We start from the raw sequence: 41,712 nt of genomic DNA, 5'->3' as shown, positions 1-41,712 counted from the left end.
TTCAAAAAATTTTCCGTTCGCTCACATTTCATTCATAGTGCGGTTTAAACCGGCGCTTTGCTGTTTAACTGAGCGATTTTCCGTGCAAATGCGGATACCTGCTGCCAGTCGGTATAGACCACTTCTTTACGGGTATCGGTTTCCCCACCGGTCATCTTCATGATTAAACGAATCATAAAGCGATCGTACCAGCGGTAACGCGGGTAGCGCAGCGCACCGGCAAAGACAGCGCACTCATCTGGCTGCCATGGCGAGCGCAGTAAAAACTTTCGCGTGTAGTTGTTGGTTTGCGGCGAACGCTTCTCCGGCTTCCGCGCCACCAGGTTAACCGAGAAGAACGCGCCCGGTAGCGCGTTCAGGTGTTGCTGATGTTGCTTAACAAAATTATCCAGCGCCGGGTTGAAATGGCCATAGCGAATCGATGCGCCAATGACCACCCGCTCATAAGCAGGCCAGTCTATCTTCTCCGCGCGATTGAGGTTCACCACGTCGGTGCTGACGCCCAACTCGCCCAGTTCCGAAGCCAGAAAGGAGGCAATCTCACGCGTTTGCCCGTCGCGGGTAGAAAAAAGTATCAGAGTTTTCACGCGTTGTTCCTTTAGTCACGCCAGAAGGTGGGGGTGAAGAGCACCAGTAATGTAAACACTTCAAGGCGACCAAAAAGCATATTGACGATTAAGATCCATTTTGCGACCGGGTTCATGCTGGCGAAGTTATCCGCCACGACGCCAAGCCCGGGACCAAGGTTATTTAACGTGGCGACCACAGAAGCAAATGCAGAGAAATCGTCGACGCCAGTGGCGATGATCGCCAGCATGCTGAGGATAAAGACCAGCGCATAGGCGGAGAAAAAGCCCCACACCGCTTCCAGAATTCGTTCCGGCAGCGCACGGTTGCCAAGCTTGATGCTATAGACCGCGTTCGGGTGCACCAGCCTTTTAAGCTCACGGTTACCCTGTTTGAAGAGTAAAAGAATACGGATTACTTTCAATCCGCCACCCGTTGAGCCTGCGCAGCCGCCAATAAAGGCCGAGAAGAGCAGCAGCACAGGCAGGAATAATGGCCAGCGGGCAATACTGTCGGTGGTAAAGCCTGCGGTGGTCGCCATCGACACCACCTGGAAGAACGCCTGATTCAGCGTGGTCATCGCCGAGGCATAAACGTTGTGGAACCACAGCACTACCGTGCAGATCACCACCAGCGTCAGCTGCACGCCAATAAACATGCGAAACTCAGGGTCGCGCCAGTACACTTTGAGGTTACGCCCGCTCAATAAAGAAAAGTGCAGGCCATAGTTACAGCCGGAGATCAGCAAGAAGATAGCGATGATGGTGTTAATGGTAGGGCTATCGAAATAGCCTACGCTGGCGTCATGAGTGGAAAACCCGCCGATAGCAATAGTAGAGAAGCTATGCCCGATAGCGTCAAAAGCGGGCATGCCGGCGAACCACAGCGCCAGCGCGCAGGCGACAGTAAGCAATACATAAATAAGCCACAGCGTCTTCGCCGTTTCGGCAATACGGGGCCGCATTTTATTGTCTTTCAGCGGCCCTGGCATCTCCGCGCGGTAAAGCTGCATGCCACCAACGCCGAGGATTGGGAGAATCGCTACGGCCAGCACAATGATCCCCATCCCACCAAACCATTGCAGCATCTGGCGATAGAAGAGAATCGCGTGCGGTAATGAGTCCAGCCCTACCAGCGTGGTCGCCCCGGTGGTGGTTAAGCCGGAAAACGATTCGAAGAAGGCGTCGGTGACGGTCAGGTTGGGCTGTTCAGAAAAGATAAACGGCAGCGCACCCACGCTCCCCAGCACGGTCCAAAACAGGACCACAATCAGAAACCCTTCGCGCGATTTAAGTTCGCCTTTCTGCCGGCGGTTTGGCCACCACAATATTGAGCCAATCGCCAGCGCGACAAAAAAGGTTTGGGTAAACGCCCGGCCTGCGCCATCGCGATAGAGCAGAGCAACCAGCCCTGGCAGAATCATCGTTCCGGAAAAGAGAATGACCAGAAGTCCAACAATTCGGGTAATGGCGCGAAAATGCATCTCTGCCGCTTCCTTTGATAAGCATAAAAAGAGGTGGGGATTATTCTTCAATCTTGCGTAATTGCAACGTACCGCGGCTGAAATCAGCAAGCTTCGCTGAAAATGCCGCCACTCCGGCTGCAGGAAGCGCCACGCGAAGCCCGACGGAGGCCTGATATTCGCTGGCGACAATCCTGCCGGAAAACTGTGCAATTAGCGTTTCGATTCCCGCCAGTTGCCCGTACTCGCACTGCAAAGTATATTCGGTTAACGGCGTCTTGCGCAGGGTCGTCAATTGGGCAAGCGCCTGACTGACCCCGCCGCCATAGGCTTTAACCAGCCCGCCGGTGCCCAACAGCACGCCGCCGTAATAGCGCACCACCACCGCCGTTATCTCCCCAACGCCGCTGCCCATTAGCTGGGCGAGCATCGGTTTGCCCGCGGTGCCCGCAGGCTCGCCATCGTCAGAAAAACCAAGCTGTTGCGAATCGTCCGGCGGCCCGGCAACCCAGGCCACGCAATGATGACGCGCATCAGGATGCTCCGCGCGCACGGACTCGACAAACATTTTCGCCGCCTCCACCCCGTCGGTATGCGCCAACAGGGTAATAAAGCGGCTTTTCTTGATCTCTTCGATAACCGTTACCGGCGCTGCGGGAATCGGCCAGCTTTCCATTACGCCAGCTTCAGGTCGCGCGTCATGTTCTCAGTGCCGTTCTCATGAATCACCACGTTATCTTCGATACGGATACCGCCGAACGGCTTAAGCGCCTCGATTTTTTGCCAGTTGAAGTGCTTACTGAACGGGCCTTCACGCCACGGCGCCAACAGAGACTCAATAAAGTAGATCCCCGGCTCAATGGTTAACACCATGCGCGGCTGCAGCACGCGGGTGCAGCGCAGGTAAGGATATTTTGACGGCGCCGCAAGATGGGTGCCACGGTCGTCCTGCATAAAGCCTGCAACATCATGCACCTGCAACCCCAGCGGATGACCAATACCGTGCGGCATAAATGGCCCGGTGAGATCGTTTTCCACCATCGCCTCTTCGCTCATATCGGTAAGGATTTGATGCTTACGCAGCAGCTTCGCGATGCGCTGATGGAACTGGAGGTGATACTCAATATAGTTAACGCCGGCTTTCATCGTGCCGATCAGCGCCAGCTGCTCTTCATTGACGTCTTTAATCAGCTGGGCGTAGTCGTTATCGCTATTAGCAGCCCAGGTACGGGTGAGATCCGCCGCATAGCCGTTATACTCCGCCCCGGCATCCAGCAGGAAGCTCCGCAGCTCCGCGGGCGCCCGATGGTCGAGCTTCGTGTAATGCAGCACGGCGGCGTGTTCATTAAGCGCCACGATATTGCCGTAGGGTACGTCGGTGTCACGATGGCCGGTCGCGGTCAGGTAGGCAAGGTTGATGTCAAACTCGCTCATGCCGGAGCGAAACGCCTCTTCTGCGGCACGATGGCCCATCACTGCCGTTTTTTGCGCCTCGCGCATACACGCCAGTTCATAATCCGTTTTATAAGCGCGGTAGTAGTGCAGGAAGTCAATGACCCCTTTCGGGTTGATATTTTCCGCTGCGATATCCAGGCTCCTGGCGCGCTCGGGCACCGGGCCGATATAAGCGACATTCCCGCGCGCCGCCGGTAACTGGCTGGCAATCTCTTCTGCTTTCGGCAGCGCAATGACATCAACCTCTTCGGTCCAGAAGGAAGTCGGCAGCGGCTCAACGTTGTGCCAGTAATCGACCGGCAGATAAAACCACAGCTTTGGTTTATTCACGCCATCCACCAGCAACCAGCAATTCGGCACCTGCGTTACGGGAACCCAGGCTTTGAACTGCGGGTTAACTTTGAAGGGATAGGGGTGATCGTCGAGAAAGACGTTGAACAGTTCGCCGGAGTGAATCAACAGCGCATCAAGTTTAAAGCGGGCCAGTACGTCGCGGGTCCGTTCTTGCAACGTAACAATATGATTTTTATATAACGCAGCCAGTGAGTCCATTTTTGTTCCTTCTGATTTTTTGCGCTCAAGTTGTCGCATCTTAGCACACCTGATTCCGGGTGGGCGATTTCGACCGAGCGTGATCAAACCAGCAATTCCTTAAAGAAAAATTTGCAATTTATTAACATAAAAACCACACTCCGCTTCATCTGGTATGACCAGATCACCTTGCTGGATTCAGGAGACTGACATGCTCTACAAAGGCGACACCCTTTATCTCAACTGGCTGGAAGATGGCATTGCCGAACTGGTGTTCGATGCGCCCGGCTCAGTAAACAAGCTTGATACCGCGACGGTTGCCAGCCTTGGCAACGCGCTGGATGTGCTGGAAAAGCAATCCGATCTCAAAGGCCTGCTGCTGCGTTCTGAAAAAGCAGCGTTTATTGTCGGTGCGGATATCACCGAGTTTCTTTCCCTGTTCCTGGTTCCGGCAGAGCAACTGAGCACCTGGCTGCATTTCGCCAACAGTGTCTTTAACCGCCTCGAAGATCTGCCGGTGCCGACCCTCTCCGCCGTCAACGGCTATGCGCTGGGCGGCGGCTGCGAATGCGTCCTGGCAACCGACTACCGTCTGGCGACGCCGGACCTGCGCATCGGCCTGCCGGAAACGAAGCTGGGCATCATGCCGGGCTTTGGCGGCTCCGTGCGTATGCCCCGCATGCTGGGCGCGGACAGCGCGCTGGAAATTATTGCCGCCGGTAAAGATGTCGGCGCTGAGCAGGCGCTGAAAATCGGCCTGGTGGACGGCATTGTGAAGCCCGAAAAATTAAAAGAGGGCGCGCTGGCGATTCTGCGTCAGGCAATTAACGGCGATCTGGACTGGAAAGCCAAACGCCAGCCGAAGCTGGAGCCGCTCAAGCTCAGCAAGATCGAAGCGACCATGAGCTTCACCATCGCCAAAGGCATGGTGGCGCAGACGGCAGGCAAGCATTACCCGGCGCCGATGACCGCCGTGAAGACCATTGAAGCCGCCGCGCGCTTTGGCCGTGACGAGGCGCTGAAATTAGAAAACCAGAGTTTTGTCCCGCTGGCGCACAGCAACGAAGCCCGCGCGCTGGTTGGTATCTTCCTGAACGATCAGTTCGTAAAAGGCAAAGCGAAGAAGCTGACCAAAGAGGTGGAAACGCCGAAGCAGGCCGCAGTGCTGGGCGCCGGTATTATGGGCGGCGGCATCGCTTACCAGTCGGCGTGGAAAGGCGTACCGGTGATCATGAAGGATATCAACGACAAGTCGCTGACGCTGGGGATGACCGAAGCCGCCAAACTGCTGAATAAGCAGCTTGAGCGCGGCAAAATTGACGGTCTGAAAATGGCAGGCGTGATTTCGACGATTCACCCGACCCTCGACTACGCTGGCTTTGACCGCGTGGACGTGGTGGTAGAAGCAGTGGTTGAAAACCCGAAGGTGAAAAAAGCCGTGCTGGCGGAAACCGAAGACAAAGTCCGCCCGGATACCGTGCTGGCGTCAAACACCTCCACCATTCCTATCAGCGAACTGGCAAGCGTCCTCAAGCGCCCGGAAAACTTCTGCGGGATGCACTTCTTTAATCCGGTACACCGGATGCCGCTGGTGGAAATCATTCGCGGCGAGAAAAGCTCGGATGAAACCATCGCCAAAGTGGTCGCCTGGGCGAGCAAAATGGGCAAAACGCCGATTGTGGTTAACGACTGCCCCGGCTTCTTCGTCAACCGCGTGCTGTTCCCCTACTTTGCCGGATTCAGCCAGCTACTGCGCGACGGCGCGGACTTCCGCAAAATCGACAAAGTGATGGAAAAGCAATTCGGCTGGCCGATGGGCCCGGCGTACCTGCTGGACGTGGTGGGCATTGATACCGCGCATCATGCGCAGGCGGTGATGGCCGCAGGCTTCCCGCAGCGGATGCAGAAAGATTACCGCGACGCCATTGACGCCCTGTTTGACGCCGGTCGTTTTGGTCAGAAGAACGGTATGGGCTTCTGGCGCTACAAAGAAGACAGCAAAGGCAAGCCGAAGAAAGAAGAGGACGCCACCGTGGACGGCCTGCTCGCCGGGGTGAGCGAGGCGAAGCGCGATTTCAGCGACGAAGAAATCATCGCCCGCATGATGATTCCGATGGTCAACGAAGTGGTGCGCTGCCTGGAAGAAGGCATTATCGCCAGCCCGGCGGAAGCCGATATGGCGCTGGTCTATGGCCTCGGCTTCCCGCCGTTCCACGGCGGCGCGTTCCGCTGGCTGGACACGCTCGGCAGCGCGAAATATCTCGATATGGCGCAGCAGTACCAGCACCTCGGCCCGCTGTACACGGTGCCGGAAGGGCTGCATGACAAAGCGCGCCATAACGAACCGTACTATCCCCAGGTTGAGCCTGCCCGTCCGGCTGGCGCACTGAAAACGGCTTAAGGAGTCACAATGGAACAGGTTGTCATTGTCGATGCGATTCGTACCCCGATGGGCCGTTCGAAGGGCGGCGCGTTTCGCAACGTGCGCGCGGAAGATCTCTCCGCACATTTAATGCGTAGCCTGCTGGCGCGCAACCCGGCGCTGGATGCCACGGCGCTGGACGACATCTACTGGGGCTGCGTGCAGCAAACCCTGGAGCAGGGCTTTAACATCGCCCGTAACGCCGCGCTGCTGGCGGAAATCCCGCACTCGGTCCCGGCGGTTACCGTCAACCGTCTGTGCGGCTCGTCAATGCAGGCGCTGCATGATGCCGCGCGGATGATCATGACCGGCGATGCGCAGGCCTGCCTGGTGGGCGGCGTGGAGCATATGGGCCATGTGCCGATGAGCCACGGCGTGGATTTCCATCCCGGCCTGAGCCGCAACGTCGCCAAAGCGGCGGGCATGATGGGGCTGACGGCGGAGATGCTCTCGCGTATGCACGGCATCAGTCGTGAAATGCAGGACGCCTTTGCCGCGCGTTCGCATGCCCGTGCCTGGGCCGCCACCCAGTCCGGCGCGTTTAAAAACGAGCTTATCCCCACCGGCGGCCATGACGCAGACGGCGTGCTGAAACAGTTTAACTACGACGAAGTGATCCGCCCGGAAACCACCGTCGAGGCGCTCTCCACCCTGCGCCCGGCGTTCGATCCGGTGAGCGGAACGGTAACGGCAGGCACCTCGTCCGCCCTTTCCGACGGCGCCGCCGCGATGCTGGTGATGAGCGAAAGCCGCGCCCGCGAACTGGGGCTGAAACCGCGCGCCCGCGTGCGCTCGATGGCGGTAGTGGGCTGCGACCCGTCGATTATGGGCTACGGCCCGGTTCCGGCATCGAAGCTGGCGCTGAAAAAAGCGGGTCTCACCACCAGCGATATCGGCCTGTTTGAGATGAACGAAGCGTTCGCCGCACAGATCCTGCCGTGCATTAAAGATCTGGGGTTAATGGAGCAGATTGACGAGAAGATCAACCTCAACGGCGGCGCGATCGCGCTGGGTCATCCGCTGGGCTGCTCCGGCGCGCGTATCAGCACCACGCTGCTGAACCTGATGGAACGCAAAGACGTTCAGTTCGGGCTGGCGACCATGTGCATCGGCCTGGGTCAGGGCATCGCGACGGTGTTTGAGAGAGTGTAATCGAAGAATATTCCCCTAAATCATTCGCATTGCATCGCGGCGGCAACTGCGCGAATCCCCGGTCACATAGTTAACTATGTGACCGGGATGAGCAAAGGCAGCCAACAAAGAGGCAGCGTGAATGATGACGGGAAAAGGTTTAGTTGCCGTTCTTCCCGCCTGTCAGGGGCGGGTTTTTTATTTAAATAAACGCAAACGCGTCGCCAAACAGGCGGTCTTCACGCGCGCCGCGCTCATTGCAGAACAGATCGCGGGCGATTTTCGCCATCTCGAAACGGCCGGCAATGTAGATATCGTGCCCGGAGAGGGTGCCATAATCCTGCAACACGGCGGTAAGTACCGTCCCGGTACGGCCACGCCAGTTCTCTTCCGGCTGCTCAACGACCGGCACCACGCGCAGGCCAGGGTGGTTAACAGAGAGCGCTTCCAGCTCGGCCAGATCGTAAAGGTGCTTCTCTTCACGCCCGCCCCAGTAGATGGCAATTTCACGGTCCGGCTGCTGCGCCAGCGCGGTCAGCAGAATTGAGCGCGCATAGGAGAAACCGGTACCGCCAGCAATCAGCACCAGCGGGCGCTGCTCATCTTCGCGCAGCCAGGCATCGCCGTGGGGAATGTCCACCACGATCTGCCGGTCTTTCAGGATACGATCCATTACGGCCATGGCGTAAAGATTCAGTTCGGACGCGCCAATATGCAGTTCAATAAACTCATGCTCATCCGGTGTAGAAGCCATTGAGAAGGGGCGTTTATCTCGCTCATCCATCACCACCATCAAGTACTGGCCGGCGCGAAAAGAGAACGCCGCTTCGGGTACTAAACGGACGCGATATACGGTATCGGTGATGGCGTCTACCGAGGTCACTTTACAGCTTAAGGTTGTCATGCGCTCCCTCTGTCGGGTTCATAATTGTTGTCGTCATGTCTGGCGAAACGGCGGCGCGTCAGGCGCTTTTGCCGTCAGTAAAAATGGCCAGTTCATCCCAGATAGCGTCAATACGCGCTGTTACCTCAGGGTCCTTTCTGATGGGGCGGCCCCACTCGCGTTGGGTTTCGCCAGGCCATTTATTGGTGGCGTCCAGGCCCATTTTTGAACCAAGGCCGGAAACCGGCGAGGCAAAATCCAGATAATCGATTGGCGTGTTCTCCACCAGTACGGTATCCCGTGCCGGGTCCATACGGGTGGTGATCGCCCAAATCACATCGTTCCAGTCGCGGGCGTTAACATCATCGTCGCACACGATAACGAACTTGGTGTACATAAACTGGCGTAAGAATGACCAGACGCCCATCATGACCCGTTTCGCGTGCCCCGCGTACTGCTTCTTCATCGTGACAACGGCCAGGCGATAGGAACAGCCTTCCGGCGGCAGATAAAAATCAACGATTTCCGGGAACTGCTTCTGCAGAATCGGTACAAACACTTCGTTCAACGCGACGCCGAGCACCGCAGGCTCATCGGGCGGGCGGCCGGTATAAGTAGAGTGATAAATCGCATCTTCACGCCGGGTAATGTGTGTCACCGTAAACACCGGGAAGTTATCAATTTCATTGTAGTAGCCCGTATGGTCGCCATAGGGCCCTTCCGGCGCCATTTCCCCCGCCTCGATATAGCCCTCCAGCACCATCTCGGCGCTGGCCGGGACTTCCAGGTCGCTTGAAACGCACTTCACTACTTCTGTTTTCGTGCCGCGCAGCAGGCCGGCGAACGCATATTCCGACAGCGTATCCGGCACGGGGGTCACCGCGCCGAGAATGGTCGCCGGGTCGGCGCCCAGCGCCACAGCGACCGGGAATCGCTCTCCGGGATGCGCCGCGCACCACTCCTGAAAATCCAGCGCGCCGCCACGGTGTGAAAGCCAGCGCATAATGAGCTTATTTTTGCCAATAAGCTGCTGGCGATAGATCCCTAAATTCTGGCGCTCTTTATGCGGCCCGCGGGTGACGGTCAGCCCCCAGGTAATCAACGGCGCCGCGTCATCCGGCCAGCACTTCATAATAGGGATTTTAGTCAGGTCGACCTCATCGCCTTGCAGCACCTTTTGCTGGCAGGGCGCGCCGCGTAACCGCTTCGTGGGCATATTCAGCACCTGCTTAAACTGCGGCAGCTTATCGAACAGGTCACGAAAGCCTTTCGGCGGCTCCGGCTCCTTAAGGAAGGCCAGCAGTTTGCCCACTTCGCGCAGCGCGCTTACCTCTTCCTGCCCCATGCCCAACGCGACGCGACGGGGCGTGCCGAAAAGATTGCACAGCACCGGCATGTCGTAGCCTTTCGGGTTTTCGAAAAGCAGCGCCGGGCCGCCCGCGCGCAGAGTGCGATCGGCGATTTCCGTCATCTCAAGGTGAGGATCGATCGGCAGCGTAATGCGTTTTAGTTCGCCCTGCTGTTCCAGCAGCGTCAGAAAATCACGAAGGTCATGGTATTTCATGGGGTTTTAATGGCCTCTTGCTAAGCGCTTTATTATACGGTGTTCATCTGCACGTTGCTGTAACTTTGTTAAATCAAGGTGAAATACAACGGTAAATATTGACGCCATTTATAATCACCTTAGCCATCGCCGCGCACTTTTGTTATGCTTGCGCACCGAGCTTCCGGGAAAGAATCATTATGCAATCGTGGTATTTACTGTACTGCAAACGAGGCCAGCTTCAGCGCGCTCAGGAACATCTTCAACGCCAGGCGGTAAGCTGCCTGACGCCTATGATCTCGCTGGAAAAAATCGTTCGTGGCAAACGCACTACGGTGAGCGAACCGCTCTTTCCAAACTATCTGTTTGTGGAGTTCGACCCGGAGGTAATTCACACCACCACGATTAACGCCACCCGCGGCGTCAGCCATTTTGTTCGCTTCGGCGCGCATCCGGCGCAGGTGCCCTCAACGGTTATCCACCAGCTTTCCCTCTATAAGCCCGAAGGCGTAACCGATCCAGGTACACCCTACCCCGGCGACAGCGTGGTGATCACCGAAGGGGCGCTGGAAGGGCTGGAAGCGATTTTCAAAGAGCCGGACGGCGAGGCCCGTTCCATGCTGCTGCTCAACTTGCTGAATAAGCAGGTGTTGCAGAGCATCAGAAATACCGATTTCCGCAAAGTCTGACCTGCCGCTACAGGCGGATGCCGAACAACGTCTGTACATTGCTATCCGTTTTCTCGCTAAGCCATGCGGCCTCTTCGCCGCGCAGCTGCGCTACGCTTGCAAGAATATGCCCCAGATGCGCCGGTTCATTGCGCCGCGACGCGGGCTTCGGCGACAGATCGCGCGGCAGCAGATAAGGCGCATCCGTTTCAATCAGCAGGCGGTCAGCGGGAATATGCGGCACTACCTCGCGCAGCGCCTGTCCGCGCCGCTCATCGCAGACCCACCCGGTAATGCCCAGCCACATTCCGCGCGCCAGGCACTCCCGCGCCTCCTCAAGGGTGCCGGTAAAACAGTGCACTACCGCGCCGGGCAGTTTATCAAGCCACGGCTCCAGCAGGGTCAGAAAACGCGAGTGGGCATCGCGGCAGTGTAAAAATACCGGCAGGGCGAGATCCGCCGCCAGCGCCAGCTGCGCGGTGAAGGCGCGCTCCTGCTCCTGCGGCGTGGAAAAGTTGCGGTTGAAATCGAGCCCGCACTCCCCTATCGCCACCACTTCCGGCTGCGCGGCGAGTCGCCGAAGCGCCGCCCCTGTCTCTTCCGTCCAGCTACTGCTGTCATGGGGATGCACGCCCGCCGTAGACCAGCAGCCGGGATAGCGCTTCGCCAGCTGTAGCGCCTCTTCGCTTTCGTGCAGGTTCGTGCCGGTCAACAGCATTCCGCGCACGCCCGCAGCCCGTGCCCGCTCAACCACCGCATCGCGGTCTTTGGCAAACTGGCTGCTGGTGAGGTTTACGCCAATATCAAACATATGCCGCTCCATACAACAACCGCCCTGACGGGCGGCTGGTTACTCTTCGGTTTCTTCTTCGTCAGGAAGGCGACGCTTGCCGGTGTAGAAACGCGCGCAGAAAACGCCCACTTCAAACAGGCAGTACATGGGGATAGCCAGCAGCGTCTGGGAGAAGACGTCCGGCGGCGTCAGCAGCATGCCCAGCACAAACGCGCCGACTAACACATACGGGCGTTTATAGCGCAGGGACTCTGGGGTAGTGACGCCCATCCAGCACAGCAGCACGATGGCGACCGGCACTTCAAACGAGACGCCAAACGCCATAAACAGCGCCATCACGAAGTTCAGATAGCTGGCAATGTCGGTGGAAACCTGCACCCCTTCCGGCGCGGTGTGCGTCAGAAAGCCAAACGCCAGCGGGAAGACCACAAAATAGGCGAACGCCATGCCGATATAAAACAGCAGCGAGCTGGAAATCAGCAGCGGCACTACCAGTCGCCGTTCGTGCTTATAGAGCGCAGGGGCCACAAACGCCCACACCTGGTAGAGCACCACCGGCGCGGACAAAATCAGCGACACCATAAAGGTCAGCTTTATCGGCGTAAAAAACGGCGAGGCGACATCGGTGGCGATCATCGTCGCCCCCAGCGGCATCTGCTTGATAAGCGGCGCCGCGACCAGATGATAGATATCGTTAGCGAAGTAGATTAGCGCCAGAAAGATAACCGCGACCGCAATAATGCAGTTCAGCAGGCGCTTACGCAGCTCAATCAAATGAGAGATGAGCGGTTGGGTATCGTCTACAGCCATGTTCAGGATTTATCACTTGAAGAAGGGCCGCCATCAGAAAGCGGTTTCGCTTCCGCGGCCTGGGTTACAGGTTTTTTCGCATCGGGCATTTCGGGTGCCTGCTCCGGCGCGCTGGCCTGATTTTCAGCCGCTGCCGGGGTCGCGCCCTCGTGCTGCGCTTCGTTATCTTTGACCAGCGGGTTGTGGATAGTGTGCGCTTCGTCGCTGCTCTTTTCCGGGTCGTTGGCGCTATAAGAGCGCTTCATCGACTCTGCCGCCTGCCGAAGTTCATCCATCGACGCTTTCAATTCTGGCGACAGGTTGTCCAGACTCGCCTTTTCCACTTTTTTCAGGCTGTCCTGAAATTCCTGCAGCTTGAGCTCTTGCGTCAGCTCATTTTGCACCGTGGTGGCGAGGGAGCGCAGCGCTCTTACCCACCCCATTACCGTGCGTACCGCAACTGGCAGGCGCTGTGGCCCGAGCACCACCAGCCCGATGATAAACACGAGTAACAGTTCGCTAAAACCAATATCGAACACGAATTACACCTGCTCTTTGTCGTGACGCTTTTCGTCTTTCTTCACATCATCTGGTTTATCAGCAAGAGATTTCGCGGTGAAATCCGCATCCTCAGCGGTTTTGTCTTTCTCTTGCTTATCGTCATCGCCCATCGCTTTCTTAAAGCCCTTGATGGACGCGCCAAGATCGGAGCCAATCGACCCGAGTTTTTTGGTGCCGAACAGCAGCACAACGATGACTGCGATAATTAACAACTGCCAAATACTGATACCGCCCATACACGCTCCTCTATAAGCGATGAGAAAGAAAAGAGGCCACAGTATACGTTACCCGGCCTCCCTGGAGCGACGTTAAAATCAGCGCGTTTTGCGCCAGCCTATGATCCAGGCGAGGACGCCGCCTGCCATCAACCAGCCTGGTGAGTAACCCCACTCCGGGCGATTAATCAGCAGCAGTGTCCCGCTCAACAGTAGCGTCGCGCCAATACCGAACAGGTAGCGGGACTGCCCCTGGCGGACATGGTTTGTTTCCAGCTCACGGGCGATCTTATCAACGCTGTGCTGTAATTGCTTGCCCTGGCGCAAACTGTTGTAGATCAGTTCAGGCAACTCCGGCATTTTCTCAATCCAGAAAGGCGCTTTTTCTTTCACTGACCTGACCAGCGCGGGCAGACCCACCTGATCTTTGATCCACGTTTCGAGAAAAGGTTTCGCCGTTTTCCATAAATCGAGCTGCGGATAGAGCTGACGCCCCACCCCCTCAATATAGAGCAACGTTTTTTGCAGCAGCACCAGCTGCGGCTGCACTTCCATATTGAAGCGACGCGCGGTATTGAACAGGTTCAACAGCACATGGCCGAAGGAGATCTCCGCCAGCGGTTTTTCAAAGATCGGTTCGCAGACGGTGCGAATAGCAAACTCGAACTCTTCGACGTTGGTATCCGGCGGCACCCAGCCGGAGTCAACGTGCAGCTCCGCCACTTTGCGGTAATCACGGTTAAAAAAGGCGATAAAGTTTTCCGCCAGATAGCGCTTATCTTCTTTGTTCAGCGAGCCGACAATGCCACAGTCGATGCCGATGTACTGCGGGTCGTGGGGATGATCGTAGCTAACGAAAATATTGCCGGGATGCATGTCGCCGTGGAAGAAGCTGTCGCGGAACACCTGGGTGAAGAACACCTGCACGCCGCGCTCGGCCAGCAGCTTCAGATCGGTGCCGTTTTTCTCCAGCGCCGCCACATCCGATACCGGAATACCGTAAATACGCTCCATGACCAGCATGGTCTGGCTGCAATAGTCGGAATAGACTTCGGGCACGTAGAGCATCGGGCTGCCTTCGAAATTCCGCCGCAGCTGAATGGCGTTTGCGGCTTCCCGCAGCAGATCCAGTTCGTCGATCAGCGTCTTTTCATATTCGCGCACTACCTCTCGCGGGCGCAAACGGCGGCCATCGGGCAGCAGGCGCGGCAGCCAGCCCGCCAGGCGATGAATCAGTTTCAGGTCCGCTTTGATGATGGGCAAAATGTCCGGGCGAATAACCTTAATCACCACCTCTTTGCCGTTCTCTTTCAAGCGCGCGGTATGCACCTGAGCAATAGAGGCAGAGGCCAGCGGTTCGATAGAAAAATCGTCAAACCACTCCTCTACCGGCCTGTCGCCCATCGCTTTCTCGATCTGCCGTTTGGCGAGCACGCCATCAAACGGCGCGACGCGGTCCTGCAGCAGCGCGAGCTGGTCAGCAATATCCGGTGGGAAAAGATCGCGGCGGGTAGAGAGCATCTGGCCAAATTTGATCCACACTGGCCCCAGCTCCTGCAGCGCAAGACGCAGACGCTCTCCAAGCACCCGATCCTTATGACGATTGGGCATCCAGAATAACGTCCGCCGCCAGAGGCGCAACGGCAGAGTAACACGCATGCGGGGGATAAGTTCATCCAGGCCATAGCTTAAGAAGGTCTGGATGATGAAATAGAGGCGCCGAATCTCTCCTGGCGTCATTTGCCCTCCAGTTTATCGAGGCGTTGAGTTAACGCATCCGCTGCGCGTTCTACGGCGGCGGCTTCCTCCGCAAACCAGGCCACTTCCAGCGCCCCAGGCGCGACGCGCCACTCTTCGGTCAGCGCTTCTGCCACGTAGCGCGTCTGGCGGGTGACGTTTCGACGCAGCAGCGATGCGCCGCCGCGAAATGCTTTCCCTAGCCCTTCTGCCGCCACATCGCCGGTCCAGGGGGCCAGCAGTTCAGCAATATCGAACTCCGCTAAATCCATCAGCGCGGCGAAATTCTGCACAACCTGAATATCGCCCTGCACTTCCAGTTCGCCGGTACGAATCAGCGCGGTGAGCTGCTGGCGGTCACGCAGCTTAGGCAGCACGCGCAGTTGGGTGATGACCGTACAGTCGGCCTCGCCTTCCCACTCGCCCAGCACATCCGCCTGCCGCTCGCTAAACGCGATCGCCAGCGGGGAAGAGAACTCTTTGAGCGTAATGCGCAACACTTTTCCCTGCAAACGCTGCCGGGCCGGTTTCAGCGCCCGCTCGCGGTAGAAAAAGGTGTTCAGTACCCGCTCGATACCTGCGGTCACCAGTGGCTTTAAGGGCATATAAACTCCTGTCAGAACTTATAGCCGCGATGCAGAGCGACAATGCCTGCGGTCATATTGTAGTAGTCGACGTTTTCGAACCCGGCGTCCTGCATCATCGCTTTCAGCGTCTCCTGATCGGGATGCATACGGATTGATTCAGCCAGATAGCGATAGCTTTCCGCATCGCTGGCGACCAGCTGGCCGATACGCGGCAGCACGTGGAAGGAGTAAGCGTCGTAGACCTTGCTCAGCGGTTCGATAACCGGTTTGGAAAATTCCAGCACCAGCAGGCGACCACCCGGTTTCAGCACCCGGAACATGGAACGCAGGGCGCGCTCTTTTTCCGTCACGTTACGCAGGCCAAACGAAATGGTGATGCAGTCGAAGGTATTGTCGGGGAAAGGCAGCGCTTCTGCGTTCGCCTGGACATACTCAACGTTGCCGACAATGCCGATATTACGCAGCTTCTCACGCCCCATTTTCAGCATCGAGTCGTTGATATCCGCCAGTACCACCTGACCGGTTTCGCCAACCAGACGGGAGAACTTCGCCGTCAAATCACCTGTGCCGCCCGCCAGATCGAGAACTTTCTGCCCACGACGCACGCCGCTACAGTCGATGGTAAAGCGCTTCCATAAGCGGTGAATGCCCATCGACATCAAATCATTCATGACATCGTATTTTGCGGCCACCGAATGGAAAACGTCTGCCACCATATCGGCTTTTTTATCTTTGGCGACGGTCTGAAAACCAAAGTGCGTTGTTTCGTTTGAATCTTCCGCCATCTTAGTGCCTGCTATTGAAGAAATTGTTCGTGAAGTGTAACAGATTGGGCGCGATTGCCCTATGTTTCGACATCCGGTCTTCCAGAGTCCCCCTCTATTTTAGCCGGGTTCTTAAACGGTAACTCCCTGTCCTTATTCATTTCTTGCGCATCGCTGCCACCATCCACTGTATTGCCGTTATTTCCCACATATTGGGATGACGTTTTATATTATGGTATTTGTGCGCAACGTCACCGATTTTACCGGGCGAGTTGTGAAAAGATTGTGTTCAAGAAAAGAGGATAACGGCATGGATAACACCGGGACATCGACAGCAGGCGTGCAGACCCTATTACGCGGTCTGGCCATCATCAACGCCGTCGACAAAGGTCACCACGACCTGAAAAGCATTGGCGAATTTACCAGTATAACGCGCAGTACAACGCACCGGCTGGCCGCCGCGCTCGTTGAGCAGCGTTACCTGCGCTACAGCCATGGTGAGGGGTATACCCTGGGCTCAAGGCTGATGGAATTAGGGGCCAGAGCGCTGGAGAGCACCTCGCTGCTCTCGCTGGCGCGCCCTGTATTGCAGAAGCTGGCGCACTTCACGCTCGATACCGTGCATCTGGCCGTTTGCGAAGATGATGAAGTGCTCTACCTCGACAAAATTAATAGCCAGCGCGGGCTGGAGATGCGTTCGCGGATCGGAACGCGCATGCCGCTGCCGCTTACCGGAATTGGCAAGGCGCTGCTGCTCAACCACAGCGAAGAAGAGTGGCGAACGCTGTTTTTACGCTACTGCCGTGAAGATGCGCTGGAAGATTTCATGACCAAAATGCGCACCTATGCCCGGGACGGATACGCCTTCGATCTGGAAGAGAATGAGCCCACTATCCGCTGCGTCGCCGCGCCGGTTTTTGATGCCAGCAATACGCTTGTCGCCGCGATTTCCGTTGCCAGCACGACGACCTATATGTCGCTTGAACGGATGCGGGAGCTCACGCCGTTTGTCCAGGCGTGCGCCGGGGAGATCTCACAAGAACTGGGATGGTCAAAACAGCAGAAGCATCAACGTTAACTCATCTGTACAGGAACACTATGGCAAGGAAACTGATTGCCCTTGACTGGGGCACAACATCGTTAAGGGCATGGCGCTATGACAGCGACGGCCAGCCGCTGGAAAAACGCGAATCGCCGTGGGGCATCAGGCAACTGCCGGTTGAAAGCGCCCACCGTGATGACGCCTTTTACGAAACGCTGCGCAAACTCTGCGGTGAATGGCTCGACGAGGGCAATCCAGCGATTATCGCCTGCGGTATGGTGGGTAGCGCCCAGGGCTGGCGGGAAGCCGCCTATGCTCCCTGCCCCGCCACGCCTGATGTGCTCGTCCACCACCTTACCGATGTGGCCCGTGATGGTAAGTCGCTGTTAAAAATCGTTCCTGGCGTCAATAAAGTCGGCGCGTTGCCGGAAGTGATGCGTGGCGAAGAAACGCAAATCGTCGGCGCATTGATTGCCGATGACACGCTGATGCAGGCGAATCTCGACGGGCAAACGCTGCTGATTGGGCTTCCCGGCACCCACTCAAAATGGGCGTTTGTGCAAAATAGCAGCATCGTCGATTTTCACACCTTTATGACCGGGGAGGTCTATTCCGCGTTAAGCCAGCACACGCTGCTTGGCGCGACGTTCGCCCCTGCCGACGCCCCCTGCTGGGACGCCTTTGATGAAGGGTTACGGGTTGCCGCGGCCAACCATCAAGCAGGGCTGCTATCGACCATTTTTTCAACCCGCACGCGTTATCTGTGCGGCCAACTCCAGCCTGAACAGCAGGCCGATTATCTGTCGGGTTTGCTGATAGGGCACGAACTATGCGGGCTGGAAACCTGCATCAATAAGACCGACAACATCTCAGCGGCAGTCGCGCTGATTGGTAGCGACGCGCTGTGCTCTCGCTATCAGCGCGCCTTCTCCTGTTTTCACCCGCAGCGATCGGTACGAATTATTAAAAACGCCACTGAAAAAGGGCTATGGCATATCGCACAAACGGCGGGCTTACTTACCAACACCAGGGAACTCTGAATGGACTTTAAAACAACATTACAACAAAGCGGCCTTATCGCCATCCTGCGGGGTCTGCGGCCTGAGCAAGCGCAGGAGATTGGCGAACGGCTCTATTCAGCCGGATTTCGCTTAATCGAAGTGCCGCTGAACTCGCCCGAACCGCTGGAAAGCCTGCGCATAATGCGTGAAACACTGCCCGATGACTGCCTGCTCGGCGCCGGTACGGTGATGTCCACCGACCAGGTTGATGCGGTAAAAGAGGCGGGAGGGCAGCTAATCGTGATGCCCCATAGCGATCCGCAAGTGATTAAACGGGCTAAGGCGCTGGGTATGGTGTGCACGCCGGGCGTCGCCACGCCGACCGAAGCTTTCGCCGCGCTCAATGTCGGGGCGGATGCGCTGAAACTGTTCCCGGCGGAGCAAATTTCCCCCGCCATTGTGAAAGCGTGGCGCGCCGTGGTGCCTGCCGACATTCCAATGCTGCCCGTCGGCGGGATCACCCCAGAAAACATGCAAGAGTATCTTAACAATGGAGCCAATGGATTTGGGCTCGGTTCTTCGCTCTGGAAAGCCGGGATGACACCGGTACAGGTTTATGAACACGCCACGCGGTTTATGGACGCCTGGCATCATCGCAGTCAATAAGGATAATAATCATGTTACAAAAGCTTACCTTCTCTACCAAAATGGCGGCGCTGACTTTAGTAGCAGGCGCACTCTTTACTACCGCGCCGGTTAAGGCTGCGGACTACCCAACAAAACAGATTGATCTGGTGGTGCCTTACGCGGCTGGCGGCGGGACCGATCTCGTTGCCCGCGCGTTCGCCGACGCGGCCAAAAAGCATCTTCCCGTCAGCATCGGCGTTATTAACAAACCTGGCGGCAGCGGCGCCATCGGCTTTAGCGAAATCGCCGCCGCGCGTCCTAACGGCTACAAAATCGGCCTTGGCACCGTTGAGCTGACGACCCTGCCCAGCCTTGGCATGGTACGTTTCAAAACCAGTGACTTTACGCCGATCGCCCGTCTGAACGCCGACCCGGCGGCTATCACCGTTCGCGCGGACGCCCCGTGGAATACCGTCGAAGAGTTTCTGCAATGGTCGAAAGAAAACCCCGGCAAGGTGCGTATTGGCAACTCCGGCACCGGTGCTATCTGGCACCTGGCCGCCGCCGCGCTGGAAGATAAAACCGGCGCGAAATTCACCCACGTTCCGTATGACGGCGCAGCGCCTGCGGTAACCGGTCTGCTTGGTGGCCATATTGAAGCCGTTTCCGTCAGCCCAGGGGAAGTGATTAACCATGTGAAAGGCGGCAAGCTGAAAACCCTCGCTGTGATGTCCGACGAGCGCATCAAAAACATGCCGGACGTGCCCACCTTAAAAGAGAAAAATATCGATCTCTCCATTGGCACATGGCGTGGGCTGATCGTACCGAAGAAAACCCCGCAGAACGTGGTTGATGTATTAGCGAAAGCGGCGAAAGAGACCGCCGAAGAGCCTGCCTTCCAGGATGCGCTGAATAAGCTGAACCTGAACTATGCATGGCAGGATAGCGCGGGCTTCCAGCAGCAGATCGTTGAGCAGGAAGCGTATTTCGCCACGCTCCTGGCGCAGCTGAATCTGAAAAAATAAAACAGGGTACGGTTATGGTGTCTAAAAAGATGACGTCTCCATCAGCCGACCTCCGCCGATCCAGCGTTACGACCACGGCGGTCGTAACGCTACTCCTCTGCGCCATTGCGGGTGCGGTCATTTATTTCGCATCTGACTTCCCCGCAACGGCCATTGAGACAGACATCGGCGCAGGCGCATTTCCGATGTTCTACGCCAGCGTACTTATCCTTCTCGCCCTGGCGTTGTTATGGGGCAGCCTACGCCGCGCGCCGCAGGCAGTGGCGGAGAAAACAGACAAAATGGCGTGGTTCAGAACAGCGACCGGCGTGGCGCTAATGCTGGTGTACATCGTACTGATGAGCTATGTCGGCTACCTTGTCACAACGCCGCTGTTTCTCATCTGCATCATGGTGCTAATGGGATATCGTCGACCGGTGCTGACACCGAGTATCGCCGCATTAATGACCGGCATCCTCTGGTTGCTTTTTGTCGAAGCGTTACAGGTACCGTTGCCTGTAGGTTCACTTTTCGAATAACGGGAGCCAGACATGTTTGAAAGCGAACTTTTAATTCAGGGCATATCAACGCTGTTCAGCAACCCGATGGCGCTGGCGCTGGCGGCGATGGGCGTGATGCTGGGCATATTGATCGGCGCGTTACCCGGCTTAACCGCGACCATGGGCGTCGCCATTCTGCTGCCTTTTACCTACGGCATGGACCCTGTCTCCGGGCTGCTGATGATTTGCGGCGTCTTTTTCGGCGGCGTATACGGCGGTTCCATCACGGCTATTTTGCTGAAAATTCCGGGTACGCCCGCAGCGGCGGCGACGGCAATCGACGGTTATGAACTGACAAAACAGGGCAAGGCCGGGCTGGCGCTCAGCACCGCAACGTTCTCGTCATTCAGCGGCGGGACGATAAGCATCATCATTCTGATGTTTCTCTCCCCGATCCTCGCCAGTTGGGCGCTGAAATTCAGCGCGTCTGAATCTTTCGCGCTGGCCGTTTTTGGCCTCAGCATTATCGCCAGCATCTCCGGCGAATCGTTAGTTAAAGGGCTGATCTCCGGCGTGGGCGGGCTGCTCATCGCCACCATTGGCCTGGACCCGATGGGCGGCTTTCCCCGTTTTACCGGCGGCTTTGTCGAGCTGATGAACGTGCCGTTCATCCCGGTAATGATTGGTCTGTTTGCCGCCTCGGAAGCCTTTCGTTCCATGGAGAAAAACCAGACGATTCAGAAGAGTGCGCGGGTGGCGATTGGCAGTCTGATGTTGCCCTGGCAGCAGCTTCGCCGCCTTATCGCCACCATACTGCGTTCGTCCGGGCTGGGGGTATTTATCGGTATGATCCCCGGCGCGGGGTCGGATATCGCGGCTTTTGTGGCGTATAACGAAACCCGTCGCTTTAGCAAAACCCCGGAAAACTTCGGTAAAGGGGAGCTTAAAGCCGTCGCCTCCTGCGAGGCGGGCGCAAACGGCTGCACCGGCGGCGCGCTGCTGCCGATGTTGACGCTGGGTATCCCTGGGGATGCGGTCACCGCCATTATGCTGGGGGCGTTAACCTTGCAGGGTATGCAGCCCGGCCCGCTGATGTTCACCGAACACGGGGATATGGTTTACACCCTGTTTGTCGGGATGATCTTCTGTTACATCATGCTGCTGGTGCTGGGGTTGCTGTCGCTGAAACTGGTGACTAACGTGGTGAAAATCCCTGGCAATATCCTGACGCCGTTGATTCTGGCGCTGTGTGTGGTTGGCACCTATGCGCTGAACAACAGTCTGTTTGACGTGGGTATCATGCTGATTGCAGGCGTGGTGGGCTATTTCATGCAGAAAGGCGGCTATCCGGCTTCGCCGGTGGTGCTGGCGCTGATTATGGGGCCGATGGCGGAGAGCAATTTCCGCCGGGCAATGTCCCTTTCAGGCGGCTCGTTAGACTTTTTGTACACCCGCCCTATCACGCTGGCGCTGCTGTCGCTGGCAGCCGTCACGTTGCTGACGCCGGTTATTCGTCAGGGGCTTAAAAGAAGAAAAGAGAAGTAGTGGAAGACCCTCTCCGCGCAATGCGGAGAGGGCAACAGAATTACAGCAGGCGACGCGCCGCTTCCACCACGATTTTCACCGCATGGCTTTCAGTCTGTTTCATGGTTTCCGCGTTGGGAATTTCCTGCTGGGTACGGTTGACGATAACGCCCGCCACCATACCGGCACGCAGCCCCTGGCTGGCGCACATGGTCAGCAGAGTGGCGGATTCCATTTCATAGTTCATTACCCCCATAGCCTGCCACTCTTCCATCGAACCTTTAAAGCGGCTCACTACGCGACCGGAGAAGGTGTCGTAGCGCTCCTGGCCCGGATAGAACGTATCGGAAGAGGCCGTCACGCCTACGTGGGTGGTCGCCCCTACCGCTTTCGCCGCTTCCACCAGCGCGGTGGTACATGCGAAGTCGGCAACGGCCGGGAACTCCATCGGCGCGAAGTGCAGGCTGGCGCCGTCCAGACGTACGGAGGCGGTGGTAACCAGCACGTCGCCTACATTAATGTGCGGCTGAATCGCCCCGGTGGTGCCGATGCGCAGGAAAGTACGGATCCCCAGCTGCGCCAGCTCTTCCACGGCAATAGAAGTAGAGGGGCCGCCGATGCCGGTAGAGCAGACGATCACGGCTTTGCCATCCAGCTCAGCGCGCCAGGTGGTAAATTCACGATGGGATGCCAGCTTAACCGGCTTATCCATCAGCGCGGCGATCTTTTCCACACGCTCCGGATCGCCAGGGACGATAGCCAGCGTAGCCCCTTGTAAATCGTTTTTGGTGAGGCCGAGATGAAAAACATCAGACTTGGACATAAAGAGACTCCTCTGTGGGTCGGTTTGTCAGAAGAAGCAAAAAGGTACTTTACAGAAGCCGGGCGGGCAATTTCGTGATTGAGATCGCCATGAAGAAATGTAGTTGCATAACATTTCCATAAAATAGTGACATATATCACATTAACATCGCCACCCTCTGGCGCTGTCTCCAAAGATAACTTTTTCATGGATGCGGTTATAGGGCTCCGCCGACTATAGTTAGTAAAGCGCTAATAGTTGATAAAGGGTATGGAGAAAGCCATGACAACAAACACTAAGCCGGGCTTCGCGCCCGCGGCTTCACCGCACGCATCCACGACACTGCACACTCCGGATGACGCCATCATTGCAGGCGAAACCACCATTCCTTCGCAGGGCGACAGCATGCCCGCGTATTACGCCCGGCCAAAAGAGGTCAATGGACCACTGCCGGTGGTAATGGTGATTCAGGAAATTTTCGGCGTGCACGAGCATATTCGTGACATTTGCCGTCGCCTGGCCCTGGAAGGCTATCTCGCCGTCGCGCCGGAGCTCTATTTCCGCCAGGGCGACCCCAACGACTTTGCCGATATCCAGACGCTGCTGAGCGGGCTGGTGAGTAAAGTTCCCGATGCGCAGGTGCTCGCCGATCTCGACCACGTCGCCAACTGGGCGGCGCGTAACGGCGGTGACGCGCACCGTTTGCTCACCACCGGCTTTTGCTGGGGCGGACGTATTGCCTGGCTGTATGCCGCGCACAATCCGCAGCTAAAAGCGGCGGTAGCATGGTACGGCAAGCTGGTAGGGGAAAAATCGCTGAACTCGCCGAAGCATCCGGTAGATATTGCCGTTGAACTCAACGCGCCGGTGCTTGGACTTTACGGCGCGCAGGACACCGGGATCCCGCTTGATACGGTGGAAACCATGCGCCAGGCGCTACGCGCCGCCAACGCGCGCGCGGAGATTGTGGTTTATCCGGAAGCGGGCCACGCGTTTAACGCCGATTATCGCCCCAGCTACCATGAAGAGTCGGCAAAAGACGGCTGGCAGCGCATGCTGGCCTGGTTCGCGCAATATGGCGGCGTCACTCGCCAGGCCTAATGTTCCCGGCGCAGCGCAGGCTACCTGCGCTGCCCGCAACACTTCTTGTATTTCTTGCCGCTGCCGCACGGGCAGGGGTCGTTGCGGTTCACCGCCTGCGCAGCCGCGCTACGCTCCTGCGCTACCCACTGCATAATGGCGGCGGGAGGATAGCCGTTGGCCATCAGTTCGCGCCACACATTCATATACCGCGTCACGTGCTGGAAGAAGTGCTTATACCCGGCGCAGAGATAGTTGTGCCCCGGATGGCCGGTCGGCGACACCGCGAAGCGGTGTTTCGGGCAGCCGCCGTGGCAGGCAAAACGGTAATCGCAGCGGCGGCAGTCGGGGGTAAGCGTCTCTCGCTTCGCCAGACCAAAAGCGTTGGCCTGCTCGCTGTTGTTCATCTCTTCAATAGATTGCTGATGGATATTGCCCAGCAGATGTTCCGGGTAGACAAAGTGGTCGCAGTTATAAAGATCGCCGTTGGATTCCAGCGCGAAAGCGTGGCCGCAGGTTTCAGAATGGACGCAGAGTACCGGCGGCTGACCGGTCCACGCCGCCAGCGCGACATCAAACATCTGCACCGAGACGTGCTCTACGTCGCGCTGGATCCAGATATCGAAAATCTGGTTCAGGAACTCGCCAAACTGCCACGACGGCACCGTCCACGGGGCGAGGGTTGCCGCGCTCTCGCCGGGCAGCACCAGGTTAAGCACGGATGATTCCTCCGTACTCATACGCTCCACCAGCGGGATAAACTGCATATGCCGCGAGCCAGCGGCCAGTAAGAAGTCATACACTTCCCGCGCGTGGCCCACGTTATGCTTGCCGACGACGGTCAGGGTATTGAAGGCGACGTTATGAGCTTTAAGCAGCGCCATAGCGGCCACAACCTGCTCGTGGGTGCCCTTCCCGGCGCGGTTGACGCGATACTGATTGTGCAGATGCGCCGGGCCGTCGATGGAGAGGCCAATCAGAAACTGGTTGGCGGCGAAGAAGCTGGCCCACTCGTCGTTAAGAACAATGCCGTTGGTTTGCAGCGCATGCTCGATCTTCTTACCGTTGGCGTATTTCGCGCACAGCGCCACAACGCGGCGAAAGAAATCCAGCCCCATCATCGTCGGCTCGCCGCCCTGCCAGGCAAAAAGAACATGGTCGCCGTGCTGCGCGGCAATATGCTGCTGAATGTACGTTTCGAGCGTCTCATCCGTCATGCGCCAGTTTTTATTGCGCTCGGGATAGAGTGCTTCTTTCTCCAGATAGAAACAGTAGGTGCAATCAATATTGCATACCGACCCTGTCGGCTTCGCCATTACGTGGCACCCGGCTACCGCCATATCAACCCAATCCTCTTTGTAGCAAGTTAAACAGCGCGTGCAGCGCAAGCGAAAAGGACGCCAGGCAGAGCACGAGGCTTATCAGCCGCTTCGCCAGTAGCGACGAGGCGGTGGTGAGTTCGCCCTCGATCATGACCTTTCGCTGACGGCGAAGCGAGACAGCGGCGAGCGCCAGCGCCAGCAGCGCGGCAATTCCGCTCAACAGGATAAACACCTTATCGTCGCGGGAGAAGGCGACGCGAACAATCGCCAGCGTGAAAACCAGTGCGGAAAAGACCGTGCGCTGCCAGGCAAGCGAGGTACGTTCCGGCTGCAGGCCCACATCACGGCTGCGTAGCTGTTCGCTCATAACGCCAGCAAAATGGTCAGCGTCAGGATGATTGCGCCGGCCAGCCCGTAGCTGAGCCAGAGCAACATACGCGGATAGGTTAACATGGCATCACTGCGCATGGCGCGTTCATTTAACACCCAACGTCGCCAGGCGTACCAGGCAAGCAGCGCCGCCGTTCCCCCCAGCACCGCCACTAACAGGTCGCGGAATGTCTCGGATGCCAGGTTCGGCGCCAGCTGGTCAATACCAATTGCCGCCGCCATAAAGGCCAGCGCGGTGCGGATCCAGGCCAGAAAGGTACGCTCATTCGCCAGCGTGAAGCGGTAATCCGGCGACTTTCCCTGCGTTTGCCAGCTCATCTGCTGTTCTCAACAATATACTGATAGCAGCTCGCAAGATGCCTGGCGACGCCAAATTCAACCAGTTGGCCACGGTCGTTATAGCCGCGACGGGTTTTGACCAGCAGCGGTTCGCCCGCGCTAATTTTCAGGATCGCGCAGTCGTCCTCCGTGGGCAGCTCAGCGGTGATAATATCCTGATAGCTTTCAATATTTTCATTGCGCTGCTCCAGCAGGCTGTAAAGCCCGCCCTCCAGGTCCGAAAGCGTAAGCTCCCCCAGGCGGGGCGTCAGCCAGATGTAGTTCACCTGGGCAGGCTGTTCATTTAAGCGAAAGATAGTACGGACAAGACGCCAGACCGTGGTCTCGCTGTCCAGGCCAAACGCCTGGGCGACCTCCGCAGGCGGCAGCAGCCGCTCAAGCTTAAGGTTGTTACGTGAAATGGGCTGCTGTTGTTGCCCGTCCACCAGCCGGATACGGGTTTTGACATCCTGTTTTTCCGAGGTGCTGATCACCATCGTGCCGATGCCCGCCTGGCGTTTAACCAGCCCCTTTGCCGCCAGCTCCGCCAGCGCCCGGCGGGCGGTAATGCGGCTGACGCCAAACAGCTCTTCAAATTCTGCCTCGGTGGGCAGCACATCGTTCTTTTTATACTCCCCGGCTTTTAGCCGGGAGAGCAAAATATCGTACAACTGGGCGTAAAGCGGTTTCGCGCCGCGAGAATAATCCAGCTCTTCTTTCATCAGGTTACAACTCCTTGCCTCCCCGGCCGCCGCCGGGGATACCGCTCAATCAAGACGCATTTCTAACGCCATCTTATAGTACACGCTTTGATGCTGCTCCATTGGTACGCGGTTCTGCACGAAACGCCACAAATTTTCCTGCTGCCAGTCCGGCTGGCTGTCGTTTTTAAGCTCATCCGCCAGCGTCTGCTGCCCGCTGGCCTCCAGGTGCTGCAACAGCGCATACAGGCCATAACGCACCTGCGGCGCGAACGCGGCCAGCTCCGGCAGCAGATGCGGGTCATGCCCCAGCAGCGGGCTACTCGCCTCATCCAGCCGGTAGCGGGCGTACAGCTCCGGCGGCGCATCGGTTTGCTGCATCATCTCAACCATATTGTCCCGCAGGCGCGCTGCCGCCTGTTGGTCCTGACTTTGCCGCCGCTGGGCGGGATCGGCCTTAAGGTCATAGAGGCGATGGCCGAAACGGTCGGCGTCCCGGGTCATTACCGACTCCGCCGGAATTTTCATCACCGGGCAGCCTTTGGTAAAGGCGAACGGCGGATGCAGCGTGGTCTCCCGCAGTTCCCCCGGCGTAAAGCGCCGGTTGATGCGGGTCGGCATCAGCGTATACTCATACAGCCCGTCAATGCCCTGCTCCGTTGGCGAGCGCATATAGACATAGCGTCCGTCGGTGATATTGACGTGGCAACCGTGGTAGCCAAACAGCGCATAGTCGCGGACCGGGGTATCGTCACGCAGCGCCGGAAGCAGCGAAACGCCCTGCATATCCGCCGGTTTCTCCACGCCAAACACCTCCAGCAGCGTGGCGGGGAGATCGATAGTCTGCGCCAGCGCCTGGCGCGATTCGCCCGCGCAGGACGGAAACGCCGGGTGCCAGATGAAACACGGAATATTGGCGACTTCGTTATACAGCGGCATGATGTTTTTGCCCCACCACTCATGCTCGCCCAGCAGGAACCCGTGGTCGGTGTTGACGATAAGCATCGTGTCCTTCCACAAATCGTGCCTGTCCATATAGTCCAGCACGCGGCCAACGTAGGCATCCACCATCGTCAGCAGCGCTTTGTAGTATTTCTGGATGGTGCTTTTCCGCTCCTCGCTCTCGGTCACAAAGTAGTAGGGCGGCCAGCCGTCGAACTGCGACGGGTCGTCAATGCCGTACATTTTCAGGTACTTTTCCGGCACAAAGAACGGCTCGTGGGGATCGAAACACTCCAGCTGTAAGAACCAGTTGTCGCTGGCGTGGTTGGTTTCAATAAACTCCAACCCTTTATTGATGGTGCGGGCGAGGTGGTGATCCTCTTCATTCTGCATAAACTGCACGTTGATTTGATGCTGCACCCGGCTGGTGATGCGCCGCTGCTTGATCTCCTCCGGCTCGCCCGACTCATAGCGATACGCAGGCTTATCCACCACCCCTTTCCAGGCATCCCCTTCCTGACCGCGCACAAACTCATAGGTGTTGTAGCGAGAGTGGTAAGTGGCGCCGCCGTCGCGCCAGTAGTGTTTGTGGTCCGTCACCAGATGGGTGTGCACACCGTGCTTTTTAAGCAGCTCCGGCATGGAATCATCAAACGGCTCCAGCGGCGACCAGCCACGATGCAAGAAGTTATAGCGCCCGGTATGCAGCTCGCGGCGGGCGGGCATGCAGGGCATACTGCCGACATAAAAATTGTCGAAACGCGCGGTTTTTTCTCTCAGCCGCTGAAAATTAGGCGTGATCGCCGCGTCGCTGCCGTAGGCCGACAGCAGGCGCTTATTGAGCGAATCAAACATCAACATAATCGCTTTCATTTCTTACTCCTTAATATTCAGTCACGCCGTCTCTTTATCGTAACCGCGTACTTTGCCGACAATGTAGGTCAGCACAAATGCGGCGGCGCATCCCACCAGCCATGACAGGATGTATTGCAGGTATTTACCGTCAGCGATAAGCGGCAGCGCCGAAAGCCCGGCCGCACCGACGCCGTTGGTCGATACGCCCAGCAGCACAATCATCATGCCGCCAAAGCCTGCGCCGATAGAACCGGTGATAAAGGCAAAACCTGCCGGAATGTTAACGCCGAAGATAGTTGGCTCGCCCACCGCGAGGATAGAGGTCGGGATAGCGCCTTTGGCGATCTTCTTCATCACCGGGTCGCGGGTCAGCAGCAGTACCGCCGTCGCCGCGCCGACCATGCCGGCATTGGACATAATCTGAATGGCGAACAGCGGCGCGTGACCGGTGCTGTTGATCATCTCAAGGTGGATAGGGAACAGCCCGTGGTGCAGCCCCAGCGAAATCAGGAACGGGAAGAGTGCGGAGAGCACAAACCCTGCGGCGATACCGCCCGTTGACAGCAGGCCGTTAAGCCCGTGCAGGATGCCATTCGATACCACCCCGGCGATGGGCATGATCACAAACAGCAGCGCGCCGGCCATCACCAGCAAGACGATGGTTGGCGTGGCGACCACATCGATAATATCCGGCACAAAACGGCGCACCTGTTTTTCCAGCAGACACATCAGCCAGACGCAAAAAATGACGCCAATCAGCCCGCCCTGCCCCGGCGTCAGCCCCATCTGCGCCAGCTGCGGCGCGATGGTCACCGCGCCTAACAACCCGCCCATTACCGCATTGCCGTCGAATTCCCGCGCCGTGGTGACCCCGGTATAGATAGCCAGGAAGCCGAACAGCGCTTTGGAGATAATATCAAGGAACTGGCTGAGGCCCAGCAGATGCCGCTGCTCCAGTACAATCTGCGCCGCGCTTAATTTACCCGCCGGAGCGATGTGGTTTTCCAGCGCCCAGGAAGCGGCAGTGTTCACCAGCACGTTGTTCAGGCCCATCAGGATCCCCGCCGCAATCAGCGCGGGCAGGATCGGCACAAAAATATTGGCGATATGCTTGAGGATAACTTTGGTGCGGGTCTGTTTTTTTGCTTTTTCCCGCGCCTGCTTCGCTTTAAGTTCAACCGCGCTGAGCTGCTCAGCTGAAGAGGCTTCGCTCGCAGGCGCTTCGCCTTTCAGCATATCGTTGATGATCGCCGCGACCTTAGAGGATTTCCCCGGCCCGACAATAACCTGCAGCGTGTCGTCTTCCACCACCCCCAGCACACCGGCAATGCTCTTTAAACCCTGCATATCCACTTTTTCCGGATCGGCAATGGTCATCCGCACCCGGGTCATGCAGTTGGTGACGTGAATAAAGTTGGTCAGCCCGCCGCAATGCTGGACGATGGCTTTTCCTGTGTCGTTGTAGTTCATACAGAGGTCCCTGTTGTGATTTATTATATTGTTATAACAATATAATGATATCAATTATGTGAAGAGCGTCATAAAGCGCCAGGGCAGCAGAAAAAAGATCGCGCCAGACAGGGCGATCGGCAAAAAAGCGCAGGGATCGTTGGGGAGAATCAACGTGTTAACAGTAAGCGGCGCGCCAAAGAAACCTCACAAGCCAGCGCCTGCGACCACTGCTGAGCCGCCTCTGGCGGGGCGAACAGCGGCACGACGCAGCGGCACGTTAAGGTGGCGAGCAGCGCCCGCAGATCGCTAAGGGTTGGGTGCACATTCCAGCGGCAAAAATCGACCTCGCCGTTCTGCCACTGCTGGCGGGCAAGCGCATTCATATGGCCGGTAAACAAGGTGCGGTGATGAAAGCCCGCTTCACGGCGTAGCGCCCCGGCCACCCCGCTCTGCCCGTCCGGGTCGGCCGCGAAGATCAGCGGCGCGCGCCGGGAAAACGGCGACAGCCTGCGGGCAAGCTGTCGCAGCCCGGCCTGAACCGGCAGCCGCAGGCTGCCGTCGTTGTGCTCCGCCATCAGGCTTAAGGCCGTCAGGCAGGAGTCGTCCAGAGCGATGTCGTCCACGCGCCCGTCGCGTGCCAGCAGCAGCGCCAGCTCAACCGCCCGCCCGGAAGGCGGCACCGGGCAGAGCGCGGGCGTGGAGAAGTGGGATTGCAGCGTAGCCCACTGCTGGCGCTGTGGCGTATCGTAAAGGCCGTAAGAGGCATCCACCAGCGCAACGCGGGCGGGTGGCGGCGAATCGAAATGGAACAATATCGACGCCATGCTGATATCGCCGCTGTAAAAAAGCCCCCCTGCGACATCCAGATGAAACCAGACGCCGCCCCAGGCATGCCCGCTGCTGCCGGTGGTCACCGTCACGTCACCCAGGGTAAATTGCCCGCGTACCGCTATCGGGTGGACGTTATACCCTGCCGGAAGCGACCGTGCGGTAACCGCAGTGCAGTAGATCGGCGTCTGCGGCGGCAGCCTGCTCAACCCGTCGATATGATCCACATGATCGTGCGTCAGCAGGATCGCATCGATCTTCTCCGGGACCGTCCATAACGGCGTCCGGGGATCGAGCGCGCCGCCCGCGTCCAGCAACAGACGCAGCGTCGGCGTGGTGACCAGAATGGCCGCGGGCGCTTTGTGTTCCAGCCCGCTAAGGATATCGACCGCAACCGTCACGCCGCCTCCAGGCACCATCCCTGCAACAGCCGCACGCAGGTACTTTGCTGTTCACGCAGCGGCGAATGGTGAAACGCGCTCAGGCGCTGACCGTCCGCCAGCCGCAGCGCCAGCAGATAACGCTCGCCCTGGTAAATGCAGCTTTCAACCGTCGCGGGCACGCCGTCAGCGCCGACCTGCACATGCTCCGGGCGAACCAGTACCTGCTGGCGCGGCTGCGCGTTATCCGCAACCAGCCCCGCATGGAGCCGGGGGCAGTCGAGATGCGGCGTCTCGTTGCGCACCGCCAGCGACAGGATCGCCCCCTTACCAATAAAGCCCGCCACCCAGGCGTTTTGCGGCTGCTGGTAAAGGGTCTGCGGCGTGCCCCACTGCATCAGTTCGCCGTCATGCATTACCGCAATATGGCTGGCGAGCGCCATCGCCTCCGCCTGATCGTGGGTGACATAGACAAAAGTAGCCCCGGTACGACGGTGAAAATCGCGGAAGGTCTGTTCCATCGTGGCGCGCAGGTGGCGATCGAGGTTCGCAAGAGGCTCATCCAGCAAAACCACCTGCGGTTCCGATACCAGACAGCGGGCCAGGGCCACCCGCTGACGCTGACCGCCGCTCAACGCCTGCGGCGAGCGGTCGGCATAAGCGCCCAGTTCGACAACCTCCAGCGCCGCCATCACCTGCTTTTGTCGCGCCGCGCCGTTAACGTTACGCAGCTTAAGCGGATACCCCACGTTTTCCGCCACCGTCATATGCGGCCACAGGGCGTAAGACTGAAACACCATGCCCATGTCGCGGGTTTCCGGCGGCAGGTGGACTCGCTCATCCGCCAGCAGCCGCTCCCCCAGCAGCAGCCGTCCGGAGGAGAGATGCTCCAGCCCGGCAAGAATGCGCAGGGTGGTGGTTTTTCCGCAGCCGCTCGGTCCCAGCAGCGCGGTGAACGCCCCTTCGGGAATAGTGAGACTCAACTCCCGCACCACGCGCTGCGTGCCGAAAATTTTGCTTATCTGCTCAAGCCTTAGCTCTGCCACGGGATCACTCCTTTGGGTAAATAGCGGCTGAGGCCGCTCAGCAGCAGCATGACGCAGGCCACCAGCGCCACAATCAGTACCGAAATGGCCGACGCCAGCACTTTGTCGCCGCTCTCATCAAGGTTAAAAATCACCACCCCCAGCGTCTCTTTGCCCGCGCTCCATAACAGCGCCGAAACGGTCAGTTCATTTACCGCGGTCAAAAATACCAGCAGCGCGCCGGCAAACGCGGCGGGAGCCAGCAGCGGCAGTACGATATGGCGGAGCCGCTGGGAAAAGTTGGCCCCCGCCAGGCTCGCGGCCTCTTCCATCGCCGGGTCGAGTTGCAGCATGCTGCTGTGTACAGGTTTCAGGCATACCGTCAGAAAACGGGCCAGATACGCTAAAAAGATCAGGGTGAGCGTTCCGCTCAGGCTGATGCCGACAAGCGGTAGCGGGCGGGCAAACAGTAGGATAAACGCAATCGCCAGCACCACGCCGGGGAGCGTATAGGGAATATCGATAATGCTATAAAGCCAGCGCAGCAGGCGGCTCGGGTAGCGCACCAGCAGCCAGGCCAGCGGCAGGCAGAGCAGCATCAGCGACAGCGCCGCCCCCACCGAGAGGGTCACGCTATTGGTCAGCGCCCGCCATGCCACGCTCTGCTCGTCGAAAATGGCCCGCCAGGCGGAAAAGGTTACGGTATCCGCATTTAAGGGCACCCCCAGCGTCGGCACCAGCGAGGTGGCAATAAGCGCCAGCAGGGGGGCCAGCAAAATAGCGCACAGCACAGCGCCAAGCAGCAGTTCGGTCGCCAGCCGCCATTTACCCAGCTCAAAACCGAGCGCCCTGCCCGCCATGCCGATAAGCGGCAGCGCATGGCGGCGCTGAAAATAGCCCTGCAACATGACGATGCCAATTGCCAGCACGCCCATCAGCACCGACAGCGCCGCCACATCGTTGAGCATTGACGGGCCGAAGCTGGAGAGGGTCTGGTAGATCTGTATCGGCAAAACAAAATAGGAGATGGGAATACCAAGCATGGCGGGAATGCCGAAATTGCCGAGCGCGGAGACAAACGCGATCGCCGCGCCCGCCCACAGCGCGGTGCGGCACAGCGGCAGCACAATGTCCCACAACACGCGCCAGAGGGATGCGCCGTTCAGCCGGGCGGCTTCAATCTGCTCTTTTGGCAGGCACTGTAGCTGGGTACGCAGCGCCAGAAAGACCAGCGGCGCGTGCTGGATCCCCAGCAGCAGGGCGATGCCCTCCGGGGAATAGAGCGGGTTCGGCTGCCAAAGCCCGGCGCAATGCCAAGGCTGTTCAGTAAAATACTGCCCGGCCCGAACAGTTGTAGCCAGCTCAGGGCGGTAACCTGCGGAGGGATCATCATCGGCAGCATAAAGAGAAACACCCATATCTGCCTGCCGCGAATGTTGGTCAGCGCCAGACAAAAAGCGAACAGGCTGCCCAGCAGCAGCGACAGTAGCGTGCCCAGCCCGCTGGTATAGAGACTGTTGCGCAGGGCAATCCAGGTGGTTTCGTTACTTAACACGCGCCACAGGCTGCTGTTACTGCCCTGCTGCCAGTCGAAAAGCGCCGACACAAGCAGGCGCAGGCTGGGCAGCAGGCTTAACAGCGCCACCAGGCACAGTAACAGCCACAGCAGCCCTAACGGCGGGCGGCTGACGGCAGGTTGACGCAGCGCCATATCGCTCATGGCTTAGCGGCTGCCAAAGAGATCGGCAAAGCGTTTTTTATTGGCCTCGGCATCCGCCAGCGCTTTTTGCGCGTCAAACGGCATCAGCCTGATGCTGTCGCGCGCCGGGAAACCCTGCGGAACCGGCAGCTTCGGATCGGCGGGCAGGTAGCCCTGTTTCAGCACCAGCTTTTGCCCGGCATCCGACAGCACAAAGTCGATAAACGCTTTCGCCCCCTCTACGTTTTTCGCCGCTTTCATCATCGCCACCGGCTCGGTGACAATGCTCACGCCCTCTTTCGGGAAGACAAACTCAATGGGCGCGCCTTTGGCTTTTTCGCGGATCGCCATGTAATCCACCAGTACGCCGTAGGCTTTGCTGCCGGAGGTAATCGCGTTCATCACCCCGCCGTTGCCGCTTTGCGGCATCGCGCCGTTCGCTTTGAGCTTCTCGTAATATTGCCAGCCAAGCTGCGGATTATTCATCAGCGTCGCCATATGGATCTGCGCCGCGCCGGAATAGAGCGGGCTTGGCAGGGTGGTCATATTTTTCAGTTCCGGCTTGAGCAGATCCTGCCAGGATTCTGGTTTCACCGGCGCTTTGGCGTGATAGGCAATGCCGGTGGTGATCAGCTTGGTGCCGTAATAAAAACCGTCTTTATCATAAAGCTGCGCGTCGTAGCGGCTGGCCTGCGGAGAGTGATAGGCCGCCAGCAGGTTTTTCTCTTTCAACGACTCCATGGTCACGCTGTCGGCAATGAGCAGCACGTCCGGGCTGGCGCCGCCCGCCGCCGATTCCGCCTGCAGACGGGCAACCAGTTTGGTGGTGCCATCGCGGATCCATTTCACCTCAATATCCGGGTGCGCCTGTTCGAAGGCATTCACCGTCATCTGCGCGTCTTCGTTTGGCTGGCTGGTGTAGAGGGTTAAGGTGGATTTCGCCAGGGCCGAAGCGCTCATCATCGCCAGAAAGACCACTGCCAGCGCAGGTGTTTTATTCATGATTTCATCCCTTTAATGATCGTTTAGACGATTTAAACAAGGGAATCTGACAGAAAGATGACTGCGGAGAAGGCCGCCCGCATGGACGCGGGCGGCAGAGAGATGTTACGCCTGGCGCAGGTTCTGCGCCGCCTGCACCATGTTCGCCAGCGCAGCACGGGTTTCCGGCCAGCCGCGGGTTTTCAGGCCGCAGTCCGGGTTGACCCACAGCCGTTCAGCCGGAATGCGCTGCTCTGCTTTTTTCAGCAGCGCTTCGATCCACTCCACGCTCGGCACGTTCGGCGAGTGGATGTCATATACGCCCGGCCCGATTTCGTTCGGGTAGTCGAACTCTTCAAACGACTCCAGCAGCTCCATATCAGAGCGCGAGGTTTCGATGGTGATGACATCCGCATCCAGCGCGGCGATAGAATCCATGATGTCGTTGAACTCGCAGTAGCACATGTGGGTGTGGATTTGGGTGTCGTCTTTCGCCACCGCCGCGTTGATACGAAACGCCTCCACGCCCCATGCCAGATAAGCGTCCCAGTCGCTGCGCTTGAGCGGCAGCCCTTCACGCAGCGCCGGTTCGTCAATCTGAATAATGCCGATACCGGCAGCTTCCAGATCCGCCACCTCATCACGCAGCGCCAGCGCGATTTGCTTCGCGATGGTTTCGCGGCTTACGTCCTCGCGCGGGAAGGACCAGCAGAGAATCGTCACCGGGCCGGTCAGCATCCCTTTTACCGGTTTATCGGTCAGCGACTGGGCGTACTTCGCCCACTCGACGGTGATGGCTTCCGGGCGGCTGACATCGCCAATCACCACCGGCGGCTTCACGCAGCGGGAGCCGTAGCTCTGCACCCAGCCGTTCTGGGTGAAGACGAAACCGTCGAGGTGCTCGCCAAAATATTCCACCATGTCGTTACGCTCGGCTTCGCCGTGAACCAGCACGTCCAGCCCTAAACGCTCCTGCTCGACGATCGCCTGTTTAATATGTTCGGCAATGCCGGTGCGGTAGTTGCTGGCGTCCAGGTTGCCCTTTTTGAAGTCCAGACGCAGGCCGCGGATCTCGGTGGTCTGCGGGAAGGAGCCGATAGTGGTGGTGGGCCAGGCCGGCAGCTTAAAGCGGGCGCGCTGGGCTTCGGCACGCACCTCGTAAGGGCTGGCACGCTGGCTGTCCTGCGCGGTAATCGCTGCCAGACGCTGCGCTACCGCGCTGTTATGCACGCGCGTGGAGTGGCGGCGCGCCTGAATCGGGGCGCTCCATTCGGCAAGCGCTGCCGTCTCGCCGCTATTAAGCGCATCGCGCAGCAGGGCTAGTTCTTCGCATTTTTGCAGGGCGAAGGCGAACCAGCTTTTGACTTCCTCATCCAGACGCGTCTCTACGCTCAGATCAATCGGGCTGTGCAACAGCGAGCAGGAAGAGGCTACCCACAGATCGCGTTGCCCGCTGATCGCTGCAATTTGCTTGTATTTTTCTGTCAGATCGGCACGCCAGACGTTACGGCCATTGATCAGGCCCGCAGAGAGCAGCCAGTCAGACGGCAGGCGGCGGTGCAGTTCCGCGACGTCATCTTTACCGTGAACCAGGTCAACGTGCAGCCCCTGCACCGGCAGCGTGGTGATGGTGTCCAGGTTCGCGCCGACGCCTTCAAAGTAAGTCGTCAGCAGCAGTTTCACCTGACCTTGCAGGGCCGCATAAGCCGGTTTATACGCCGCCAGCCACGGCTGCGGCAGTTCCAGCACCAGCGCCGGTTCGTCAATTTGTACCCACTCAATGCCGCGTTTCGCCAGTTCCACCAGCACCTGCTGATAGACCGGCAGGATGTCGTTAAGCAGACTCAGGCGGTCAAACTGTTCGCCCTTCACTTTACCCAGCCACAGGTAGGTTACCGGCCCCAGCAGCACCGGTTTTACCTTATGGCCCAGCGCCAGCGCTTCGTCCACCTCTTCCAGCAGCTGCGTCCAGCTCAGCCTGAACTGCTGGCCTTTTACAAACTCCGGCACCATATAGTGGTAGTTAGTGTTGAACCATTTGGTCATCTCCGCCGCCGCTGCCGGTTCGCCGGTGGGCGCGCGACCACGGCCAATGCGGAACAGGGTGTCGATATCAACGGAGCCGTCGTTGTTCTGATGACGAGCCGGCACGTTGCCAAGCAGCAGGCTGGTGGTCAGAACATGGTCGTACCAGGCGAAGTCGCCAACCGGCAGCAGATCGATACCAGCGGCTTTTTGCTGCTGCCAGTGGCGGGCGCGCAGCTCGCGCCCCACCGCCAGCAGTTCGTCACGGGTGCTCTTCCCCGCCCAGTAGCTCTCTTGCGCTTTTTTCAGCTCGCGACGCAGGCCAACGCGAGGAAAACCGAGGGTGTGATTAATAATTGTCATTTTTTGAGCCTCATCATTATTTCATTGAGTCCGGAGCAAAACGCTAAATAGTTCAGCTGGCAGGAAGGCGGCGACGCAGCGCATCCCCGGGAGCTTACTCAAGTAAGTGACTGGGGTAAGCGAGGAAGCCAACGCATCTGCAAGTCGAAATATGACGAGTTTTGGCCGTCTGGATGTTTACACATCCATAATGTAAATGTACTGTATATTCCTCAAGCGCAAATTGTTCATGCCGAAGTGAAGGACATTCATGATCGAAATTAAACATCTGAAAACGCTACAGGCGTTACGGAACTGCGGGTCGCTCGCGGCAGCGGCGGCCTCGCTGCACCAGACGCAATCCGCGCTTTCCCACCAGTTCAGCGATCTGGAACAGCGCCTTGGCTTCCGGCTTTTTGTGCGTAAAAGTCAGCCGCTACGCTTTACCCCGCAGGGGGAGATTCTGCTGCAGCTGGCCAACCAGGTACTGCCGCAAATCAGTAACGCGCTGCTGGCCTGCAACGAGCCGCAGCAGACCAGGCTGCGCATCGCCATTGAGTGCCATAGCTGTATTCAGTGGCTGACCCCGGCGCTGGAAAATTTCCGCGCGCAGTGGCCGCAGGTGGAGATGGATTTCAAATCCGGCGTGACCTTTGATCCGCAGCCTGCGCTCCAGCAGAGCGAGCTGGACGTGGTGCTCACCTCGGATATTCTGCCGCGTAGCGGCCTGCACTATTCGCCGATGTTTGATTTTGAAGTGCGCCTGGTGCTGTCCCCGGACCATCCGCTCGCCGCACGGGCGCGAGTGACGCCGGAAGATATCGCCGCAGAGACGCTGCTGATCTATCCGGTGCAGCGCAGCCGCCTGGATATCTGGCGGCACTTTTTGCAGCCCGCAGGGATAAGCCCGCAGTTGAAAAGCGTGGATAACACCCTGCTGCTGATTCAGATGGTGGCGGCGCGAATGGGCATTGCCGCCCTGCCGCACTGGGTGGTGGAGAGTTTCGAGCGCCAGGGTCTGGTGGTGACCAAAACCCTGGGCGAGGGATTATGGAGCCGGCTGTACGCCGCCGTGCGCGACGGCGAGCAGCGCCAGCCGGTAACCGAAGCGTTTATTCGCTCAGCGCGGAACCATGCCTGCGACCATCTGCCGTTTGTGCGGAGCGCGGAGCGACCCAGCGGCGATGGACCCACAGCGAGGCCACTATCACCACAGCACCCGTGATAAAGCTCGGCCAGTGGGGCTGCTGGTGCCAGATGGCGAGGTTCACCAGTAACCCGGCGGGAACGTGCATATTATTCATGATGCCAAGCGTGCCCGCGTCCACCTGGGTTGCGCCGTAGTTCCACATAAAGTAGCCGATGCCTGACGCCGCCACGCCCAGAAAGACCAGGATACCCCACTGCAGCGTTGTTTCCGGGATTTTCTGCGCGTTGCCTAACGCGGACCAGGCCACCACCGCCACCAGAAACGCGCCAAGGTAGAACCAGGCGAAGGCGTTATGCTGCGGCATGGGGCGGGTCTCCATCAAGCGCTTATAGCCCACCATCCCGATAGCGAAGCTGATGTTGGAAAGCTGCACCAGCAGCAGCCCCGTCCAGAAGTGATCCGTCACCTGATCGTAACGAATAATGCCCGCGCCAATCACCGCCAGCAGCGCGCTAAAGGCGTAGCCCCAGCGCAGGCGGCGCTTGCTCATCAGATCGTAGATCAGGGTGATATAGAGCGGCGTCAGCACGGTAAACAGCAGCAGTTCGGACACGGTCAGGTAAAGGTAGGCGTGGAAGCTCAGCATATACATGATGCCAAGCTGCATCGCGCCCACCAGCATATAGAGGCCTATGGTTTTCAGGCTGTGCCCACGGGTACGCAGAAACGGCAGGAACACCAGCGCCGCCAGGCCAACACGCACCAGCACAGCGAAATAGCTGTCGACGTGCCCGGCAAGGTATTCGCCGTAGAAGCTAAACGAGAATGCCCACAGGACAGTGGTAATGATCAGTAACGCCACAATGAATGTCTCTTTGGATAAAGTGCATCCATTGTAGCGAAGTATCAGGTTGACAACTGGTCAAATAAAGAGCAAAAAATCACCCAAGAAACAGTTCCCGCAGGTATTTTGGCACCGCGTCTTCAGCATTGGTGCCAATCACTTCCAGCTCAGGATGGAGGTCTTTAAGACGCTGGTGCGCATTGCCCATAATGCAGCCTTTGCCCGCCATCGACAGCATTTCCGCGTCGTTCATACCGTCACCGAAGGCAATACACTCTTTCAGGCTGTAGCCCAGCGCCTTCGCCACCGCTTCCAGCGCGTGCCCTTTCGACACGCCCCCTGCCATCACTTCAAGGCAGGTCAGTGTCGAGAAACTGACGTTAACGCGATCGCCCCAGCGGGCATTGATCGCCTGCTCCAGCGGCAGCAGCGGCTCGTGGGTATCGCAGGTGAAGAACACTTTGCTGATCCCCTCCGGCTCCAGCAGACCCGGCTCAAAGAGAGAGTACTGGAACACCGCCTCTTTAAAGAAACGCATCTCATCCGGGCGATGGCGGTTCATAAACCATTCATCGTCGCGGTAGACGTTGGTGATGATCTCGGGGTTGTTATGCATCACGCCAAACAAGTCGGCGGCGATATCGCGGTCCAGGTTGTGGGTAAACACCAGGTTGCCGTCGGTATCGTGTACGCGCGCGCCGTTAGAGGTGATCATATAGGCCTTGATCCCCAGGTTATCGCGGATTTGCCCCACATCCACATGGTGGCGCCCCGTGGCGAAGACGAAGTTCAGGCCGCGCGTGGTCAGCAGCTTTAGGGTCTCTTTCGCGTAGGGGGAAAGGGTGTGATCGGGGGAGAGCAATGTGCCATCTAAATCAGATGCAACAACCTGGTACATAGGAAAATTTAACCTCAGTAAGTCATTAGTGATGCCGTTCGAAAAAGTCGATAATGGCGTTGAGCGCGACTGAGCGCATAGCGTCCTCTTCGAAGAGGATCTCATGGTACGCGCCCTCTATGACAAGCGGTTTTCCCCCCTCACAGGGGTTGCCCGCCGCGGCGCGAATTTCGCAGAAGCGATCGTGCATGCGGTTATCAACGACACGCTCTTCTTCCGCCTGAATGATAAGCATCGGCGTGGCGTCCTGCATGGCGCCCGCCAGAACCTGTTCGCCAGCGAGGATGCCTTCCCGCACCCAGTGCCAGGTAGGCCCACCGACGCGTAACTGCGGCTCGTCGGCGTAAAAACGCAGGTTACGCCGGTAGCGCGCGCGGCTGTGGGTCAGCACGTTCAGGCTAAAGGGCAACGCATGCCAGCGGCCGGTGCCAATGGCGTAGTTCTCCCGCAGACGCTGGTGCCCCTCCGCCCAGTCGAGGAGATGGCGCACCATCCAGTCCGGCAGGTGAATAATGATACCGAACATCGGCGCGCAAAGCGCGATGGCGTCGCAGTTATGCTCTTCACGTTGCAAAAACAGCGTGGCGATCGCCCCGCCCATTGAGTGGGCAAGGATAAACCGCCGCCGCCACGGGCCGGGTGCGACCTCCTGCTGCCAGAAGGCGGCAAAATCATCGACATAATCGCTGAAATTGACCACGTGCCCGCGATGGGTGTCCGCCAGCATTCGCCCGGAGCGCCCCTGCCCGCGGTGGTCGATAATCAGCACGTCGTAGCCGAGCTGGAACAGGTCATAGGCCAGCTCGGCGTATTTCACATAGCTTTCAATACGCCCCGGGCACACCACAATGACGCTGTCGTGCCCTTCGGCATGAAAACGGACAAAACGCACCGGAATATTGTCCACCCCGGTAAATTCCGCCTCTTCCCGCTGACGCCAGAAATCGGTTAACGGCCCCATACTAAAAGCGGCAAATGCGCTCTCTCTGCTTTCCCAATCCTTGTTTCGCCGGAACATGGGGTTATGCCTCTGCTCGCGTTAAAAAAACGTTTTTGTGACCTATGGTAAGTTCCGCTGACAATAGCGTATTGTGGCATAAAAACAGACAACCAGGGAGTTTCTCATGACCTTCGAGTGGTGGTTCGCCTACCTCCTGACATCCATAATTCTTAGCCTGTCGCCAGGCTCCGGGGCGATCAATACCATGACCACCTCCATCAACCACGGCTATCGCGGCGCGGCGGCCTCCATTGCCGGTTTACAGGCGGGTCTCGGCATTCATATTGTGCTGGTGGGAATTGGTCTGGGCACCCTCTTCTCCCGGTCGGTCATCGCGTTTGAAGTGCTGAAATGGGCGGGCGCGGCCTATCTGATTTGGCTGGGCATTCAGCAATGGCGCGCCGCAGGGGCCATCGATCTCAATACGCTGGCGAAAACGCAATCCCGGGCGCATCTCTTTAAGCGCGCCGTGTTTGTTAACCTTACTAACCCGAAAAGCATTGTCTTTCTTGCCGCGCTCTTTCCCCAATTCGTGATGCCGAACCAGCCGCAGGTGATGCAGTATGTGGTGCTGGGGGTAACGACTATCGTGGTAGATATCATTGTGATGATTGGCTATGCGACGCTGGCGCAGCGCATTGCCGCATGGATCAAAGGGCCGCGTCAGATGAAGGCGTTAAATAAGGTGTTTGGCTCGCTGTTTATGCTGGTAGGGGCGCTGCTGGCCTCGGCGCGCCACGCCTGAGGCTGTTTTCCTGCTTATTCGGACATGCTAACCCTGCTCCCCTCACCCCACAGGGATGAGGGAATAGGGTATGCACTCAACGGGAAATAATTAAATGGATGCCGAAACCGGCAAACAAGGCGCCAGC

At 58.2% G+C, this 41,712-nt stretch carries 42 protein-coding genes (1 of these 42 cut by a window edge); 12 read left to right on the top strand and 30 right to left on the bottom strand.

Features of this window, described 5'->3' with window-relative positions:
* Positions 1-44 precede the first annotated feature (44 nt).
* The 4 genes from hemG to pepQ are packed head-to-tail and all read right to left on the bottom strand — an operon-like array spanning position 45 to position 4,036.
* Positions 45-587: a menaquinone-dependent protoporphyrinogen IX dehydrogenase gene (hemG, locus tag ENTHG_RS23045; RefSeq protein WP_044185779.1), complete on the bottom strand. Its 543-nt coding sequence runs from the start codon at positions 585-587 to the stop codon at positions 45-47.
* Between the two features lie 11 nt (positions 588-598).
* Positions 599-2,050 (bottom strand): Trk system potassium transporter TrkH, encoded by a 1,452-nt coding sequence (trkH, locus tag ENTHG_RS23040; protein ID WP_044185777.1) that lies wholly within the window; start codon positions 2,048-2,050, stop codon positions 599-601.
* Positions 2,051-2,090: 40 nt separating this feature from the next.
* Positions 2,091-2,705 carry an IMPACT family protein gene (locus ENTHG_RS23035; RefSeq protein WP_044185775.1) on the bottom strand — a complete coding sequence of 205 codons (615 nt, stop codon included), beginning with the start codon at positions 2,703-2,705 and terminating at the stop codon, positions 2,091-2,093.
* Entirely contained in the window at positions 2,705-4,036 is a 1,332-nt protein-coding gene (gene pepQ / locus ENTHG_RS23030; protein ID WP_044185773.1) for a Xaa-Pro dipeptidase, read from the bottom strand. Before pepQ ends, ENTHG_RS23035 begins: the two co-directional genes overlap by 1 nt.
* Before the next feature lie 190 nt (positions 4,037-4,226).
* Here pepQ and fadB point away from each other — a divergent pair, with 190 nt between their 5' ends.
* Positions 4,227-6,416 (top strand): fatty acid oxidation complex subunit alpha FadB, encoded by a 2,190-nt coding sequence (gene fadB, locus ENTHG_RS23025; RefSeq protein WP_044185771.1) that lies wholly within the window; start codon positions 4,227-4,229, stop codon positions 6,414-6,416.
* 9 nt (positions 6,417-6,425) lie between these two features.
* Positions 6,426-7,589 carry an acetyl-CoA C-acyltransferase FadA gene (gene fadA, locus ENTHG_RS23020; RefSeq protein ID WP_044185769.1) on the top strand — a complete coding sequence of 388 codons (1,164 nt, stop codon included), beginning with the start codon at positions 6,426-6,428 and terminating at the stop codon, positions 7,587-7,589.
* A gap of 181 nt (positions 7,590-7,770) precedes the next feature.
* Here the strand turns inward: fadA and fre are convergent, their stop codons facing one another.
* Both fre and ubiD read right to left on the bottom strand, forming a co-directional pair.
* Positions 7,771-8,472: an NAD(P)H-flavin reductase gene (gene fre / locus ENTHG_RS23015; protein WP_044185767.1), complete on the bottom strand. Its 702-nt coding sequence runs from the start codon at positions 8,470-8,472 to the stop codon at positions 7,771-7,773.
* Positions 8,473-8,530: 58 nt separating this feature from the next.
* Complete coding sequence (ubiD, locus tag ENTHG_RS23010; protein ID WP_044185765.1) at positions 8,531-10,015, bottom strand: 4-hydroxy-3-polyprenylbenzoate decarboxylase; 1,485 nt, start codon at positions 10,013-10,015, stop codon at positions 8,531-8,533.
* 179 nt (positions 10,016-10,194) lie between these two features.
* On the opposite strand from ubiD, the gene rfaH reads away from it, so the two are divergent.
* On the top strand, positions 10,195-10,683 hold the full coding sequence (gene rfaH, locus ENTHG_RS23005) for a transcription/translation regulatory transformer protein RfaH (protein ID WP_044185763.1): 489 nt from the start codon (positions 10,195-10,197) through the stop codon (positions 10,681-10,683).
* Between the two features lie 7 nt (positions 10,684-10,690).
* Here rfaH and tatD read toward each other — a convergent pair whose 3' ends face one another.
* From tatD to ubiE, 7 genes are all read right to left on the bottom strand, one after another.
* Positions 10,691-11,473 (bottom strand): 3'-5' ssDNA/RNA exonuclease TatD, encoded by a 783-nt coding sequence (gene tatD / locus ENTHG_RS23000; protein ID WP_187371656.1) that lies wholly within the window; start codon positions 11,471-11,473, stop codon positions 10,691-10,693.
* Between the two features lie 39 nt (positions 11,474-11,512).
* A complete protein-coding gene (gene tatC / locus ENTHG_RS22995) occupies positions 11,513-12,265 on the bottom strand; it encodes a Sec-independent protein translocase subunit TatC (RefSeq protein ID WP_044185760.1) in 753 nt (250 codons plus the stop codon).
* A gap of 2 nt (positions 12,266-12,267) precedes the next feature.
* A complete protein-coding gene (tatB, locus tag ENTHG_RS22990) occupies positions 12,268-12,783 on the bottom strand; it encodes a Sec-independent protein translocase protein TatB (RefSeq protein ID WP_044185759.1) in 516 nt (171 codons plus the stop codon).
* Positions 12,784-12,786: 3 nt separating this feature from the next.
* Positions 12,787-13,041 carry a Sec-independent protein translocase subunit TatA gene (gene tatA, locus ENTHG_RS22985; RefSeq protein WP_044185757.1) on the bottom strand — a complete coding sequence of 85 codons (255 nt, stop codon included), beginning with the start codon at positions 13,039-13,041 and terminating at the stop codon, positions 12,787-12,789.
* Positions 13,042-13,119: 78 nt separating this feature from the next.
* Positions 13,120-14,760, bottom strand: coding sequence for a ubiquinone biosynthesis regulatory protein kinase UbiB (gene ubiB, locus ENTHG_RS22980; RefSeq protein ID WP_044185755.1), 1,641 nt, complete (start codon positions 14,758-14,760; stop codon positions 13,120-13,122).
* Positions 14,757-15,362, bottom strand: coding sequence for a ubiquinone biosynthesis protein UbiJ (ubiJ, locus tag ENTHG_RS22975; RefSeq protein ID WP_044185754.1), 606 nt, complete (start codon positions 15,360-15,362; stop codon positions 14,757-14,759). The genes ubiB and ubiJ overlap by 4 nt, the downstream gene beginning before the upstream one ends.
* Before the next feature lie 11 nt (positions 15,363-15,373).
* Positions 15,374-16,129, bottom strand: coding sequence for a bifunctional demethylmenaquinone methyltransferase/2-methoxy-6-polyprenyl-1,4-benzoquinol methylase UbiE (ubiE, locus tag ENTHG_RS22970; protein ID WP_044185752.1), 756 nt, complete (start codon positions 16,127-16,129; stop codon positions 15,374-15,376).
* Positions 16,130-16,418: 289 nt separating this feature from the next.
* Between ubiE and ENTHG_RS22965 the strand changes: the two genes are divergently transcribed.
* From ENTHG_RS22965 to ENTHG_RS22940, 6 genes are read left to right on the top strand one after another with little or no spacing between them, the layout of a single operon-like run.
* The gene (locus ENTHG_RS22965) at positions 16,419-17,186 is read left to right on the top strand and encodes an IclR family transcriptional regulator (RefSeq protein ID WP_044185750.1); all 768 of its coding nucleotides are present in this window, start codon (positions 16,419-16,421) and stop codon (positions 17,184-17,186) included.
* 20 nt (positions 17,187-17,206) lie between these two features.
* Complete coding sequence (locus tag ENTHG_RS22960; protein WP_044185748.1) at positions 17,207-18,190, top strand: 2-dehydro-3-deoxygalactonokinase; 984 nt, start codon at positions 17,207-17,209, stop codon at positions 18,188-18,190.
* Positions 18,191-18,817 (top strand): 2-dehydro-3-deoxy-6-phosphogalactonate aldolase, encoded by a 627-nt coding sequence (locus tag ENTHG_RS22955; protein ID WP_044185746.1) that lies wholly within the window; start codon positions 18,191-18,193, stop codon positions 18,815-18,817.
* 11 nt (positions 18,818-18,828) lie between these two features.
* Positions 18,829-19,803, top strand: a complete 975-nt coding sequence (locus ENTHG_RS22950; protein ID WP_052332767.1) for a tripartite tricarboxylate transporter substrate binding protein — start codon at positions 18,829-18,831, stop codon at positions 19,801-19,803.
* Between the two features lie 14 nt (positions 19,804-19,817).
* The gene (locus ENTHG_RS22945) at positions 19,818-20,321 is read left to right on the top strand and encodes a tripartite tricarboxylate transporter TctB family protein (protein ID WP_044185744.1); all 504 of its coding nucleotides are present in this window, start codon (positions 19,818-19,820) and stop codon (positions 20,319-20,321) included.
* Between the two features lie 12 nt (positions 20,322-20,333).
* Positions 20,334-21,827 carry a tripartite tricarboxylate transporter permease gene (locus ENTHG_RS22940; RefSeq protein WP_044185742.1) on the top strand — a complete coding sequence of 498 codons (1,494 nt, stop codon included), beginning with the start codon at positions 20,334-20,336 and terminating at the stop codon, positions 21,825-21,827.
* A 40-nt stretch (positions 21,828-21,867) separates the two neighbouring features.
* Here ENTHG_RS22940 and udp read toward each other — a convergent pair whose 3' ends face one another.
* Complete coding sequence (gene udp, locus ENTHG_RS22935; RefSeq protein ID WP_044185740.1) at positions 21,868-22,629, bottom strand: uridine phosphorylase; 762 nt, start codon at positions 22,627-22,629, stop codon at positions 21,868-21,870.
* Between the two features lie 261 nt (positions 22,630-22,890).
* Here udp and ENTHG_RS22930 point away from each other — a divergent pair, with 261 nt between their 5' ends.
* A complete protein-coding gene (locus tag ENTHG_RS22930; RefSeq protein ID WP_044185738.1) occupies positions 22,891-23,709 on the top strand; it encodes a dienelactone hydrolase family protein in 819 nt (272 codons plus the stop codon).
* A gap of 20 nt (positions 23,710-23,729) precedes the next feature.
* Here ENTHG_RS22930 and ENTHG_RS22925 read toward each other — a convergent pair whose 3' ends face one another.
* The 12 genes from ENTHG_RS22925 to metE form a co-directional block, all read right to left on the bottom strand.
* Complete coding sequence (locus tag ENTHG_RS22925; RefSeq protein WP_044185736.1) at positions 23,730-25,028, bottom strand: anaerobic sulfatase maturase; 1,299 nt, start codon at positions 25,026-25,028, stop codon at positions 23,730-23,732.
* Position 25,029: 1 nt separating this feature from the next.
* Positions 25,030-25,377, bottom strand: a complete 348-nt coding sequence (locus ENTHG_RS22920) for a DUF202 domain-containing protein (RefSeq protein WP_044185734.1) — start codon at positions 25,375-25,377, stop codon at positions 25,030-25,032.
* Positions 25,374-25,718, bottom strand: a complete 345-nt coding sequence (locus tag ENTHG_RS22915) for a YidH family protein (RefSeq protein WP_044185732.1) — start codon at positions 25,716-25,718, stop codon at positions 25,374-25,376. The genes ENTHG_RS22920 and ENTHG_RS22915 overlap by 4 nt, the downstream gene beginning before the upstream one ends.
* Positions 25,715-26,440, bottom strand: a complete 726-nt coding sequence (locus ENTHG_RS22910; protein WP_044185730.1) for a GntR family transcriptional regulator — start codon at positions 26,438-26,440, stop codon at positions 25,715-25,717. The genes ENTHG_RS22915 and ENTHG_RS22910 overlap by 4 nt, the downstream gene beginning before the upstream one ends.
* 45 nt (positions 26,441-26,485) lie before the next feature.
* Entirely contained in the window at positions 26,486-28,234 is a 1,749-nt protein-coding gene (locus ENTHG_RS22905) for a sulfatase (protein ID WP_044185727.1), read from the bottom strand.
* Between the two features lie 21 nt (positions 28,235-28,255).
* Positions 28,256-29,686 carry a PTS transporter subunit EIIC gene (locus tag ENTHG_RS22900; RefSeq protein ID WP_044185725.1) on the bottom strand — a complete coding sequence of 477 codons (1,431 nt, stop codon included), beginning with the start codon at positions 29,684-29,686 and terminating at the stop codon, positions 28,256-28,258.
* A 149-nt stretch (positions 29,687-29,835) separates the two neighbouring features.
* Positions 29,836-30,897 (bottom strand): MBL fold metallo-hydrolase, encoded by a 1,062-nt coding sequence (locus tag ENTHG_RS22895; RefSeq protein ID WP_052332766.1) that lies wholly within the window; start codon positions 30,895-30,897, stop codon positions 29,836-29,838.
* Entirely contained in the window at positions 30,894-31,922 is a 1,029-nt protein-coding gene (locus ENTHG_RS22890; protein WP_044185723.1) for an ABC transporter ATP-binding protein, read from the bottom strand. The genes ENTHG_RS22895 and ENTHG_RS22890 overlap by 4 nt, the downstream gene beginning before the upstream one ends.
* Positions 31,910-33,118 (bottom strand): ABC transporter permease, encoded by a 1,209-nt coding sequence (locus ENTHG_RS22885; RefSeq protein WP_237567531.1) that lies wholly within the window; start codon positions 33,116-33,118, stop codon positions 31,910-31,912. Before ENTHG_RS22885 ends, ENTHG_RS22890 begins: the two co-directional genes overlap by 13 nt.
* Positions 33,064-33,612 (bottom strand): hypothetical protein, encoded by a 549-nt coding sequence (locus ENTHG_RS26195; protein ID WP_237567530.1) that lies wholly within the window; start codon positions 33,610-33,612, stop codon positions 33,064-33,066. Before ENTHG_RS26195 ends, ENTHG_RS22885 begins: the two co-directional genes overlap by 55 nt.
* A gap of 12 nt (positions 33,613-33,624) precedes the next feature.
* Positions 33,625-34,602, bottom strand: coding sequence for an ABC transporter substrate-binding protein (locus ENTHG_RS22880; RefSeq protein ID WP_044185722.1), 978 nt, complete (start codon positions 34,600-34,602; stop codon positions 33,625-33,627).
* 105 nt (positions 34,603-34,707) lie between these two features.
* Complete coding sequence (gene metE / locus ENTHG_RS22875) at positions 34,708-36,969, bottom strand: 5-methyltetrahydropteroyltriglutamate--homocysteine S-methyltransferase (protein WP_044185720.1); 2,262 nt, start codon at positions 36,967-36,969, stop codon at positions 34,708-34,710.
* Between the two features lie 250 nt (positions 36,970-37,219).
* On the opposite strand from metE, the gene metR reads away from it, so the two are divergent.
* Positions 37,220-38,173, top strand: a complete 954-nt coding sequence (gene metR / locus ENTHG_RS22870; protein ID WP_044185719.1) for an HTH-type transcriptional regulator MetR — start codon at positions 37,220-37,222, stop codon at positions 38,171-38,173.
* Here metR and ENTHG_RS22865 read toward each other — a convergent pair.
* The 3 genes from ENTHG_RS22865 to pldB all read right to left on the bottom strand — a co-directional run bounded on the left by ENTHG_RS22865 (position 38,061) and on the right by pldB (position 40,858).
* On the bottom strand, positions 38,061-38,960 hold the full coding sequence (locus tag ENTHG_RS22865) for a carboxylate/amino acid/amine transporter (protein WP_044185717.1): 900 nt from the start codon (positions 38,958-38,960) through the stop codon (positions 38,061-38,063). The two genes, metR and ENTHG_RS22865, sit on opposite strands and share 113 nt — an antisense overlap.
* A gap of 79 nt (positions 38,961-39,039) precedes the next feature.
* Positions 39,040-39,840 carry a sugar/pyridoxal phosphate phosphatase YigL gene (yigL, locus tag ENTHG_RS22860; protein WP_044185715.1) on the bottom strand — a complete coding sequence of 267 codons (801 nt, stop codon included), beginning with the start codon at positions 39,838-39,840 and terminating at the stop codon, positions 39,040-39,042.
* Between the two features lie 25 nt (positions 39,841-39,865).
* Entirely contained in the window at positions 39,866-40,858 is a 993-nt protein-coding gene (pldB, locus tag ENTHG_RS22855; protein ID WP_044185713.1) for a lysophospholipase L2, read from the bottom strand.
* Positions 40,859-40,964: 106 nt separating this feature from the next.
* On the opposite strand from pldB, the gene rhtB reads away from it, so the two are divergent.
* Positions 40,965-41,585, top strand: a complete 621-nt coding sequence (rhtB, locus tag ENTHG_RS22850; protein ID WP_044185711.1) for a homoserine/homoserine lactone efflux protein — start codon at positions 40,965-40,967, stop codon at positions 41,583-41,585.
* A 76-nt stretch (positions 41,586-41,661) separates the two neighbouring features.
* On the opposite strand, the gene rhtC is transcribed toward rhtB, so the two are convergent.
* Positions 41,662-41,712 carry the 3' end of a threonine export protein RhtC gene (rhtC, locus tag ENTHG_RS22845; RefSeq protein ID WP_044185709.1) on the bottom strand. 570 nt of this gene lie beyond the right edge of the window, so 51 of the gene's 621 nt are visible here — the last part of the coding sequence; its start codon lies off the right edge, out of view; its stop codon occupies positions 41,662-41,664.

The sequence above is a fragment of the Phytobacter massiliensis JC163 genome, from assembly GCF_000321045.1.
GTDB lineage: Bacteria > Pseudomonadota > Gammaproteobacteria > Enterobacterales > Enterobacteriaceae > Phytobacter_A > Phytobacter_A massiliensis.
Note: the sequence above shows the minus strand (reverse complement) of the source record. Positions and strands in the feature narration are given on the sequence as shown.

What these genes read in the sequence shown, in the direction of transcription:
- rfaH (WP_044185763.1), top strand. Translation starts at nt 10,195, where the DNA reads ATGCAATCGTGGTATTTACTGTACTGCAAACGAGGCCAGCTTCAGCGC.
- ubiB (WP_044185755.1), bottom strand. Translation starts at nt 14,760, where the DNA reads ATGACGCCAGGAGAGATTCGGCGCCTCTATTTCATCATCCAGACCTTC.
- trkH (WP_044185777.1), bottom strand. Translation starts at nt 2,050, where the DNA reads ATGCATTTTCGCGCCATTACCCGAATTGTTGGACTTCTGGTCATTCTC.
- ENTHG_RS23035 (WP_044185775.1), bottom strand. Translation starts at nt 2,705, where the DNA reads ATGGAAAGCTGGCCGATTCCCGCAGCGCCGGTAACGGTTATCGAAGAG.
- ENTHG_RS22925 (WP_044185736.1), bottom strand. Translation starts at nt 25,028, where the DNA reads ATGGCGGTAGCCGGGTGCCACGTAATGGCGAAGCCGACAGGGTCGGTA.
- udp (WP_044185740.1), bottom strand. Translation starts at nt 22,629, where the DNA reads ATGTCCAAGTCTGATGTTTTTCATCTCGGCCTCACCAAAAACGATTTA.
- ENTHG_RS22930 (WP_044185738.1), top strand. Translation starts at nt 22,891, where the DNA reads ATGACAACAAACACTAAGCCGGGCTTCGCGCCCGCGGCTTCACCGCAC.
- ENTHG_RS22920 (WP_044185734.1), bottom strand. Translation starts at nt 25,377, where the DNA reads ATGAGCGAACAGCTACGCAGCCGTGATGTGGGCCTGCAGCCGGAACGT.
- pldB (WP_044185713.1), bottom strand. Translation starts at nt 40,858, where the DNA reads ATGTTCCGGCGAAACAAGGATTGGGAAAGCAGAGAGAGCGCATTTGCC.
- yigL (WP_044185715.1), bottom strand. Translation starts at nt 39,840, where the DNA reads ATGTACCAGGTTGTTGCATCTGATTTAGATGGCACATTGCTCTCCCCC.
- ENTHG_RS26195 (WP_237567530.1), bottom strand. Translation starts at nt 33,612, where the DNA reads ATGGCGCTGCGTCAACCTGCCGTCAGCCGCCCGCCGTTAGGGCTGCTG.
- ENTHG_RS22880 (WP_044185722.1), bottom strand. Translation starts at nt 34,602, where the DNA reads ATGAATAAAACACCTGCGCTGGCAGTGGTCTTTCTGGCGATGATGAGC.
- ENTHG_RS22950 (WP_052332767.1), top strand. Translation starts at nt 18,829, where the DNA reads ATGTTACAAAAGCTTACCTTCTCTACCAAAATGGCGGCGCTGACTTTA.
- ENTHG_RS22915 (WP_044185732.1), bottom strand. Translation starts at nt 25,718, where the DNA reads ATGAGCTGGCAAACGCAGGGAAAGTCGCCGGATTACCGCTTCACGCTG.
- pepQ (WP_044185773.1), bottom strand. Translation starts at nt 4,036, where the DNA reads ATGGACTCACTGGCTGCGTTATATAAAAATCATATTGTTACGTTGCAA.
- fadB (WP_044185771.1), top strand. Translation starts at nt 4,227, where the DNA reads ATGCTCTACAAAGGCGACACCCTTTATCTCAACTGGCTGGAAGATGGC.
- ENTHG_RS22965 (WP_044185750.1), top strand. Translation starts at nt 16,419, where the DNA reads ATGGATAACACCGGGACATCGACAGCAGGCGTGCAGACCCTATTACGC.
- ENTHG_RS22945 (WP_044185744.1), top strand. Translation starts at nt 19,818, where the DNA reads ATGGTGTCTAAAAAGATGACGTCTCCATCAGCCGACCTCCGCCGATCC.
- ubiE (WP_044185752.1), bottom strand. Translation starts at nt 16,129, where the DNA reads ATGGCGGAAGATTCAAACGAAACAACGCACTTTGGTTTTCAGACCGTC.
- fre (WP_044185767.1), bottom strand. Translation starts at nt 8,472, where the DNA reads ATGACAACCTTAAGCTGTAAAGTGACCTCGGTAGACGCCATCACCGAT.
- fadA (WP_044185769.1), top strand. Translation starts at nt 6,426, where the DNA reads ATGGAACAGGTTGTCATTGTCGATGCGATTCGTACCCCGATGGGCCGT.
- ENTHG_RS22960 (WP_044185748.1), top strand. Translation starts at nt 17,207, where the DNA reads ATGGCAAGGAAACTGATTGCCCTTGACTGGGGCACAACATCGTTAAGG.
- ENTHG_RS22905 (WP_044185727.1), bottom strand. Translation starts at nt 28,234, where the DNA reads ATGAAAGCGATTATGTTGATGTTTGATTCGCTCAATAAGCGCCTGCTG.
- ENTHG_RS22955 (WP_044185746.1), top strand. Translation starts at nt 18,191, where the DNA reads ATGGACTTTAAAACAACATTACAACAAAGCGGCCTTATCGCCATCCTG.
- metR (WP_044185719.1), top strand. Translation starts at nt 37,220, where the DNA reads ATGATCGAAATTAAACATCTGAAAACGCTACAGGCGTTACGGAACTGC.
- metE (WP_044185720.1), bottom strand. Translation starts at nt 36,969, where the DNA reads ATGACAATTATTAATCACACCCTCGGTTTTCCTCGCGTTGGCCTGCGT.
- tatC (WP_044185760.1), bottom strand. Translation starts at nt 12,265, where the DNA reads ATGGCTGTAGACGATACCCAACCGCTCATCTCTCATTTGATTGAGCTG.
- ENTHG_RS22940 (WP_044185742.1), top strand. Translation starts at nt 20,334, where the DNA reads ATGTTTGAAAGCGAACTTTTAATTCAGGGCATATCAACGCTGTTCAGC.
- ubiD (WP_044185765.1), bottom strand. Translation starts at nt 10,015, where the DNA reads ATGAAATACCATGACCTTCGTGATTTTCTGACGCTGCTGGAACAGCAG.
- tatD (WP_187371656.1), bottom strand. Translation starts at nt 11,473, where the DNA reads ATGTTTGATATTGGCGTAAACCTCACCAGCAGCCAGTTTGCCAAAGAC.
- tatA (WP_044185757.1), bottom strand. Translation starts at nt 13,041, where the DNA reads ATGGGCGGTATCAGTATTTGGCAGTTGTTAATTATCGCAGTCATCGTT.
- rhtB (WP_044185711.1), top strand. Translation starts at nt 40,965, where the DNA reads ATGACCTTCGAGTGGTGGTTCGCCTACCTCCTGACATCCATAATTCTT.
- ubiJ (WP_044185754.1), bottom strand. Translation starts at nt 15,362, where the DNA reads ATGCCCTTAAAGCCACTGGTGACCGCAGGTATCGAGCGGGTACTGAAC.
- ENTHG_RS22900 (WP_044185725.1), bottom strand. Translation starts at nt 29,686, where the DNA reads ATGAACTACAACGACACAGGAAAAGCCATCGTCCAGCATTGCGGCGGG.
- ENTHG_RS22910 (WP_044185730.1), bottom strand. Translation starts at nt 26,440, where the DNA reads ATGAAAGAAGAGCTGGATTATTCTCGCGGCGCGAAACCGCTTTACGCC.